Origin of the sequence: Streptomyces sp. 5K101, assembly GCF_046506645.1 — a bacterium.
GTDB lineage: Bacteria > Actinomycetota > Actinomycetes > Streptomycetales > Streptomycetaceae > Streptomyces.
In genome coordinates this window covers 1-45,693 of the sequence record NZ_JBKFFO010000030.1, presented here as the reverse complement: position 1 = coordinate 45,693, position 45,693 = coordinate 1, and the positions used below count along the sequence as shown (strand labels likewise).

General features: G+C 70.4%; 40 protein-coding genes and 3 pseudogenes. 26 read left to right on the top strand and 17 right to left on the bottom strand.

Translation table 11 applies throughout. The features are described 5' to 3' along the window. Positions 1 to 128: pseudogene (locus ACLB9X_RS31980) on the top strand (DUF3159 domain-containing protein); the annotation flags it as partial. 24 nt (positions 129 to 152) lie between these two features. On the opposite strand, the gene ACLB9X_RS31975 reads toward ACLB9X_RS31980, so the two are convergent. Both ACLB9X_RS31975 and ACLB9X_RS31970 read right to left on the bottom strand, forming a co-directional pair. Then, positions 153 to 821, bottom strand: a complete 669-nt coding sequence (locus tag ACLB9X_RS31975; protein WP_410363927.1) for a potassium channel family protein — start codon at positions 819 to 821, stop codon at positions 153 to 155. Further along, positions 821 to 1,489 (bottom strand): potassium channel family protein, encoded by a 669-nt coding sequence (locus ACLB9X_RS31970; RefSeq protein ID WP_410363926.1) that lies wholly within the window; start codon positions 1,487 to 1,489, stop codon positions 821 to 823. Before ACLB9X_RS31970 ends, ACLB9X_RS31975 begins: the two co-directional genes overlap by 1 nt. A 184-nt stretch (positions 1,490 to 1,673) precedes the next feature. Here ACLB9X_RS31970 and ACLB9X_RS31965 point away from each other — a divergent pair, with 184 nt between their 5' ends. Together ACLB9X_RS31965 and ACLB9X_RS31960 are read left to right on the top strand one after the other, a co-directional pair. After that, positions 1,674 to 3,722, top strand: a complete 2,049-nt coding sequence (locus tag ACLB9X_RS31965; protein WP_410363925.1) for an APC family permease — start codon at positions 1,674 to 1,676, stop codon at positions 3,720 to 3,722. A 70-nt stretch (positions 3,723 to 3,792) separates the two neighbouring features. Further along, positions 3,793 to 5,121 carry a class I SAM-dependent RNA methyltransferase gene (locus ACLB9X_RS31960; protein WP_410363924.1) on the top strand — a complete coding sequence of 443 codons (1,329 nt, stop codon included), beginning with the start codon at positions 3,793 to 3,795 and terminating at the stop codon, positions 5,119 to 5,121. 353 nt (positions 5,122 to 5,474) lie between these two features. Here the strand turns inward: ACLB9X_RS31960 and ACLB9X_RS31955 are convergent, their stop codons facing one another. The 6 genes from ACLB9X_RS31955 to benA all read right to left on the bottom strand — a co-directional run bounded on the left by ACLB9X_RS31955 (position 5,475) and on the right by benA (position 13,494). Further along, positions 5,475 to 8,312: a helix-turn-helix transcriptional regulator gene (locus tag ACLB9X_RS31955; protein ID WP_410363923.1), complete on the bottom strand. Its 2,838-nt coding sequence runs from the start codon at positions 8,310 to 8,312 to the stop codon at positions 5,475 to 5,477. Continuing rightward, entirely contained in the window at positions 8,305 to 9,675 is a 1,371-nt protein-coding gene (locus ACLB9X_RS31950; protein ID WP_410363922.1) for an MFS transporter, read from the bottom strand. The genes ACLB9X_RS31955 and ACLB9X_RS31950 overlap by 8 nt, the downstream gene beginning before the upstream one ends. A 142-nt stretch (positions 9,676 to 9,817) precedes the next feature. Continuing rightward, a complete protein-coding gene (gene benD / locus ACLB9X_RS31945; protein WP_410363921.1) occupies positions 9,818 to 10,603 on the bottom strand; it encodes a benzoate diol dehydrogenase BenD in 786 nt (261 codons plus the stop codon). Then, on the bottom strand, positions 10,600 to 11,643 hold the full coding sequence (benC, locus tag ACLB9X_RS31940) for a benzoate 1,2-dioxygenase electron transfer component BenC (protein ID WP_410363920.1): 1,044 nt from the start codon (positions 11,641 to 11,643) through the stop codon (positions 10,600 to 10,602). The genes benD and benC overlap by 4 nt, the downstream gene beginning before the upstream one ends. 1 nt (position 11,644) lies before the next feature. Further along, positions 11,645 to 12,151 carry a benzoate 1,2-dioxygenase small subunit gene (benB, locus tag ACLB9X_RS31935; protein ID WP_410363919.1) on the bottom strand — a complete coding sequence of 169 codons (507 nt, stop codon included), beginning with the start codon at positions 12,149 to 12,151 and terminating at the stop codon, positions 11,645 to 11,647. Then, entirely contained in the window at positions 12,148 to 13,494 is a 1,347-nt protein-coding gene (gene benA / locus ACLB9X_RS31930) for a benzoate 1,2-dioxygenase large subunit (protein WP_410363918.1), read from the bottom strand. Before benA ends, benB begins: the two co-directional genes overlap by 4 nt. A gap of 241 nt (positions 13,495 to 13,735) precedes the next feature. Here benA and ACLB9X_RS31925 point away from each other — a divergent pair, with 241 nt between their 5' ends. From ACLB9X_RS31925 to ACLB9X_RS31845, 17 genes and pseudogenes are all read left to right on the top strand, one after another. Further along, positions 13,736 to 14,644 carry a LysR substrate-binding domain-containing protein gene (locus tag ACLB9X_RS31925; protein WP_410363917.1) on the top strand — a complete coding sequence of 303 codons (909 nt, stop codon included), beginning with the start codon at positions 13,736 to 13,738 and terminating at the stop codon, positions 14,642 to 14,644. Next, positions 14,641 to 15,744, top strand: a complete 1,104-nt coding sequence (locus tag ACLB9X_RS31920; RefSeq protein WP_410363916.1) for a mandelate racemase/muconate lactonizing enzyme family protein — start codon at positions 14,641 to 14,643, stop codon at positions 15,742 to 15,744. The genes ACLB9X_RS31925 and ACLB9X_RS31920 overlap by 4 nt, the downstream gene beginning before the upstream one ends. 39 nt (positions 15,745 to 15,783) lie before the next feature. Then, positions 15,784 to 16,638, top strand: a complete 855-nt coding sequence (gene catA / locus ACLB9X_RS31915; RefSeq protein WP_410363915.1) for a catechol 1,2-dioxygenase — start codon at positions 15,784 to 15,786, stop codon at positions 16,636 to 16,638. Positions 16,639 to 16,644: 6 nt separating this feature from the next. Continuing rightward, complete coding sequence (gene catC / locus ACLB9X_RS31910; protein WP_410363914.1) at positions 16,645 to 16,941, top strand: muconolactone Delta-isomerase; 297 nt, start codon at positions 16,645 to 16,647, stop codon at positions 16,939 to 16,941. After that, on the top strand, positions 16,941 to 17,696 hold the full coding sequence (locus ACLB9X_RS31905; RefSeq protein ID WP_410363931.1) for a CoA transferase subunit A: 756 nt from the start codon (positions 16,941 to 16,943) through the stop codon (positions 17,694 to 17,696). Before catC ends, ACLB9X_RS31905 begins: the two co-directional genes overlap by 1 nt. Then, positions 17,696 to 18,343: a CoA transferase subunit B gene (locus ACLB9X_RS31900; RefSeq protein ID WP_410363913.1), complete on the top strand. Its 648-nt coding sequence runs from the start codon at positions 17,696 to 17,698 to the stop codon at positions 18,341 to 18,343. Before ACLB9X_RS31905 ends, ACLB9X_RS31900 begins: the two co-directional genes overlap by 1 nt. Before the next feature lie 2 nt (positions 18,344 to 18,345). After that, positions 18,346 to 19,551 (top strand): thiolase family protein, encoded by a 1,206-nt coding sequence (locus ACLB9X_RS31895; protein WP_410363930.1) that lies wholly within the window; start codon positions 18,346 to 18,348, stop codon positions 19,549 to 19,551. Positions 19,552 to 19,568: 17 nt separating this feature from the next. Further along, a complete protein-coding gene (locus ACLB9X_RS31890; protein ID WP_410363912.1) occupies positions 19,569 to 20,387 on the top strand; it encodes an alpha/beta fold hydrolase in 819 nt (272 codons plus the stop codon). Positions 20,388 to 20,681: 294 nt separating this feature from the next. Then, positions 20,682 to 20,888: a hypothetical protein gene (locus ACLB9X_RS31885; RefSeq protein ID WP_410363911.1), complete on the top strand. Its 207-nt coding sequence runs from the start codon at positions 20,682 to 20,684 to the stop codon at positions 20,886 to 20,888. After that, entirely contained in the window at positions 20,885 to 21,451 is a 567-nt protein-coding gene (locus tag ACLB9X_RS31880; RefSeq protein WP_410363910.1) for a hypothetical protein, read from the top strand. Before ACLB9X_RS31885 ends, ACLB9X_RS31880 begins: the two co-directional genes overlap by 4 nt. A 26-nt stretch (positions 21,452 to 21,477) precedes the next feature. Beyond that, entirely contained in the window at positions 21,478 to 22,119 is a 642-nt protein-coding gene (locus ACLB9X_RS31875; RefSeq protein WP_410363909.1) for a helix-turn-helix domain-containing protein, read from the top strand. A 66-nt stretch (positions 22,120 to 22,185) separates the two neighbouring features. Continuing rightward, on the top strand, positions 22,186 to 22,926 hold the full coding sequence (locus tag ACLB9X_RS31870; RefSeq protein WP_410363908.1) for a hypothetical protein: 741 nt from the start codon (positions 22,186 to 22,188) through the stop codon (positions 22,924 to 22,926). A gap of 113 nt (positions 22,927 to 23,039) precedes the next feature. Further along, positions 23,040 to 24,143 (top strand): NAD(P)-dependent alcohol dehydrogenase, encoded by a 1,104-nt coding sequence (locus ACLB9X_RS31865; protein WP_410363907.1) that lies wholly within the window; start codon positions 23,040 to 23,042, stop codon positions 24,141 to 24,143. A gap of 251 nt (positions 24,144 to 24,394) precedes the next feature. Next, entirely contained in the window at positions 24,395 to 24,727 is a 333-nt protein-coding gene (locus ACLB9X_RS31860; protein WP_410363906.1) for an alpha/beta hydrolase, read from the top strand. Between the two features lie 240 nt (positions 24,728 to 24,967). After that, positions 24,968 to 25,657: pseudogene (locus tag ACLB9X_RS31855) on the top strand (aldehyde dehydrogenase family protein); the annotation flags it as partial. Continuing rightward, positions 25,602 to 25,934: an aldehyde dehydrogenase family protein gene (locus tag ACLB9X_RS31850; RefSeq protein WP_410363929.1), complete on the top strand. Its 333-nt coding sequence runs from the start codon at positions 25,602 to 25,604 to the stop codon at positions 25,932 to 25,934. The pseudogene ACLB9X_RS31855 and the gene ACLB9X_RS31850, both read left to right, overlap by 56 nt. A gap of 192 nt (positions 25,935 to 26,126) precedes the next feature. After that, on the top strand, positions 26,127 to 28,601 hold the full coding sequence (locus ACLB9X_RS31845; protein WP_410363905.1) for a SpoIIE family protein phosphatase: 2,475 nt from the start codon (positions 26,127 to 26,129) through the stop codon (positions 28,599 to 28,601). Between the two features lie 252 nt (positions 28,602 to 28,853). On the opposite strand, the gene ACLB9X_RS31840 is transcribed toward ACLB9X_RS31845, so the two are convergent. Further along, positions 28,854 to 29,816 carry a LysR substrate-binding domain-containing protein gene (locus ACLB9X_RS31840; RefSeq protein WP_410363904.1) on the bottom strand — a complete coding sequence of 321 codons (963 nt, stop codon included), beginning with the start codon at positions 29,814 to 29,816 and terminating at the stop codon, positions 28,854 to 28,856. Positions 29,817 to 29,916: 100 nt separating this feature from the next. On the opposite strand from ACLB9X_RS31840, the gene ACLB9X_RS31835 reads away from it, so the two are divergent. Then, positions 29,917 to 31,110 carry a M6 family metalloprotease domain-containing protein gene (locus ACLB9X_RS31835; RefSeq protein ID WP_410363903.1) on the top strand — a complete coding sequence of 398 codons (1,194 nt, stop codon included), beginning with the start codon at positions 29,917 to 29,919 and terminating at the stop codon, positions 31,108 to 31,110. A 55-nt stretch (positions 31,111 to 31,165) separates the two neighbouring features. On the opposite strand, the gene ACLB9X_RS31830 is transcribed toward ACLB9X_RS31835, so the two are convergent. From ACLB9X_RS31830 to ACLB9X_RS31795, 8 genes and pseudogenes are all read right to left on the bottom strand, one after another. Next, positions 31,166 to 32,137 carry an ABC transporter ATP-binding protein gene (locus tag ACLB9X_RS31830; RefSeq protein WP_410363902.1) on the bottom strand — a complete coding sequence of 324 codons (972 nt, stop codon included), beginning with the start codon at positions 32,135 to 32,137 and terminating at the stop codon, positions 31,166 to 31,168. Beyond that, entirely contained in the window at positions 32,134 to 33,138 is a 1,005-nt protein-coding gene (locus tag ACLB9X_RS31825; RefSeq protein ID WP_410363901.1) for an ABC transporter ATP-binding protein, read from the bottom strand. Before ACLB9X_RS31825 ends, ACLB9X_RS31830 begins: the two co-directional genes overlap by 4 nt. Further along, positions 33,138 to 34,124 (bottom strand): ABC transporter permease, encoded by a 987-nt coding sequence (locus ACLB9X_RS31820; protein ID WP_410363900.1) that lies wholly within the window; start codon positions 34,122 to 34,124, stop codon positions 33,138 to 33,140. The genes ACLB9X_RS31825 and ACLB9X_RS31820 overlap by 1 nt, the downstream gene beginning before the upstream one ends. After that, positions 34,121 to 35,047, bottom strand: coding sequence for an ABC transporter permease (locus tag ACLB9X_RS31815; RefSeq protein WP_410363899.1), 927 nt, complete (start codon positions 35,045 to 35,047; stop codon positions 34,121 to 34,123). The genes ACLB9X_RS31820 and ACLB9X_RS31815 overlap by 4 nt, the downstream gene beginning before the upstream one ends. 22 nt (positions 35,048 to 35,069) lie before the next feature. Continuing rightward, complete coding sequence (locus tag ACLB9X_RS31810; protein ID WP_410363898.1) at positions 35,070 to 36,815, bottom strand: ABC transporter substrate-binding protein; 1,746 nt, start codon at positions 36,813 to 36,815, stop codon at positions 35,070 to 35,072. A 336-nt stretch (positions 36,816 to 37,151) separates the two neighbouring features. Further along, entirely contained in the window at positions 37,152 to 37,259 is a 108-nt protein-coding gene (locus ACLB9X_RS31805) for a hypothetical protein (RefSeq protein WP_410363928.1), read from the bottom strand. Positions 37,260 to 37,982: 723 nt separating this feature from the next. Beyond that, a complete protein-coding gene (locus tag ACLB9X_RS31800; protein ID WP_410363932.1) occupies positions 37,983 to 39,704 on the bottom strand; it encodes a hypothetical protein in 1,722 nt (573 codons plus the stop codon). Between the two features lie 34 nt (positions 39,705 to 39,738). Then, positions 39,739 to 39,930: pseudogene (locus ACLB9X_RS31795) on the bottom strand (AAA family ATPase); the annotation flags it as partial. Between the two features lie 867 nt (positions 39,931 to 40,797). On the opposite strand from ACLB9X_RS31795, the gene ACLB9X_RS31790 reads away from it, so the two are divergent. Genes ACLB9X_RS31790 through ACLB9X_RS31770 form a run of 5 tightly spaced genes read left to right on the top strand, consistent with a single transcriptional unit; the run spans position 40,798 to position 45,374 of the window. After that, a complete protein-coding gene (locus ACLB9X_RS31790) occupies positions 40,798 to 41,913 on the top strand; it encodes a branched-chain amino acid ABC transporter substrate-binding protein (protein WP_410363897.1) in 1,116 nt (371 codons plus the stop codon). Positions 41,914 to 41,925: 12 nt separating this feature from the next. Continuing rightward, a complete protein-coding gene (locus ACLB9X_RS31785; protein WP_410363896.1) occupies positions 41,926 to 42,819 on the top strand; it encodes a branched-chain amino acid ABC transporter permease in 894 nt (297 codons plus the stop codon). Further along, positions 42,819 to 43,856: a branched-chain amino acid ABC transporter permease gene (locus tag ACLB9X_RS31780; RefSeq protein WP_410363895.1), complete on the top strand. Its 1,038-nt coding sequence runs from the start codon at positions 42,819 to 42,821 to the stop codon at positions 43,854 to 43,856. The genes ACLB9X_RS31785 and ACLB9X_RS31780 overlap by 1 nt, the downstream gene beginning before the upstream one ends. Further along, on the top strand, positions 43,856 to 44,671 hold the full coding sequence (locus ACLB9X_RS31775; RefSeq protein WP_410363894.1) for an ABC transporter ATP-binding protein: 816 nt from the start codon (positions 43,856 to 43,858) through the stop codon (positions 44,669 to 44,671). The genes ACLB9X_RS31780 and ACLB9X_RS31775 overlap by 1 nt, the downstream gene beginning before the upstream one ends. Continuing rightward, positions 44,664 to 45,374: an ABC transporter ATP-binding protein gene (locus ACLB9X_RS31770; protein WP_410363893.1), complete on the top strand. Its 711-nt coding sequence runs from the start codon at positions 44,664 to 44,666 to the stop codon at positions 45,372 to 45,374. Before ACLB9X_RS31775 ends, ACLB9X_RS31770 begins: the two co-directional genes overlap by 8 nt. Positions 45,375 to 45,693 lie beyond the last annotated feature (319 nt).

Genomic DNA, 45,693 nt, shown 5'->3' with positions numbered 1-45,693 from the left:
GCGTGCGCGGCATGGTGGAGACGGTCCTGCCGGGCCTGCTCTTCGTCACGATCTACACGGTCAACAAGGACCTGCACCTCTCGGCGATCGCCGCGCTCGCGGTCTCGCTGGTGCTCGTGGCCGTCCGCTGTGCCGAAGGCGCCGCCGTGCCGTCAGGACTCGCGGCGGACCGAGAGCAGGTCCTCCAGTTGCTCCTCGCGCGCCTGGGCCGCCACGAACAGCAGTTCGTCGCCCGCCTCCAGCGTCTCCTCCGTGTTCGGCGTGAGCACCCGCGGGCCGCGGATGATCGTGACCAGGGACGTGTCCTCCGGCCACGCCACGTCGCCCACCTGCGTACCCGCCAGCGCGGACTCCGGCGGCAGCGTCAGCTCGACCAGGTTCGCGTCGCCGTGGCTGAAGCGCAGCAGACGCACCAGGTCGCCCACGCTCACCGCCTCCTCCACCAGCGCCGACATGAGCCGCGGGGTGGAGACGGCGACGTCCACGCCCCAGGCCTCGTTGAAGAGCCACTCGTTCTTGGGGTTGTTCACCCGGGCCACGACCCGGGGCACCCCGTACTCCGTCTTCGCGAGCAGCGACACGACCAGGTTCACCTTGTCGTCGCCCGTCGCCGCGATGACCACGTTGCAGCGCTGCAGCGCCGCCTCGTCCAGCGACGTGATCTCGCACGCGTCGGCCAGCAGCCACTCCGCCTGCGGCACCCGCTCCACCGAGATGGCGGTCGGGGCCTTGTCGACCAGGAGGACCTCATGGCCGTTCTCCAGCAGCTCGCCCGCGATGGACCGTCCCACCGCGCCGGCGCCCGCAATAGCCACCCGCATCAGTGACCGCCTTCCTCGGGGCCCTCCGCGAAGGCCGCCTCGACCTTCGCGATCTCGTCCGTACGCATCATCACGTGCACGAGGTCGCCCTCCTGCAGAACGGTCTGCGACGTCGGCAGCACCGCCTCGCCCAGCCGGGTGAGGAACGCGACGCGCACGCCCGTCTCCTCCTGCAGCTTGCTGATCTTGTGGCCGATCCACGCCGGCGACGTGTACACCTCCGCCAGCTGCACCTCGCCGCTCGGGTCGCGCCACAGCGGCTCGGCGCCCGACGGCAACAGCCGCCGCAGCATCTGGTCGGCGGTCCAGCGGACCGTCGCGACCGTCGGAATGCCCAGGCGCTGGTACACCTCCGCACGGCGCGGGTCGTAGATCCGGGCGGCCACGTTCTCGATGCCGAACATCTCCCGCGCCACCCGGGCCGCGATGATGTTCGAGTTGTCGCCGCTGCTGACCGCGGCGAACGCACCCGCTTCCTCGATCCCCGCCTCACGCAGGGTGTCCTGGTCGTAGCCGACTCCGGTGACCCGGCGGCCGCCGAATCCCGATCCCAGGCGACGGAAGGCCGTGGGGTCCTGGTCGACGACGGCGACCGTGTGCCCCTGCTGCTCCAGGGTCTGCGCGAGGGCGGCTCCCACTCGCCCGCACCCCATGATGACGATGTGCACGACCGTCCTTCCGGCTGTCACTGATCCTGTCTCGCTGTCAAGGCCCTCCAGGGTCTCAGACCGCGGCCCTAGCTAAACACGTGCGGTCGCCCCACGGCCCCCGCACGTCACGGGGAGACAGGATTCCGTTAAGGCCCGGGTGGGAAGTGGGCACGACTCATTTCGAACGTTTACGATCCTCCCCGTGTCCAAACTGACCGACGTGCCCAAACGGATCCTGATCGGCCGGGCGCTGCGCAGCGACAGACTGGGACAGACACTCCTTCCCAAGCGCGTTGCACTCCCCGTTTTCGCCTCCGACCCGCTGTCCTCTGTGGCGTACGCGCCGGGCGAAGTCCTGCTGGTCCTGTCCATTGCGGGCCTGTCGGCCTACCACTTCAGTCCGTGGATCGCCGCGGCGGTCGTGGTGCTGATGTTCACGGTCGTCGCCTCCTACCGGCAGAACGTCCGCGCCTACCCGAGCGGCGGCGGCGACTACGAGGTCGCCAACACCAACCTCGGCCCGAAGGCCGGCCTCACCGTCGCCAGCGCGCTGCTCGTCGACTACGTCCTGACCGTCGCGGTCTCCATCTCCTCCGGTGTGGAGAACCTCGGCTCGGCCATCCCGTTCGTCGTCGAGCACAAGGTGCTCAGCGCCATCGTCATCATCGTGCTGCTGACGCTGATGAACCTGCGCGGCGTGAAGGAGTCGGGCAAGCTCTTCGCGATCCCGACGTACGTCTTCGTCTTCGGCGTCTTCACCATGATCATCTGGGGCGCGTTCAGGGGACTCGTTCTCGACGACACCATGCGCGCGCCGACCGCCGACTTCGAGATCAAGCCCGAGCACGGCGGCCTCGCCGGCTTCGCGCTCTTCTTCCTGCTGCTGCGCGCCTTCTCCTCCGGCTGCGCGGCGCTGACCGGTGTGGAGGCCATCAGCAACGGCGTCCCCGCCTTCCGCAAGCCCAAGAGCAAGAACGCCGCGACCACGCTGCTGCTCATGGGCACCCTGGCCGTCACCATGTTCTGCGGCATCATCGGCCTCGCCATGGCCACCGACGTCAAGATGGCCGAGCACCCGGCGCAGGACCTGATCAGCAACGGTGTGCCGGTCGGCCCGGACTACGTCCAGAACCCGGTGATCTCGCAGGTCGCCGCCGCCGTCTTCGGCGACGGAACGTTCTTCTTCGTGCTGCTCGCCGCCGCCACCGCGCTCGTGCTGTTCCTGGCCGCGAACACCGCGTACAACGGCTTCCCGCTCCTCGGCTCGATCCTCGCCCAGGACCGCTACCTGCCGCGCCAGCTGCACACCCGCGGCGACCGGCTCGCTTTCTCCAACGGCATCGTGCTGCTGGCCGGCGCGGCCGTCCTTCTCGTCTGGGTCTACGGGGCCGACTCCACCAAGCTGATCCAGCTCTACATCGTCGGCGTCTTCGTCTCCTTCACGCTCAGCCAGACCGGCATGGTCAGGCACTGGAACCGGCACCTGAAGACGGAGCGGAACAAGGCCAGGCGCCGCCACATGATCCGCTCCCGCGCGATCAACACCTTCGGCGCCTTCTTCACCGGCCTGGTGCTGGTGGTCGTCCTCGCCACCAAGTTCACGCACGGCGCCTGGGTCGCCCTGCTCGGCATGGTGATCTTCTACGGCACGATGAGCGCGATCCGCAGGCACTACGACCGGGTCGCCGACGAGATCGCCGCGCCCGACGAGCCGAGCGACGACACCGTGCGCCCCTCCCGCGTGCACTCGATCGTCCTGGTCTCCAAGGTCCACCGCCCGACGCTGCGCGCCGTCGCGTACGCCAAGCTGATGCGCTCCGACAAGCTGGAGGCGCTGAGCATCAACGTCGACCCGGCCGAGACCAAGGCGCTCCAGGCCGAGTGGGAGCGGCGCGGCATCAACGTCCCGCTGAAGATCCTCGACTCCCCCTACCGCGAGGTCACCCGCCCGGTCGTCGAATACGTCAAGAGCCTCCGCAGCGAGAGCCCGCGGGACGCGGTCAGCGTGATCATCCCCGAATACGTCGTCGGCCACTGGTACGAGCACCTGCTGCACAACCAGAGCGCGCTGCGCCTCAAGGGCCGGCTGCTGTTCACGCCCGGCGTGATGGTGACCTCCGTGCCGTACCAGCTCCAGTCCTCCGAGCTCGCGAAGAAGCGGGCCAGGAAGCGCCAGGAGTGGAACGCGCCGGGCTCGGTGCGCCGCGGTCCGGTCGACGAGCGTTCCAAGCAGCCGGCCGAGAAGAGCTGAGCCAGGGGCCACGTAGACTGGTGGGCTGCCGCTCCGGCAGCCCCCGTCTCACCTCTGGAGTCACCTCGTCATGCAGAACGCACCTGATTCTTCGCTGATCGGGGAGGAGTACGAGGTCGAGGTCGGTCCCGTGGCGCACGGCGGCCACTGCATCGCCCGCAGCGACGAGGGCCGGGTGCTGTTCGTCCGGCACGCGCTCCCCGGCGAGAAGGTCGTCGCCCGCGTCACCGAGGGGTCCGCGGACTCCCGCTTCCTGCGCGCCGACGCCGTGCGTGTCCTGGCAGCCTCCAAGGACCGCGTCGAGGCACCCTGCCCCTACGCCGGGCCCGGCAAGTGCGGCGGCTGCGACTGGCAGCACGCCAAGCCGGGTGCGCAGCGGCGCCTCAAGGGCGAGGTCATCGCCGAACAGCTGAAGCGCCTCGCGGGCCTGACGCCCGAGGAGGCCGGCTGGGACGGCACCGTGATGCCGGCGCCCGGCGACAAGGTCCCGGCCGGCGAGGTGCCCGCGTGGCGCACGCGCGTGCAGTATGCGATCGACGCCGAGGGCCGGGCCGGGCTGCGCAAGCACCGCTCGCACGACGTCCAGCCCATCGAGCACTGCATGATCGCGGCGCCGGGTGTCAGCGAACTGGGCGTCGAGAAGCGGGAGTGGCCGCAGATGGCCGCGGTCGAGGCGATCGCGGCGACCGGATCGAACGACCGCCAGGTCGTCCTCACCCCGCGCCCCGGCGGCCGGCTCCCGCTCGTCGCACTCGACAGGCCGGTCTCGGTTCTCCGGGTCGAGGAGCGCGACGGCTCCGTCCACCGCGTCCACGGCCGCGCCTTCGTCCGTGAACGCGCGGACGAGCGCACGTACCGCGTCGGCATGGGCGGCTTCTGGCAGGTGCACCCGCAGGCGGCGGACGTCCTCGTCAAGGCCGTGATGCAGGGCCTGCTGCCCCGCAAGGGCGACATGGCACTCGACCTGTACTGCGGCGTGGGCCTGTTCGCGGGGGCCCTCGCGGACCGGGTGGGCGAGAAGGGCGCGGTGCTCGGCATCGAGTCGGGCAAGCGCGCGGTGGAGGACGCCCGCCACAACCTCCAGGACTTCGACCGCGTCCGCATCGAACAGGGCAAGGTGGAGCAGGTCCTGCCGCGCACCCGGATCACCGAGGTGGACCTGATCGTCCTGGACCCGCCGCGCGCGGGCGCCGGCAAGCAGACGGTCCGTCACCTCGCGTCCCTCGGCGCCCGCCGCATCGCCTACGTGGCCTGCGACCCGGCGGCACTGGCGCGGGACCTGGCGTACTTCCGCGACAGCGGCTACAAGCCGCGCACGCTGCGGGCGTTCGACCTGTTTCCGATGACCTCGCACGTGGAGTGCGTGGCTATTCTGGAGCCTGCTACAAAGGGGTTCTGACCTGCGGTTTTCCTTGGTTCCTCAGGCGCGCCGGGTGTGCTCGACCTGTTTCCCGAAGTGCACGACGTGAACCACGACCCGTGTTCGTGAGCGCCGCTGACCCGGTGTTTTGCGGGTTGTGCGGAGACGGAGGATATGCCTCATTCGTTCCAGGCTCGTGTGGTGTCAGGTTGTCTTGACGCTCGGACGACGCTCATTTTGACGGTTTGTCAGAGGCATCGGCCGGATGAGGAGAGCGCACGATCCGCCTGCGTCGCATTGAGAGGCGGCTTGGTGTGCCGTTGCGACCGCACACAGGGGGTTCCGCTATGGCGACGCCGGTCCAACGGACAGGGACGCGAACCTCTCGGCCGTCAGTCCTGCGTCGGTGTCTCCCGAAATCGTGCCGCCAGTTCGCTGCGTGAGCGGATGCCGAGCTTGGAGTAGATGTTTGTCAGGTGGTACTGGACGGTCTTGACGGAGATGAACAGCTCCACGGCAACCTGTTGGTTGGTCGCGCCGCCCGCTACGAGGCGGGCCACGGCCTGTTCCTGCGGGGTGAGGCGGGACATGCCCGGGGTGAGGCGGGCTGTGTGCAGGCCGCCGGCCTTGAGTTCGCGGTCGCAGCGCTCGACATAGGCGCGGGCGCCCAGTGCGGCGTAGATGTCGCGGGCGTTCCTCAGGACGGTGTCGGCCTCGCGGCGCTTGCCGGCACGGCGCAGGGTCTGTCCGTAGGCGAACTTGACCCGCGCGCGGTCGTAGGGGAGGGGCAGGTGTTCGAGGTGGGCGAGGGCCTGCTCGAAGTCCTTGCGGGCGGTGTCGATGTCGCCCCGGGCGGCGGTGAGCCGGCCGCGGGCCAGGCCGAGGCGGGCCATGGCGGAGCGGCGGGCGCGGCGGGCGGCCAGGTCCGCGTGCGGGGCGAGGAAGGTGTCGGCCTCGTCGAGGCGGCCGGTCATCACCAGGGCGTTGGCGTACACGTCGGGCCAGGGCCAGAAGCCGGGTTCGTCGATCGATCGCCGCTCCGGCAGGTGGACGACCGGTGAGAGGGCTTCCACGACGCGTTCGTAGTCGCCGCGCGCCTCGGCGACCTGGGCGCGGGCCAGGCAGGACGGGATCAGCATGACCTCGTAGTGGTGCGGGGCGGCGACGGCCTCGCCCACATGGTGCTCGGCCGCCTCCCACTCGCCTCGCAGGGCGTGGAGCTGTGCGCCGGTCCAGTGCACGAGCGGGCGCACCAGCTCGATGCGCACCTCGGCGAGCCGGACGGAGGCCCGTTGCACGGTCTCCAGGGCCTCCGGCCAGGCGCCGAGCGCGAACTGGGTGCGGGCCAACCATCCTTGGGCCCACAGGGAGATACGGGTGGAGCCCATCCGGTAGCCGGTCGGTACGGCCGTCTCCAATCTTCGGCGGGCGGCTTCCGGTGCGTCGTGGGCGAGGTCCACCCAGCCGCGGCCCAGTTGGAAGCGCTGGGACTGGGCACCACCGGGAAGCTTGGAAGCGGCCGCCTCGTAGGCGACCAGGGCCTCGTCGAGCCGACCCGTCATGGCCAGGCCGAGTCCGAGCACGGCTTTCGACTCGACGGCCGAGGGGTGGTCCGGGTCCGCCAGCTCGATGGCGCGGTGGGCCCAGGCGACGAGGTCGTGTCCGTCGAAGTGGCCGAGCGCGTGCAGGACGCGCCGCTGGCAGATCCGGGCCATCAGGTCGGCGTGCCGCTCGGGGGCGCAGCGCTCCCACGCCTGGGCCAGGAAGGTGTCGGCCTCGGCCGGACGGCCGCGCATGATGGCCAGATAGCCGAGGACCACGTCTCGCAGGATGTCCGCGGGGAAGCTCTCCAGTTCCGGGGCGAACGCGGTGGCCTGTGGCACGTCGCCGGCACCGATCATCGCGTCGACAGCACGAAGCAGCCGGTCCTCGCGTGTGGCTTGTCCGGTGCTCAGGCGGCCGGCCCGCACCAGGGCGTCGGCCACGGCGGACCACTCGCCGGCCGAGGCGCGTTCGGCGGCGTACGCGTCGAGTTCGTCGGCGAGCGCGTCGTCCGCGGTGCCGGTGGCGGCCACCCGGTGCGCCAGCCGACTGCCGCGGTCCGTGGTGACCTCGGCGGCGCGGTGGTGCAGCTCGGCGCGGCGGGTGAGCGGGATACCGGTGAGGACGGCGGCCCGGACCAGAGGGTGGGTGAAGGAGAGCTGGGTGCGTCCGGGGTCGATGGTGGCGGTGAGCAGGCCCGCGCCCCGTGCTTCGTCGACCGCGGGCAGGGACTCGTCGACGCCGGCCAGTTCGGAGGCTTCGGCGAGTGAGGCGTCGTCGCCGAGGACGGAGCACGCCTCCACCAGATGGCGGGCGGCGTCACCGCACCGGTCGAGCCGGTGGCGGACGGCCGCGGCATAGCGGGCGGGCGCGGGCAGTTCGGGCCGCCAATCGTGCCAGGTCTCGCGGGGCAGTTCGCGCAGGAGCTGCGTGATGTGGCGGGGGTTGCCCAGGGTGTGGCGGCACAGGTGGCGGGCCGCCGGCAGATCCAGGGTGAGGCCGTGGGCCTCGCGCGCGAGGGTTCGGACGTCCTCGGCGGTCAGTGGCCCGGGACGTATGGCGGTGTCCCGGCAGCCGTCGAGAAACTCCAGGGTGCGCAGCGCCGACAGTGGCAGCTCCTCGTGCGCTCTGCGTGTGTCGTACAGCTCGTACGGCTCGTCCCGCGCGACCACGAGGACCAGCACCCGCTCGTTGCACATCCGGCGCACCGCCGACCGGACGGCGCGCAGACTCTCCGCGTCGGCCCAGTGGGCGTCGTCGACGACCACGACCAGGGGTGCCGTCGCCTGCGCGGTCGTCCACTGGCGGTGCAGGATCCGGGAGGTTTCGAGTACGGCGTCCGGGGTAGCCGGCTCGGGCAGCAGGACGCCGTTGCCCTGGCCGTTCCCGGTGCCGTTTCTGCGGCCGTTGCCGCCGGTGCGGACGAGTTGGTCGGCCACGCCGAGCGGCAGGTCCGACTCCCACGCGACCCCGGTGACGCGAAGCACCCGGGGCGCGGGCCCCTCGGGGCGAACACGCCGGCCTTCCAGGACCGTCTCGACCAGGGCCGTCTTGCCGATCCCCGCCGGTCCCTCGACCAGCACCAGGGCGGGATGCCCCGCGCAGGCGGAACCGAACGAGCGGGTCAGCGCGGCGATCTCGCCGGCCCGCCCGATCAGGCTTCGCTGCAGCTCAGGGCGGTCATTCATGTGCCAGCACGCTAGCACCGCCGCCCGCCAGGGGCCCGGGGACGGAGACCGCCTCCGCGGAAGCCGGCTCGGCGGCCCGGCGTGGGACGAGGCAGGTCACCAGGGTGCCGAGGACGGCGACGCCGGCGAAGACGTAGAAGGCGCCGCGTGGGGAGAGCCCGGCGCCCATGAGCGCCCCGCCGACGAGAGGGCCTCCGATGCCGCCCAGCCGGCCGAATCCGGCGCACCAGGCGACGCCCGCCGCGCGGGCCGCGGTGTCGTAGTAGGTGGAGACGAAGCCGTAGATGAGGACCTGGGTGCCGATGGTGCCCACACCGGCCACCGCGACCAGGGCCAGCAGGATGCCGAGCGACAGCCCGAGCGGGAGCAGACACAGGGCGGCCGCGGCCAGGGCGAACGTCGTGGCGATCACCCGCCGCGGGCCGAGCCCGTCGGCGGACCGGGAGGCGATCAGACCGCCGACGATGGCACCGCCGTTCAGGGTGAGCAGGAAGAGCAGGGCGTACGACTTGCCGAAGCCGCTCTGCCCCATGATCTCGGGCAGCCAGGTGTTCAGGGCGTAAGTGAGCAGCAGGCCGGAGCAGCTCATCAGTCCGAGGAGGAGGGTGGCCGGGGCGTAGCGGCGGGTGGCGAGTGCGGCGAAGCCCACCTTGGTCTTCTCCCCCGGCTCGCGCGGTGCCGTCTCGGGCAGGGGCACGCCCGTGCGCTCGGCGACCTGACGGGCTCGTACGACGTTTCCGCGGGCGAGCAGCCACTTCGGCGACTCGGGCAGCCGCAGCACGGTGACCGGCAGGAGCAGGACGAGGGGGGCGGCACCGAAGAGGAACAGCAGGCGCCAGCCGTCGCCGTCGGAGGCGAGCAGCGCCAGCAGGGCCGCGAGCACACCACCGGCCGGGACACCGCTGTAGACGATCGCGTTGTACACGTTGCGGCGGTGGGGCGGGGCGAACTCGGCGATCAGCGCGCCGGCGGTCGCCACGAGCGCGCCCACCCCGACGCCGGTGAGGAAGCGCAGGCTGCCGAAGACGGTCATGTCGGTGGCGAACGCGCCCAGCCCCATGGCGATCGAGAACCACGCGATACCGGCCAGCATGACGCGGCGCCGTCCGACGTGGTCGCCGACGGCGCCCGCGATCAGGGCGCCGACCATGACGCCGATGAGCGCGTACGAGCCGAGCGCGCCGGCCTGGGCCGGGGTGAGGGCGCCGATCTGGCTCGGGTCGCGGAGCAGGACGGGGACGACCGTGCCGTAGACGACGAGGTCGTAGCCGTCGAAGACGAGGGTGACGGCGGTGATGGCGACGACCCAGCGCAGGGTGGCGCGGTGCCGTGGGTCGAGGGCTCTGTGCTGCGGAGTGTTCATCGGGGACCCCAGGTTGGTGTGAGCGGACAGGGCTATCTCCGCTGCCCGGCCGTGAAAGGGGAGGAGGCCGGGCGGCGGCGTGCGGGGAGATGATCTGCATCAACGGGGTGGGGGGCAGCAGGTGTGGGGACGGGAGTGAAGGTCAGCCGAGGTCGCCGCCGGCAACGGGGAGCACCGTGCCGGTGATGTAGGAGGCCTCGTCGGAGGCGAGGAAGCAGATCGCCGCGGCCTGCTCGTCGAGCGTGCCGTACCGCTTGAGCAGGGAGGAGGCGAGCGTCTGGTCGATGTGGGCCTGGAACCAGTCCTTCTCCTGGGCCGTCCTCGGCGTCGGTGTGCCCCGGGAGATCCTGCGCGGGGGGGCTTCCGTGCCGCCCGGTGCCGTCGCGACCACGCGGATCCCGGCGTCGGCGCACTCGAAGGCGAGCGACGCGGTGAGGGCGTTGATGCCGCCCTTGGCCGCCGAGTACGGGATGCGGTGGATGCCGCGGGTCGCGCACGAGGACACGTTGACGATCACCCCGTGCTCCTGCCGCGTCATCGACGGCAGCACCGCGCGGCAGGACCACAGGGTGGTGAGCAGGGAGCGGGTGATCTCCGCCTGGATCTCCTCGGCGGTGAACTCGGTGAACGGCTTGAAGTTGATCGCGCCGCCCACGTTGTTGACCAGGACGTCGATCCGGCCGTGGTGCTCCAAGGCGGACGCCACGGCCGCCTCCGCCCCCGCGTACGTCTCCAGGTCGGCGGTGACCGAGTGCGCGCCGAGTCCCGCGGCGACCTCGTGCACCAACTCGGACCGGTCGACGAGGGTCAGTTCGGCCGACTCGGCGGCCAGGCGGCGGGCGACCGCCAGGCCGATGCCCTGGGCCGCGCCGGTGACCACCACCTTCTTCCCGGCGAACCGGTCCGCGTGGACGGCGGTCGCGCTCACGCCGCCTCCAGCGTCTGTCGTACGGCGGCCGGGGTGAACTTCTCGTAGTGGAAGTTCGCCGGGGTCACGCCGAGGGCCGTGATGTGCGCGCGTACGGCCTCGACCATGGCGGGCGGGCCGCACAGGTAGACGTCCACGTCGCCCCCGTGGAGGGTGCCGGCGTCCATCAGTCCGGTCACGAAGCCCTTGTTGCGGGCCGTGCTGGACGGGTCGGCGACGCAGTGGTCGAAGGTGAGGCCGGGGACGACCTCCGCGTAGTCCTCCAGGGTGTCCAGGTGGACGAGGTCCTGGTCGGTGGTGACGCCGTAGAGCAGGTGGACCGGATGGGCGGGCGGCTGCTGGGTCATCCGCTCCAGCATCGACAGCAGCGGCGCCAGACCGGTACCGCCGGCCAACAGCAGGCTGGGGCGGGTGAGTTCGCGCAGGTAGAAGCTGCCCATCGGGCCGGTGCACTCCAGGCGGTCGCCGACCCGGGCGCGCTCGGTGAGGTACCCGGACATCGCCCCGCCCGGCACCGTCCGCACCAGGAAGGAGACCTGCCGCTGGTTCGGGCCGGAGCTGAAGGAGTACGAGCGGGCCTGATCGGTGCCCGGCACGGCGATGTTGACGTACTGGCCGGGCAGGAAGTCCAGCGCATCCCGGTCGTCGACGTCGAGGGTGAACTCGACGGTGGTGGCGGAGTGATGCTTGATGTCGGCGACCGTGGCGGTGTGGGTTGCGGCTCGGGTCTTCGCGGCGAGGGAAGAGGACGGGATGCGCAGCACGAGGTCGCTCTGCGGGGTCATCTGGCAGGGCAGGCAGTAGCCGGCCGCGGCCTCGTCGTCGGACAGCGCCTCCTCGATGTAGTCGCCGCCATCGTAACTGCCGGACTCGCACAGCGACTTGCAGGTCCCGCAGGCGCCGTCGCGGCAGTCGAGGGGGATGTTGATACGGGCCTTGTAGGAGGCCTCGGCGACGGTCTCGTCGGGGCGGCACTCGATGAAGCGGGTGATGCCGTCCTCGAAGTTCAGGGCGACCTGGAAGGACATGGGGGAACTCATTTCAGACGTGGTAGATGTCGACCACGTGGTGAACGTAGTCGTTCTTCAGGACGACCTTCTTGCTGAGGATCAGCGGCTTCGGGCCGGAGACGTCGAGCCGGTAGAAGGAGGTGCCGAAGTACGTGTCGGTCGTCTGGTAGCGGTAGTAGAGCGTGAACCAGTTGAACCGCACATCGACCAGGTGGCCGTCGCGGCCGGTGATCTCGACGTTGGTGATGTTGTGGCCGGTGCGCGGCTCCGGCAGGCTCGTCGCGCTGGAGCGGTCGGTGCGGATGCGGAAGACGCGGTCCTCGAGGCCGGCCCGGTTCGGGTAGTAGACGAGCGAGATCTCGGTCTGCGGGTCGCGGGTGAGTTCGTCGTCGTCCGCCCAGGCCGGCATCCAGAACTCGGCGTCCGGGTGGTAGCACTCCAGCCACTTCTCGAACTCGCGGTCGTCGAGGTACCGGGCCTCGCGGTAGAGGAACTGGCGGATCCCCTCAAGGGTGATCTCTTCGACTGCCGTGGTCACTTGGCCACCTCCAGGGCCTCGCGCAGGGTGTTGAGCCAGTAGCCGTGCTGGATGGGGTAGAGCCCCTCGTCCTCCGTGCGCACACCGCTGGCGATCGGGTTGATGCCGATCTTCTTGGCGTCCTCGTCCGGGCCGTCGATCTGGTGCACGGCACCCCGGCTGAGGTCGTTCCACGGCATGGACTCGGCCAGATAGGTCTTCTGGCAGGAACGGAACTCCTCCAGGTCGTCCGGGGTGGCCATGCCGGTGGCGTTGAAAAAGTCCTCGTACTGGCGGATGCGCCGGGCACGGTCCTCGGCCGGCTCGCCCTTCGGGGCGATGCAGTAGATCGTGACCTCGGTCTTGTCGACGGAGATGGGCCGGAAGTGCCGTATCTGCGAGGAGAACTGGTCCATCAGGTAGACGTTCGGGTACAGGCACAGATTCCGGGACACGCCGATCATCCAGTCGGCCTTTTCCGCCCCGAACTGCTCGGCCAGCTCGTCCCGCTTCCCATACAGCGGCCGGTTCGTCGGGTCGAGCCACTTCGTCCACAGCAGCAGATGGCCGTGGTCGAAGGAGTAGAACCCGCCCTTCTGCTTGGACCAGCCGCCCGCGTCCATCGTCTTCGTGTCGTTCTTCGACTCGCCCGAGGTGCGGCGGGCCTGGGTGGCGGCGTAGTTCCAGTGGGTCGCGGAGACGTGGTAGCCGTCGGCGCCGTTCTCGGCCTGCAGCTTCCAGTTGCCGTCGTAGTGGTACGTGGAGGAGCCGCGCAGCACCTCCAGGCCCTCCGGGGACTGGTCGACGACCATGTCGATCACGACCGCGGCGTCGCCGAGGTGTTCGCGGAGCGGCTTGACGTCCGGGTTGAGGCTGCCGAAGAGGAAGCCGCGGTAGCTCTCGAAGCGGGCGACCTTCTTCAAATCGTGGGAGCCGTCGGTGTTGAACTGCTCCGGGTAGCCGGCATCGCGCGGGTCCTTCACCTTCAGCAGCTTGCCGCTGTTGCTGAACGTCCAGCCGTGGAACGGGCAGGTGAAGGTGGTGCGGTTGTCGGTCTTCCTGCGGCACAGCATCGCGCCGCGGTGGCTGCACGCGTTGATCAGGCAGTGCAGCTCGCCCTGCTTGTCGCGCGAGATGACGACGGGCTGCCGGCCGATGTACGTCGTGAAGTAGTCGCCGACCTCCGGGATCTGGCTCTCGTGGGCGAGATAGACCCAGTTCCCCTCGAAGATGTGCTTCATCTCCAGTTCGAAGAGTTCCTCGTCGGTGAAGACGTTCCGCCGTACCCGGTACACACCGTTGTCGGGGTCTTCCACGAGGGCGTCTTCGAGGATGGTCCGCGCCCGGCTGAAGTCCTCGGCCATGATTCCGTCCCTTTCACCTCGACCGGGCCGCAGGTCGGCGGCCTCGTTGCCATTGCTTTTCAGCACCATGACAGCGCGGTGAAGAGTCGGCCCCGGACATTCCCCCAGGTTTGACCCAGGGGGGTATTGATATCACCGCCGTCTGAATAAGCTCAGACCAGGTATTTGTGCGGTATGGGATTCGCTCTCTACGCTGGGGCTCGTTCGAGGGCCCCGAAACACGAAAAAGGGGCAGCCCGAAATGGAACTCAGGCATCTTCGGTATTTCGTGGCCGTCGCCGAAACGCGTCATTTCGGAAAGGCCGCGGAAAACCTCCACATGGCCCAGCCGCCGCTCTCCCAGGCGATACGCCGCCTGGAGACGGAACTGGGCGTGGAACTGTTCACCCGCACCACCCGCCAGGTCGCCCTCACCGGCGCCGGCGAGGTGTTCCGCACCGACGCGGAGCGCATCCTCACGGCCGTCGACGAGGCGGTCGCCCGGGTCGGGCGCTTCGCCGCCGGGGCGGAAGGGGTGCTCAGGATCGGCCTGACGGGCGCCGCCTCGTACCGCCAACTGCCCGCACTCGCACGGCTGATGAAGCGCGCGATGCCCCAAGTGATGCTGGAGGTGCACACCGAGATGCTCACGCCCGCCCAGGAAGCGGGGCTGATCGAGCGCCGCCTCGACATCGGCCTGCTGCGCCCGCCCGTCCGCCAGGAGGGCATCGCCCACCGCACCGTCGCCACCGAGCCCCTGGCCGTCGCCGTACCCGAGCAGCACTGGCTCGCCGAGGCGGACGTGGTCCGCGTCGAACAGCTGCGGCACGAGGACTTCGTCCTGTACGGCGCCACGTCGGGTTCCGTCGTGTACGACGCCGTGGTCCGCAGCTGCCTGGCCGCCGGATTCTACCCGCACCGCGCCTACGAGGTCACCGAGACCTCCGCCGCCCTGGCGCTGGTCGCCGCCGGACTCGGTGTCGCAGTCCTCCCCGACTCGATCCGCGCCGCGCCCCGCGAGGGCGTGGTGTGCAAGGACATCGAGGACGCGCTGACCGTGCGCCTCGACCTGGCCTGGCGCGAGGACGACGCATCGCCGCTGCTGCGTCGCCTCCTGACGGTGCTGGAGCAGAACGACATGTTCATCGACGTGCCCGAGGGAGCGGCATGAAGATCGTCAAGGTGGAGGCCATCCCCTTCGCCATTCCGTATGCCAAGCCGCTGAGGTTCGCGTCCGGCGAGGTGCACACCGCCGACCACGTCCTGGTCCGGGTGCACACCGACGAGGGCCTGACCGGCACCGCCGAGGCGCCCCCGCGGCCGTACACCTACGGCGAGACCCAGGAGTCCATCGTCGCGGTGATCGACAACATCTTCGCGCCCCAGCTCCTGGGGCTGACCGCTCTGGAACGGGAAGGCGTCCACGAGCGGCTGGACCGCACCGTCGGCAACCCGACCGCCAAGGCGGCGCTCGACATGGCGCTGTGGGACATCCTCGGCCAGGCCGCCGGCATGCCGGTCTCCGGCCTCCTCGGCGGCTACTCGGACCGCATGCGGGTCAGCCACATGGTCGGCTTCGCACCGGCCGAGGCGATGGTCGCCGAGGCGGAACGGATCCGGGACACGTACGGCATCACCACCTTCAAGGTGAAGGTCGGCCGCCGCCCCTACACGCAGGACGTCGACGCGTGCCGGGCGCTGCGCGAGGCCCTGGGCCCGGACGCCGAGCTCTACATCGACGGCAACCGGGGCTGGACCGCTTCCGAGTCCGCCCGCGTCCTGCGGGAGACGGCCGACCTCGGCCTGACCTTCGCCGAGGAGCTCTGCCCCGCCGACGACGTGCTGGGCCGACGCTGGCTCGTCGCGCAGAGCCCGGTGCCGTTCATCGCCGACGAGAGCGCCACCCGGGCCGCCGAGGTGACCCGGGAACTCCTCGGCGGCTCCGCCACCGCCATCAGCATCAAGACCGCCCGCACCGGCTTCACCGCCTCCCAGCGGGTGCTGCACGAGTGCGAGGGACTGGGCGTCGATGTGGTGATCGGCAACCAGATCGACGGCCAGATAGGCACGTTGTGCGCGGTCGCCTTCGGCGCCGCGCACCGCACCTCCGCCCGGTACGCGGGCGAGCTGTCCAACTTCCTCGACATGACCGACGACCTCCTCACCGAGCCGCTGACCATCGAGAACGGCACCCTGCGCGTTCGCGAGGGCGCCGGACTCGGCATCGACATCGACCCCGAGAAGCTGGCGCGTTATCGCCAGGACCGCTGACACACCTTCAGGACACGAGTTTCAAGGGACGGGATCACCATGACCGACACCACCATCGAGCAGGCCACCGCCGCCTCCTCCGGAGCCGCCGCGACCGAGCAGTTCCGCAACAAGCAGCGCACCGGGGCGGCCGACGTCGACACCAAGCGCGTCGACACGCTCGTCACCGAACTCCTCACCGCCGCCCACGACATCATCCGCCGCCACAAGGTGACGTACGCCGAGTACGACGTGCTGAAGTCCTGGCTCATCAAGGTCGGCGAGGACGGCGAGTGGCCGCTCTTCCTCGACGTGTGGCTGGAGCACGTGGTCGAGGAGGTCGCAAACGAGGACCGCGAGGGCAGCAAGGGCACCATCGAGGGCCCGTACTACGTTCCCGACTCCCCGCTCCTGCCCGCGGAGGCGACCCTCCCCATGCGCGAGGGCGAGGAGGGCACGCCTCTGCTGTTCCAGGGACGGGTGACGGGCGTCGACGGCACCCCGTTGGCCGGTGCCAAGATCGAGATCTGGCACGCCGACAGCGACGGCTTCTACTCGCAGTTCGCGCCGAACCTGCCGCAGTGGAACCTGAGGGGCACGGTCGTCGCCGACGACACCGGACAATTCCGGATCCACACCATCGAGCCCGCCCCGTACCAGATCCCCACCGACGGCTCTTGCGGCAAGCTGATCGCCGCGGCCGGCTGGCACGCCTGGCGCCCCGCCCACCTGCACCTGAAGGTGTCGGCGCCCGGACACCAGCTCATCACCACCCAGCTGTACTTCAAGGGCGGCAGCCATGTCTCCGACGACATAGCCTCCGCCGTGAAGCCCGAGCTGATCCTCGACCCCGGTCCCGCCGCGAACGGCGAGGGTCGTGAGGTCCGTTACGACTTCGTCCTCGACAAGGCGTGATGCACGGTGCTCTTCGCGGTTCGGATGGATGTCGACATTCCGCGGGACCTCGACCTCGAGGTCCGCGCGGATCTGGTGGCGCGGGAGAAGGCGTACTGCCAGGAACTGCAGAAGTCGGGTGAGTGGGTGCACATCTGGCGGTGCGTCGGCCGGTACGCCAACATCAGCGTCTTCGACGTCGCCGACAACGAGGCGCTGCACCGGATCCTGTGGCACCTGCCGTTGTTCCCCTACCTGACGATCGAGGTCACCCCACTGGCTCAGCACCCGTCCGATCTGGCGGCCAGTGAGGTCCCGGCATGATGGACAAGGTGATCGCGACAGCTGCCGAGGCGGTGGCCGACGTGCCCGAGGGTGCGTCGCTCGCCGTGGGCGGCTTCGGACTCAGCGGTGTGCCGAACGTGCTGATCCAGGCCCTGTACGAGCGGGGTGTGGCCGGGCTGTCGGTGGTGTCCAACAACTGCGGGGCGATGGACTCCGGCCTCGCGGTACTGCTGACCGCCGGCCGGATCGCCCGGGTGACCGGCTCCTACATCGGCGCCAACAAGGAGTTCGCCCGGCAGTATCTGGCCGGGGAACTGGAAGTCGAGTTGATCCCGCAGGGCACGCTCGCCGAGCGGCTGCGTGCCGGGGGTGCGGGCATCCCGGCCTTCTTCACCCCGGCCGGTGTGGGTACGCAGGTCGCCGAGGGCGGGCTGCCGTGGCGCTACGACGGCTCCGGTGGCGTCGCTCTGGCGTCGCCGCCGAAGGAGGTGCGGGAGTTCGACGGCACCGAGTACGTGCTGGAGCGCGGTATCCGCACCGACTTCGCGCTGGTGCGGGCCTGGCGGGGGGACCGGCACGGGAATCTCGTGTTCAACAAGTCCTCCCGTAACTTCAACCCGCTTGCCGCCATGGCCGGCCGGATCACGATCGCCGAGGTCGAGGAGCTCGTGGAACCCGGCGACATCGAGCCGGACGCCGTTCACCTGCCGGGGATCTTCGTGCAGCGCGTGGTCGCCCTCACTGCCGAGCAGGCGGCGGACAAGAAGATCGAGCAGCGGACGGTGAGCAGCTGATGGCCTGGACACGTGAGCAGATGGCCGCCCGTGCCGCGCGCGAGCTGGAGGACGGGCAGTACGTCAACCTCGGCATCGGTCTGCCGACGCTGATCCCGAACTACCTCCCGCCCGGCGTCGAGGTGGTCCTGGAATCGGAGAACGGCATCCTCGGCACCGGTCCGTACCCGGCCGGGGACCAGGTCGACCCGGACCTGATCAACGCCGGCAAGGAGACCGTGACGGTCCTTCCGGGTGCCTCCTTCTTCGACTCGGCGCTGTCCTTCGCGATGATCCGGGGCGGGCACATCGACGTCGCCGTCCTGGGCGCGATGCAGGTGTCGGCCGTCGGCGACCTGGCGAACTGGGCGATCCCGGGGAAGCTGGTCACCGGAATCGGCGGGGCGATGGACCTGGTCCACGGGGCCCGTACGGTCATCGTTGTGATGACCCACACCGCCAAGGACGGCTCGCCCAAGATCCTCACCGAGTGCGCTCTGCCCCTCACCGGCAGGGCATGCGTGAACCGGATCATCACCGACCTCGGTGTCCTCGACGTCACCGACGACGGGCTCGTCCTCGTCGAGACCGCGCCCGGCGTGAGCGCCGACGACATCGTGGCCAGGACCGACGCGAAGGTCCGCACCACCGAGGAGATCTCGTCATGACACTGCGGGACGTCTACATCGTCGACGCGGTCCGCACGCCGGTCGGCCGCTACAACGGCGCGCTCGCCGCCGTCCGCCCAGACGACCTGGCCGCCCACGCAATCCGCGCACTCGTCCGCCGTACACCGGAGTTGGACCCTTCTCGGATCGAGGACGTCTACTTCGGCAATGCCAACGGCGCCGGCGAGGAGAACCGGAACGTGGGCAGAATGGCCGCGCTCCTGGCCGGACTGCCGACCTCCGTCCCCGGCGTGACCGTCAACCGCCTGTGCGCCTCCGGTCTGGAGGCGGTGATCCAGGCGGCCCGCGCCATCGCGGTCGGGGACGCCTCCATCGCCGTGGCCGGTGGTGTGGAGTCGATGACCCGCGCCCCGTATGTGCTGCCGAAGAACGACCGGGCCTTCCCGGCCGGGCACACCGAGCTGTACTCGACCACCCTGGGCTGGCGCATGGTCAACCCGAGGATGGACCCGCAGTGGACCGTCCCGCTGGGCGAGTCGGCCGAGCTGATCGCCGAGAAGCACAAGATCACCCGGGAGCAGCAGGACGAGTTCGCGCTCGCCTCGCACCAGAAGGCGGCGAAGGCGCAGCAGGCCGGGCTCTTCGACGCCGAGCTGACGCCGGTGGTCACTCCGCAGCGCAAGGGCGACCCGGTGGTCTTCAGGGTGGACGAGTGTGTGCGGCCGGACGCCTCACTGACCGCGATGGCCAGGCTGAAGCCGTCCTTCCGCGAGGAGAACGGAACGGTCACCGCGGGCAACGCGTCGCCGCTGAACGACGGGGCCGCGGCGCTGCTGCTGACCGACGAGGAGGGCCTGAAGGCCACCGGCCGCGAGCCCCTCGCCCGCGTCTGCGCATCCGGCGTCTCGGCGATCGACCCGCACTACTTCGGGCTCGGGCCCGTGGAGGCGGTCAACCGCGCGCTGGCCAAGGCGGGCAAGGGCTTCGACGACCTGTCCGTCCTGGAGCTGAACGAGGCGTTCGCCGCTCAGGTGCTGGGCTGTGTCGCCGAGTGGCCCGAGTTCGACCCGGCGATCCTCAACCCGCAGGGCGGCGCCATCGCCCTCGGCCACCCGCTGGGCGCCTCCGGCGCGCGCCTCGCCGGCACCGTCGCCCACCAGCTGGCCCGCAAGGGCAGCGGCGTCGGCGTCGCCACCCTCTGCATCGGCGTCGGGCAGGGCCTGGCCCTCGTCCTCGAACACCCGTGAAGCCTCCAGGAGTCGCTGTGTCCGCCTCGCCCCTGCTGCACCACCACGTGGTCGGACCGGCGGACGCGCCGCCCCTGGTCCTCGGCCCGTCCCTGGGCACCTCCAAGGCGGTCTGGGAGCCGCAGCTGCCCGCCCTGACCCGCCGTTTCCGGGTACTGCGCTTCGACCTGCCCGGACACGGCGGTTCCTCGTCCGCTGTCCTGCCCGCCCCCGAGCCCGGCCGCACGACGGTCGGACACCTCGCGTCGCTGGTGCTCGCCCTCGCCGACCACCACGGCTGGGACCGGTTCCACTACGCGGGCATCTCCCTGGGCGGAGCCATCGGGGCCCACCTCGCCGCCCGCCATCCGGAACGGGTCTCCTCCCTGGCCCTGGTTTGCTCCTCCGCGCACTTCGGTCCCGCCGAGCCATGGCAGGAGCGGGCGGGTCTGGTGCGGATCAAGGGCACCGCTCCGCTACTGGAGACCAGCCCGGGCCGCTGGTTCGCCACGGCCGACGTGGCCGGCACCCCCTTCGGCCGCAGACTGCTCGGCAGTCTCGCCGACGCCGACCCGGTCGGGTACGCGGCGTGCTGCGACGCCCTCGCCGAATACGACCTGCGCCCCGAACTGGCGGCGATCAGCGCCCCCGCTCTCGTCGTCGGAGGCACGCTCGACACAGCTACGCCGCTGGAGCACGCGCGAGAACTGGCCGACGGCATCCCGCACGCCGTGCTGAAGACCATCGCCTGCGGTCACCTCGCCGCCGAGCGGCCCAGGGCCCTGCGGGACGTCCTCACCGCACACCTTTCCATGGCCCAGGAGAAACACCGTCCGAGGGTTCCCCAGACCGACTGACCCGTTTACGCTCCGCACACCACCACCAAACCCCGCAAGTACGGCATGCAGCTCACCGGAGGTCGCTGTGCAGCCCAGTGACACGCTCCGCCCGGAGATCGCCCACTCCTGGTGGCGCTCCGAGATCAGCGGGCTCAGCCCCGAGGCTCCGAATCTGCGCGTAGAGCCGGACGCGGTGGACCGGCGCAGCCGTCTGGCGGCGGCTGCCGAACCGGTGCTCGCCGAGCTCGCCGAGCAGCTCGGCGACGGGGACTTCTGCGTGCTGTTCACCGACCGCGAGTCGCGGATCGTGACATGCCCATCGGGGCCGGGCGGCTGCGCGACCGGCTGGAGGGGCTCGGCGTGGTGGCCGGCGGCGTGTTCCTGGAGGAGACCACGGGGACGAACTCCATCGCCACGGCGCACGAGCTGCGCCGCGGAGTCGCGGTGCACGGCGAGGAGCACTACCTGAGCCGTTCAAACGGTTCAGCTGCTACGGCCATCCGATCACCCACCCCGTGACCCGCCGTCTGGTGGGCGTCCTCGACATCACCTGCGACACCGGGAACGACTCTCCCCTGCTCGCCCCGCTCATCGCCCGCGCGGCCCGCGACATCGAGGAACGGCTGCTGCAGTCCACGCGCCGTGCCGAACAGCGGATGCTGGCGGCCTTCCAGACGGCCGCGGCAGGACGCAACCGTCCGGTGCTGGTGCTGGGGGAGGGCGTGGTGCTGGCGAACCCCTCCGCCGTGGAGCTCCTCGACCCCGTCGACCACTTCCGGCTGCGCGAACTCGCAGCCGGCATCGTCCGCCGGGGCAGCGGCGGATGCCCGCAACCTCATACGGTCCGCTCGGTCGAACTCGCCTCGGGGCGAGAAGTCTCCGTCCGGTCCAGGCCGTCGCGCTCGGGGGTGAGGGTGTGCTCTTCGAGTTCGACAAGCCGGACGGTCCGGACCCGACGGCCCGGACCGTCGGCTCCGCCCGGCGTCCCGCCGTACGGACCATGGAACCCGCGCCGGGCACGCCGGTGTACGTCGGAGGGGAACCCGGCACCGGGCGCACCAGGACAGTGCGGTCACTGGTGAGCGGGGACAGCACGCGGATCCTCGTCATGGAAGCGTCGGAAGCCACCGTACGTGGGGAGGCCGCCTGGCTCGCCGACCTGGAGCGGGCGGCGGACGACCGGTCGGCCCTGCTGGTCGTCGAGGACGTACAGCTGCTGCCCGACGCCTGCGCCGTCCGCCTGCGCCGGCTCATGGAACGGCCCGGCCCGTGGATCGCCCTGACCGGGGCTTCCCTCGCCGAACTCACCGGCCGGAGCGCCGCACTGGCCGCCGCCTGCCCGGTGCACATCGAGTTGCCGACGCTGCGGGAGCGCACGGAAGAGCTGCCGGAACTCGTCCGGGCGATGCTCGACGGTCTGGGCACCGGCGACCGGCTGCGCTTCACCCCGGCCGCACTGGCGGCCCTCGCTGGCCACCCGTGGCCCGGCAACCTGAGCGAACTGCACGCGGTCGTCCGGACCGTCGCCGGACACCGCTCGGTGGGCGACATCACCCCTTGGGACCTCCCGGAGGGATACCGGGTCAGCCCGCGCATGCGCAGCATGACGCCGCTGGAGCGAGCCGAACACGACGCGATCGCCGCGGCGCTGCGCGAGTGCGGCGGCAACAAGCTGCATGCCGCGAAGCGGCTGGGCATCAGCCGGACCACGCTCTACAACCGCATGCGCACCCTGCAGATCACCGCCTGAGCCGTCGGCGGCCATGTCCAGAAGTTGAAAAGCTTCCGGTGAGCGGTCCGGCCTACGGTGCCGCCCATGCCAAGAACAAGAAGGATCCTCCCCGTCGCCGCCGCGCTCCTCCTCAGCGCCCCGACCGCAGGCAGCGGCGCGGCCGCAGCCGAGGCACAGATTCCCGCCGTCTCGACGCTGTCCGCACTCACCGCAGGCACGGACGCCTTCTACACGCCCCCGTCCCCCCTCCCGCCCGGTGCGCCCGGTGACGTCATCCGCACTCGGGACGTTGTCACGTCGTCGGTTCCGGGCGCCCGCGTCCAGCAGATCATGTATCTGTCGACCGACGCCCAGGGCGGACGGATCGCGGTCACGGGCCTCCTGCTTACCCCGCTCAACCAGAAGCCGGGCCACGACAACCCCCTCGTGGCCGACTCGCCTGGCACGCGCGGGCTCTCCGACAAGTGCGCGCCGTCCAGGCAGGCGGACCTGCTGGAGGCGAACCCGGCAAGCCCGGAGTACTCCCTGGCGGAATACGAGCAGCTCCTCCTGCACGGCGTCTCCGTCGTCGTCACGGACTACGAGGGGCAGGGCACGCCCGGGCTGCCGTCGTACCTCGTCGGGCGCGGTCGTCCCGTTCAGTCAGGGTTCCAGGCTCTACCACGACTGGTGCGCGCGAGGGCAGTCTGTCCGGTTCGAGGCGCTCACCGAGATCGACCACGTCCCCGGCATCGTCCTCGGCCCCCGCGCGGTGTGGAGTGGCTCGTCGACCGGCTGAGCGGTGGAACCGCCCCTGAAGGCTGCGAGGAAGTCGGCCTGGGCTGAGCACGGCGACCGGACACACGCCCTGGTCGAAGTGTCCACGGATTGAACAGTTGTGAGGGTGCGCGCGGTCCTACTTTTCCGGTCAGCACCCCCATCGGCAAAGGAGCCGCACCATGCAGATCACCGCCGCGCTGACCGAGACCAAGGGCGCACCCTTCACCCTCGCACCCCTCCACCTGGACGACCCGCGCCCCGGCGAGGTCGTCGTCAGGATGGTGAGCTCCGGGGTGTGCCACACCGACCTCATCGTCCGTGACCAGTGGTACCCGGTACCCCTGCCCGCCGTCCTCGGCCACGAGGGCGCCGGCGTCGTGGAGGCCGTCGGCGACGGCGTGACCTCGGTCGCCGCCGGCGACCACGTCGTCCTCACGTTCCAGTCCTGCGGGAGCTGCCGTACGTGTCTGCAGGGCCGCCCCGCCTACTGCGACCAGTTCTTCGCGCACAACTTCGCCGGCTCCCGGCTGGACGGCAGCACGCCGCTGCACCGCGAGTCCGGCGACGACGTCCACGGCGTGTTCTTCGGCCAGTCCGCGTTCGCGACCCACGCCCTCGCCACCGAGCGCAACGTGGTCAAGGCCGACCCGACCGCGCCCCTGGAACTGCTCGGCCCGCTCGGCTGCGGCATCCAGACCGGCGCCGGCGGCGTCCTGAACTCGCTCAAGCCCCCGGCGGGCAGCAGCATCGCCGTCTTCGGCGCCGGCTCGGTCGGCCTGAGCGCCGTCATGGGCGCCGTCGTCGCGGGCTGCACCACCATCGTCGCCGTCGACCTCAACGACCAGCGCCTGGAGCTGGCCAAGGAGGTCGGCGCCACCCACGTCATCAACGGCGCGGCCGGCGACACGGTGGCCGCGCTGCGAGACCTCACCGGCGGCCTCGGCCTCGACTTCACCGTGGAGACCACCGCCGTCCCGGCCGTGCTGCGGCAGGCGGCGGACGCCCTCAACCAGGGCGGCACCTGCGGCCTCATCGGCGCCGCCGCCATCGGCACCGAAGTCTCCCTCGACATGTCCTCCCTCCTCTTCGGCCGCACCGTGCGCGGCATCGTCGAGGGCGACAGCGTGCCGCAACTGTTCATCCCCAAGCTCGTCGACCTGTACCGGCAGGGCCGCTTCCCCTTCGACAAGCTGATCAAGTCCTACGCGTTCGAGGACATCAACGAGGCCGTGGAGGACGCCGAGAAGGGCACCACCCTCAAGGCCGTCCTGACCTTCGGCTGAGCGGTGCACAGCGATGTTCCTTTCCTACGAGGGAGTCGACCTGGCGTATGAGGAGCACGACTCCGGCGACCCGCTGCTGCTGATCCACGGCAGTGGTGCGCAGGCCGCCACCTGGGGCCGGACCACCGGCGACCTGGCGGCGGCCGGGCACCGGGTCATCGCCTACGACCGCCGCGGCTACGGCGCCTCCGTGCACCCCCGGTGCGCGACCACCGCCGCCACGTCGCGGACGCCACCCCGTACTGGAGCGGGTGGCCAAGTCCCCGGCCACCGTGCTGGGCTGGAGCTCGGGCGGCAACATCGCCCTCGCACTCACCGCCGCCCGCCCCGACCTCGTCCGCCGCCTGATCGTCGTCGAGCCGCCGTTCCACGGCCTGCGCCGGCCCAGGGCCGACCAGCTGCGCATTTTGGCCCGCGCCAAGTGGGCCCAGCTGCCCCGCCGTCCGCAGGAGGGGGGGCCGAGTACTTCCTCCACTGGGCTGGCGAGGAGTCGTACGACAAAGCACCGAAGGAGGAACGCGACCGGCTGCTCGGCCATGCCCGCAACATCCTGGCGGAGCTCGACCCGCACCCGTACGGCGTGATGTTCGAGCACCTGCCGATGCGCCGGATCCGCGACCTCCGCGTCCAGATCACCTTCCTCAGCGGCGAGAACAGCCACCTCTTCTTCCACACCCTGCACCGGCGGATGGCGCGTGCCGTGCCCGCGATCCGCAGCGAGGTGATCCCCAGCGCCGGTCACTCGTGCACGTCGACGCGCCGGACGCCTTCGCCGCGGCCGTGTGCCGCGCCACCACCCGCCCGAGCCCCCTTGGAGCCGACCAATGAACCTGCGCTACGACACCTTCTACATCGGCGGCGAATGGGTCCGCCCCGCCACCGACCGGACGATCGTCCCCGTCAACGCCAGCACGGAGGAGCCGCTCGGGCTCGTGCCCGAGGGCAGCGAGGCCGACGTCGACCGGGCGGTGGCCGCCGCCCGTGACGCCTTCGACGACCCGACCGGCTGGGCGAGCTGGGAGCCCGCGCGGCGTGCCGAAGTAATGGAGCGCCTCGCCGACGCCATCGACAAGCGGGCCGACGGGTTCGTCGAGCGGGTCAGCGCCCAGAACGGCATGCCCGTCGCAGTCGCCCGCCAGCTGGAGACCGGCTATCCGAGCGCGGTGCTGTGCTACTACGCCGGACTGGCGAAGGAGCTGGCCGTGACCGAGACCCGGCCCGGTCTGTTCGGCGGTTCGATCGAGGTCCGCAAGGCGCCGGTGGGCGTGGTCGCGGCGATCGTGCCGTGGAACTTCCCGCAGGCCCTGACCATGTTCAAGATCGCGCCGGCGATGGCGACCGGCTGCACACTCGTCATCAAGCCCTCGCCGGAGACCGTACTGGACGCCTACCTGCTGGCCGAGGCCGTGGAGGAGGCCGGCGTCCCCGCCGGCGTGATCAACATCGTCCCGGCAGGCCGTGAGGTCGGCGCCTACCTGGTCTCCCACCCGGCCGTCGACAATTTCGCCTTCACCGGTTCCACGGCCGCCGGCCGGGCCATCGCCGAGACCTGCGGCCGCCTGCCTGGAGTTGGGAGGCAAGTCGGCGGCGATCGTCCTCGACGACGCCGACCTGGCCCCAGAGCGCGGCGCGGGCGTCGCTCACCGTGTCCGCACGGGCACGATCGGCGTCAACCGGTACATCCCCGACCCGGCCGCGCCGTTCGGCGGCGTCAAGGCGAGCGGCCTGGGCCGCGAGCTGGGGCCGGAGGGCCTGGCCGGCTATCAGCAGACGCAGACCGTCTATCTGTGACCCTATCTGCGACCCCCCCATCACCCCTGGCACCGAGGCGTGAAATCGCCGCAGTGCCAGGGGCGATGAAGCGTCCCCGCTGCCTGTTTTGAGGGATTGCGAGGGGATGGCGACGGGAGCAATCTGGGAGCAGAGTCGTGGACGGGTCCGCAGCGACGGTGCTGACCGGAGCGACAGGGTGAGAGAGCAGGCATGAGCGAGGACGCCGCTGTCGAGGTGAGTGCGAGCCGCGCGAGGTCACCGGCCGACCAGACCGTCTCCGCGGCCCTGGACAGCCAGGGCATGGTGACGGCATGGAACGTCGGTGCGCGTGGACTGCTCGGCTACGAGCCGGTGGACGTGGTCGGCCGGGCGGCCGCAGGACTGCTCGTCGAGGCTTTGCCGGCCGCAGCGGAGGACCGATGCGACGCGCGGCAGCCCTGGAGTGGACGGATCGCGGTTCGGCACCGTGACGGACACCGCGTGGACCTGGCGGTCGAGGCATACCCACTGTTGAACGCGGTCGGAGAGACGCACTGGTTCCTGACGGCCACCGCAGCGGAACGGGCCACTGACGATGAACCGGCGATCGCGACGCTCAAGCAATGGGCACTGGACCAGATCCCGCTGCCGATGGCGCTCTTCGATCAGGAGGCACGCGCGATCGCCGTCAACATGGCCATGGAAGGCGCCATGGGGAAGCCAGAGGAGGAGCTGCGCGGCGTGCACCCCTGGGAGTCGGGCCCGGGGCAACCCATCGAAGGCATGGAGGACGTCGGCGAAGTGGTGGCGAAGGTGCTGCGCGACGGGCAGCCGATGCCGTACGAGGTATATGTCCGGGCACCCGGCGAGAGCCACGCGCACGCCTGGCTGCTCTCCCTCTACCCGGTCAAGGACCCCGTCGGCCGAGTGCGTGCCCTGTCGATGGCGGCCGTGGACACCACCGAGCAGTACCGGGCCCGCAAGCGACTCGATGTGCTGAACGAGTCCGGGCTGCGCATCGGCACCACGCTCGACCTGACACGCACCGCCGACGAGCTGGCGAAGCTGTGCACCGACCACGTCGCCGACTTCGTCGTCGTGGACCTGCTGGACAGCGTGCTCCAGGGTGCGGACACGGACACGGCCCCGCCGGGTGACATCATGGTCTTCAACCGGGCCGCCCAGCGGTCCATGCTCGCGGGCTGCCCCGAGACGGTGGTTCCGCTCGGCAGGGCGCATACCTACCCGGTCGACTCGCCCCCGGGCTTCGCCCTGACCGCGGGGCAGGTGACGCGGCACCGGATCGACGCCGAAACCCTCCGCTGGTGGGCCGCCGGCTCCCCCGAGCGCGCCCGTAGCATCCAGTCCCACGGGATGCACTCGATGATGCTGGCGCCGCTGCGGGCGCGTGGCGTCACCCTGGGACTGGCGATCCTCGCCCGTCACCGGAACCCGGACCCCTTCGACCAGGACGACGTGAACCTGGTGGAGGAACTGGTTGCCCGAGCCGCCCTGTGCGTGGACAACGCCCGCCGCTACACCCGCGAACGCACCACCGCGCTCGCCCTGCAGCGCAGCCTGCTGCCCCGGCACGCGCCCCGGCAGGCGGCGGTGGAGGTGGCCTCCCGCTACCTTCCCGCCCATGCCCGCGCCGGCATCGGCGGCGACTGGTTCGACGTCATCCCGCTCTCCGGAGCCCGGGTGGCCCTGGTGGTGGGCGACGTGGTCGGCCACGGCATCCGCGCGTCCGCCACCATGGGCCGGCTGCGCACCGCGGTGCGCACTCTCGCCGACGTGGACCTGGCGCCGGACGAACTGCTGACCCAGCTCGACGATCTCGTCCTGCGCATGGACCGTGAAGTATCGGCGGACAGGGACGCAGATCCGGGGGCGGAGGACGTCGGCGAGGTCGGGGCCACCTGCATGTACGCGGTGCACGACCCCGTCTCCGGCCGTTGCGCCCTAGCCAGTGCAGGACATCTTCCGCCCGTACTGGCCGTCCCGGGCGGCCCGGCGAGCGTGCTGGACGTGCCGCCGGGACCCCCGCTGGGGCTCGGCGGCCTGCCCTTCGAGGTCGCGGAGTTCGACCTGCCGGAGGGCAGCGTCCTCGCCCTGTGCACCGACGGTTTCATCGCGGCCGGCGGTCGCGACCCGGACGCTGGGTACGCCCGGCTCCGAGACCTCCTCGCCGATTCCGCACGTCCCTTGGAGGAGATGTGCGAGGCGGCGGTGCGGAACCTGCTGTCCGACCCCCGCACCGATGACGCCGCCCTCCTTCTGGCCCGGACTCGAGTCCTGGGCACCGACCAGGTCGCCACCTGGGACCTGCCCGCCGACCCCGCGGTCGTCGCCCGCGCCCGCGATCTGGCCGGTGCCCAGTTGTCCGCCTGGGATATGAACGACGCCGCTTTCGTCACCGAGCTTATCGTCAGTGAACTCGTGACCAACGCCATCCGCTACGGCAGCCCTCCCGTGCAACTCCGGCTGATCCACGACGACTCGCTCATCTGCGAGGTCTCCGACACCAGCAGCGCCGCCCCCCATTTGCGCCGTGCCCGCGTCTTCGACGAGGGCGGCCGTGGTCTGATGATCGTCGCCCAGCTGACCGAGCGGTGGGGGAGCCGCCACACGGGGACCGGGAAGACCATCTGGGCTGAGCAACTCCTGTCCGCCCCAAAGGCCGGACGGGACATGACGCTCGATTGACGCTCTGGGCGCCCGCACGCGGGACAGCGAGCCGAGAAACCTAACCTGACCTGGCCTTTTCTATGACTCGCCCAGCCGACATCTTTCCGATGACGCACCACGTGGAGTGCGTCGCGATTTTGGAGCCGGTCGACAAGGGTCGCTGACCTGCCGTTCCCAGAGCCTGTCTGCGACTCAGGTTGACGTTCGACGGCGGCATGTCGTCAGCGGCCGGCGTCCTCTGGCGCGCTACGGCTCGCGGCCCGCGGATGGTCACGCAGGGCCCGTCGCGTGCGGATGCCGGGTGCGCCAGCGTGCGTACGCGGGGGCGGCGGCGCAGGTGTCGCGGTAGCCGGCCGTGACCCGGCGCAGGATGTCGTCGCCGTGGCGCGCGAGCGGGCCGTCGTGGTGCCAGGCCAGCACGTGCCGGTACCAGAGGGGATTTCCGGCCAGGGGGCGTACGGCGGTACCCGGGACCTCGATGAACGTGGCCTGACACAGGCTGACCGCCAGGCCCGCGCGGACCAGTTCGATCAGCGGGCGGCCCTCCGCCTCGTACGGGATGTACGGGCTGCGGTCGGCCGCCGCGCACACGGTCGACCAGTACTCGCGGGTCCGGTCGCCGTCCGGCCGGGGCGCCGCCCAGTCCTCGTCCAGGAGGGCGGTCAGCGGGACCTCTTCCCGTCGGGCGAGTGGGTGGGAGGCCGGCAGCAGGGCGAACACCGGCTCGGTGGCCAGGGGTCGGAGCACCACGCCGTCGCGGTGCGGCAGCCGCTGGTCGGGGTGGTCGCCGAGCACCGCCGCCTCCAGCCGGTCCGCCGCCAGCTCGTCGAGCAGGGTGACCGGGGAGTGCTGGCAGCGCGTCGTCACCCGGGCGTCCGGGAGAACGGCCTTGACGGCCAAGACGAGTTGGCCGAGAAGCGGCGCACCGACCGAGCCGATGCGGACACAGTCGCAGGCGGACATCCGGCGGGCCATCCGGGCGGTGTCCGTGATCAGGCCGTCGATGCCGGGGAGGACGGCGCGGGCCCGGTCGAGCACCAGCTCTCCGAAGGGGGTGGCGACGACTCCCGCCTGTCCCCGGGCGAACAGCACTCCGCCCAGCATGGCCTCGATGCGGCGCAATTGGGCGCTGAGCCCGGGCTGGGTCATCCCGAGCGAGGCGGCGGCACGGGTGAGACTGCCCGCCTCGGCGATCGTGCACAGCACGCGTAGATGACGCAGCTCCAGATCCATGGCGCGGATGTTATGGACCGACGACAGCTTTCGGACCCCCTCGCGTAACCCCAAGCTATGTGAAATGTCACACGTCAAACAATCGAGGGGTCGTGATCGCGTGAGAACGCGCCTTTCCTTCCGTTCCCCGCACGCCGTCGTCTGGGCACCCGTGCTCGCGGCGCTGCTGCTGCTTCTGCCCGGCCCCGCCGCCAAGGCCCGCGCCGCCACGGACCCGGTATCCGCCTGCGCCCTGCCCGGGACCACCGGCTGGACCGACGAGGGCCACGGCACGGACTGGTCCGTCTTCAAGCGCCCCGCGGGAACGGTCCCGGTCGGCATGATCTTCGTCGACTTTCCCGACGCGCCCGCCACCGAAGCCCCCGCCGACGACGCCGCGCAGCTCACGCCCGGCGCCGACTGGCTCTGGAACGCCTCCTACGGCAAGGTCTGGCTCGCCGTCTCCCAGCACCGGCAGTGGGTGCGGATGCCCCGCAACTCCACAGACTACGGCTTCGCCCGCGGACTGACGCACGAGACCCACGAGGCGTACGTCAAGGACGCGGTCGCCGCAGCCGACCCGTATGCCGACTTCTCGCGGTACGAGATGGTGTACGTCGTCGCGACGCGGAACGCCTCGGCGATCTCCTTCACGCCCACCTACGTGCACCAGCCCGGAACCGTGGGAGTACGCGCCGACGGCACCCTGCTCAAGTGGGCGGTGACCTTCGGCCAGGACATGTGGCACTGGGGGCCCAAGCTGGTGGCCCACGAGACCGGTCATGCCTTCGGCCTGCCCGACCTGTATGGCTTCACGGGTACCGACCCCCACCGTTTCGTGGCCGGCTGGGACGTCATGGGACTCATCAGCGGCCCTGGGTCGCAGCCCTTCGCCTGGCACTCCTGGAAGCTCGGCTGGACCGCGGACAGCCAGGTCGTGTGCCGGGCGTCGGCGGGCAGCGACACCGTGTACCTCACCGCGGTCGAGTACGGCAGCGGCACCAAGATGGCGGTGATTCCCACCGGCCCCAGCACCGCGTACGTGGTGGAGTCCAGACGGGCGGTCCAGGCGGACGGCGGCGCCTGCTCGACCGGCGCGCTGGTCTACCGGGTGGACACCTCGGTCGCTACCGGCCAGGGGCCGGTCCGGGTCGTCGACGCGAAGCCGAACGCCACACCGGCGGCCGGCTGCCGGCCCCTGGACGACGCCCCCTTCTGGGCCGGCGAGACGTTCACCGACGCGACCGCCGGCGTCCGTATCCAGGTGCTCGGCGCCGACGGGTACGGGGAGATCGTCCGCGTCACCAAGTGGTAGACCCGCACTGACGGGTGTGCTCCGGGACCGATCGGTCCCGGAGCACACCCGCCCGTCAGGCGCTCTCCGGGAAGTGGCAGGCCACCTGACGGGGCTCGCCCGGCGCGGCGGTCCGCAGGGGCGGCGCCTCGGTGCGGCAGATCGCCTGCGCCTTGGGGCAGCGGGGGTGGAAGGTGCAGCCGGGCGGGGGAGCGGCCGGGCTCGGGGGGTCGCCGAGGAGGGTGATGCGTTCCCGGATCCGCTCGGCGGCCGGGTCGGGCAGCGGCACCGCCGAGAGCAGCGCCCGTGTGTACGGGTGGGCGGGCGCACCGTACACACGTTCCTTGTCACCGATCTCCACGATCCGGCCGAGGTACATCACCGCGACGCGGCCGCAGACCCGCCGCACCACGGACAGGTCGTGGGCGATGAAGAGGTACGCGAGCCCGAGTTCGTGCTGGAGCCGCTCCATCAGGTTGACGATCTGCGCCTGCACGGAGACGTCGAGGGCGGAGACCGGTTCGTCCGCGACGACCAGCCGGGGGCTCGTCGCGAGCGCGCGGGCGATGCCGATGCGCTGCGCCTGCCCGCCGGAGAACTCGTGCGGATAGCGGTCGACGTGCTCGGGGATGAGGCCGACGAGCTCCAGCAGCTCCACCGCCCGCTTGCGCGCGTCGGCCGCCGAACTCCCCTGCACCAGCAGCGGGTCGGAGATGATCCGGGCCACTGTCTGCCGGGGGTTGAGAGAGGAGTGCGGGTCCTGGAAGACCATCTGGATCTCGCGGCGCAGCGGCTTGAGCTCCCGCTGCGACATCAGGCCGATGTCGTGCCCGTCGTACGTGACGGTGCCCGAGGTGGGTTGAAGCAGGCGGACGATGGTGCGGCCGGTGGTCGACTTGCCGCAGCCGGACTCGCCGACCAGTCCCAGGGTCTCGCCGGCCGCGATGTCGAAGCTGACGCCGTCGACGGCGCGGATCGGGGCGGCGCGCCGCCTCCCGGGGAAGGTGGTCGTCAACTCACGTACGGACAGGAGTGGTTCGGACTTCATGAGGCGACGCCTTCGTACGCGGGGAAGTGGCAGGCGGCCGGATGCCCCTCCGGGCCGTCGAGTGCGGGGCGCTCGGTCTCGCAGCGGGAGCGCTCGTCGTCCGGGGCCGCGGCGGCGCGCGGGCAGCGCGGGGCGAACGCGCAGCCCGGTGCCGGGGTGAGCAGGGACGGCGGGCTGCCGGGGATCGCCCGCAGCGGGATGTCGTCCGGGTCGTCGAGCCGGGGCAGGGAGTCGAGCAGGCCGCGGGTGTACGGGTGGGCGGGCGAGGCGAACAGGGCGTCCACCGGGGCCTGTTCGGCCGCCCGGCCGCCGTACATCACCAGGACGTCGTGGGCGACGCGGGCGACCACTCCCAGATCGTGTGTGATCATCACGACGGCGAGCCCGCGTTCCTCCTGGATCCGGGCGAGCAGTTCCAGGATCTGGGCCTGCACGGTGACGTCGAGCGCCGTGGTCGGTTCGTCGGCGATGAGGAGGTCGGGTTCGCAGGCGAGTGCCATGGCGATCATCACGCGCTGCCGCATCCCGCCCGAGAACTGGTGGGGGTACTCGCCGGCCCGCCGCCGCGGCTCCGGGATGCCGACCTCGGCGAGTGCCTCGACCGCCCGTGCGCGGGCGGCGGCACGGCCGGAGCCGTAGTGGACCCGGTGGTGTTCGGCGATCTGCTCGCCGACCGTGTAGTACGGGTGCAGGCTGGAGAGCGGGTCCTGGAAGATCATCGCCATCCGCCGGCCGCGCAGCCGGTTCAGCTCCCGCTCGGGTAGCCCGATCAGCTCCCGCCCGTCGAGGGTGACGGAGCCGGTGACCTCGGCGCCGGTGTGCAGGCCCATGACGGCGAGCGAGGTGACGGACTTGCCGGAGCCGGACTCGCCGACGATGCCGAGGGTGCGGCCGGGCCGTACGTCGAACGACAGGGTGTCCACGGCCCGGACGGGGCCGCGCTTGGTCGGGAAGGTGACGGTGAGGTCCCGTACCGAAAGCAGGGGCGCGGGGGCGGCCATCAGTACCTCACTCGCGGATCGACGACGGCGTACAGCAGGTCGACGGCCAGGTTGGCGACGACGATGAAGGTGGCGGCGAGCAGGGTGACGCCGAGGATGACCGGCTGGTCGCCGGTGGACAGCGCGCCGTAGAAGAGCCGTCCGATGCCGGGCAGTCCGAAGATGGACTCGGTGATGACGGCGCCGGCGAGGAGGCCGCCGAGGTCCATGCCGAAGATGGTGAGGATCGGGGTCATGCCGGCGCGCAGCCCGTGCTTGACGACGACCGTGCGGCGGGGGAGCCCCTTGGCACGGGCGGTGCGGATGTACGGCTCCGCCATGGTCTCGATCATCGAACTGCGGCTCTGGCGCGCGTACATGGCGGCGTACAGGACGGCGAGCGCCAGCCAGGGCAGCAGCAGGTTCGAGGCCCAGCCGAGGGGATCGGAGCCGAATGGCACGTACTCGGGATAGGGCAGCAGTCCGGCCACCCGGATCAGCCCGTAGATGAGCATCACCGAGGTGAAGTAGACGGGCAGTGAGGCGGCGGCGACCGCGCCGACCATCAGGACGCGGTCGGTGAGGGTGTCCTTGCGCAGGGCCGCCGCGACGCCCGCGGAGAGTCCGAGGAGCAGCCAGATCACCGCGGCGCCCAGGGCGAGCGAGGCGGAGACGGGCAGCCGGTCCATCAGCAGATCCCACACGCCCTGGCTGTTCTCGTACGAGTAGCCCAGGCACGGGAACTCGCAGTGCAGGGCGTACTGGCCGCTGCCCATGGTCCGGCCCGTGAAGATGCCGGTGACGAAGTCCGCGAACTGCCGCCACAGCGGCTGGTCCAGGCCCATATGGGCGCGGATCGCCTCCAGGCGCTCGGCGCTGCATGCCTTGCCGCAGGCCGCGGCGGCGGGGTCGGAGGGAAAGACGTAGAAGATGGTGAAGGTGACGGCGGCGACGGCGATCAGCACACCGATGACGCCGGCCAGCCGCCGCAGCGTGTAGAGGATCATGTGCGGCTTCCCTTCGGGTCGAGGATGTCCCTCAGGGCGTCGCCGAGCAGGGTGAACGCGAGCACGGTCAGGAACAGGCAGGTGCTCGGGATGACGAAGTACATGGGGTCCGTGTCGTAATAGGAGACGCTCTCGGCGATCATCTGGCCCCAGGACGGAGTGGGCGGACGGACGCCGACGCCCAGGTAGCTCAGGGCGGCCTCGGTGGCGATCATCCCGGGGATGATCAGGGTGGTGTACGCGATGACGGGTCCCGCCACGCCCGGCAGGATGTCGCGGGAGAGGATCCGCCAGGGGCCGGCGCCGCCGACACGGGCCGCGTCGACATACTCGCGGTGCTTGAGCGAGAGCGTCTGTCCGCGCACGACGCGGGCGATGCCGGGCCAGCCGAAGAGGCCGATGACCAGGGTCATCAGGACGATCCGGTTGACGTCGCGGGCCACCGACAGCATCGCGATCATGAAGATGAGGGACGGGAAGGACATCGTCAGGTCCATCAGCCGGCAGAGCACGGCGTCGATGCGGCCGCCGAAGTAACCGGCCGCCATCCCGGCCGCGACGCCCGCGATGACCACGATCGCGGTGGCGGCGAAGGCGATGAGCAGCGAGACCTGGGCGCCGTGCAGGACCCGGGCGTACAGGTCGCGGCCGGTGACGGGTTCGACGCCGAGCCAGTGTTCGGCCGAGATGCCGCCGAACGCCCCGATGGGCTGTCCGCCCAGATAGGGGTCGACGGCGTTCTTGTCGAACTCCTCGGGGCCCCAGCCGCCCAGCGAGCTGAGCAGCGGGGCGGCCACCGCCATGATCACGAAGAGGGCGACCACGGCGAGGGAGATCTTCACGGAGGTACGGCGGCGCAGTTCCGCGCGGGCGAGTTGCCAGGGGCCGCTGCCCGCCGGAGCGGAGACGGAGGTCGTAGCCATGTGGTGACGTACCTTCAGTCCTTCAGCTGTCGCTCTTCGAGGGGTCCTTGAGGCCGACCGTGGCGTAGTCGATCTGGCCGCCGAAGGAGGTGTGGCCGAAGGCGCCGGCGATGTTGGTGCCGAGCACCAGCGGCCAGCGCTCGATGATGGTGGGCGCGGTGGGAGCCTTGGCGAGGATCTCGCCGTCCAGGTCCTGCCAGGCCTTGTTGGCCTGCGCGGCGTCCGTCATGGCGGCGATCTCGTCCATCCGCGTCATGGTCGCCTGGTCGCGGAAGAGCGAGTGGTTGCCGGAGTTGCCCTTCTCCTTGATGTAGCGGCCGTCGAAGACGAAGGGCAGGAAGGTGGAGCCGGAGGGGTAGTCCGGACACCAGCCGGTGTAGATCAGGTCGGTGCGGTTCTTGGTGTCGCCGACGGTGTCGTAGAAGGCGGACGGGTCCACGGTCTCGATGACGACCTTGATCCCTGCCCGGCCGAGGGACTGCTGGATCGCCTCGGCGATCCCCTTGTCTCCGTTGGAGACGGTGATGCTGGTGGCGAAGCCGTCAGCCTTTCCGGCCTCCTTGAGGAGCTGCTTGGCCTTCTCCACGTCGCCGGTGACCGGGATCCTCAGGGTGTCGGGCTGCTTGCCGCCGAAGAGGGAGGCCGGCATGAGGGCCGTGGACAGGTCGTTGAGTGCCGGACCGCCGTTTGCGGTCAGGATGGCCTCGCGGTCGAGGGCGTGCTGCACCGCCTGGCGGACCTTGATGTTGTCGAACGGCGCACGGCCGGTGTGCATCTGCACCATGTCGTGGCAGTTGCTGGACTCGGCCAGCAGACGCGCCTTCACCTCGGGCTTGGTGAGCACCTTGGGCGCGTTCTCGGGGCGCAGCTTGCCCCAGGGCACGGCGGAGGCGTCCGCGCCGGAACTCGCGATGAGCCGGTCGTCGATCTGGTTCTGCTTGAGCCCCATCCTTACGACGATCTTGTCGGGATAGGCCTTGCGCACGCTGTCGGTCTCCGGGTCCCAGTGCGTGTTGCGCACCAGCACCATCTGCTTGTCCCGGGCGTACGTCTCGATCTTGTAGGGGCCCGAGGAGAAGGGGCGGCTGTCGTACTGGGGGCCCGTGTCCTTCGCCTTGGGCACCGGAGCGAAGGTCGGCAGCACGGTGGCGTAGGGGAACTCGGCGAAGGGCTTGCGGAGTTCGAAGACGATCGTGTGGTCGTCGGGGGTCTTGATGGAGTCGAGGTGCTTGCCCTGGGCCGGCCCCTGGTAACCCTCGGCACCGGCGAGGTAGCGGGCCGCGTAGTCGGGGCCACCGGTCAGGTCGGGCGAGAAGGACCGCTCCACGTTGTACTTGATGTCCTGAGCGGTGACGGGCGAGCCGTCTTCGTACTTGAGCCCCTTCTTGAGCCTGAAGGTCCAGGTCTTGGCGCCGTTGGAGGAGGTGCCGAGGTCCTCGGCGAGGTCGGGGGTCAGCTCCCCGCCCGTGGCGCCGGGCTCCGCCCTGTACGTCACGAGGGTGCGGTAGAGCAGTCGCGTGCCGAAGTCCATCTCGTTCATGACCCAGTTGCGGGCGGGATCGAGGTGCTGGAAGTCCTGGTTGGACAGGACGGTCAGGGTGCCGCCCTTCTGCGGAGTGCCGCCGACCATGACGCCGTTGTTGGCGGTCGCGGGGTTCCTGCCTCCCCGGTCGTCGTCGGACGCCTTTCCGCCGGAACAACCGGCCAGGCCAAGGGTGAGGGTTGCCACCAGTGCGGCGGCGAGGGCGGTGGAGGTGCGCTTGTCCATCAGTGGTCACTCCGGGAGCAGCGATCGGACAGCCAAGGAACGGGCTGGAATGTGACCTGTAACATAGTAATGTGAAATTGCACTGCACAACCCGTCGTGGTCTCCGTTACTCATCCGTGTCCGAAGCGGTGACCTGGCGGCAATGCAATGTGAATGCCACCCCCCCGGTGTACGGCGCCGACCGGGTCGAGGCCGTCACCGTGACCCGCCTCGACCGCGACTGGCATCGCGACCTCGGTCGCTCCGCCCGGGGGGACCGGTCGCGCCGACGTCAGAAGAACAGGGACCGGTGTGCCGCCGGCGGCCGCTGCCGAAGTCTGCACCCGGCGATACCCGTCATGCTCCTTTCGGGACCAGGCGGTCGTGGATGCCACGCCTCGTGGCGCCCAGCTTCTTGCGCGTGCGGGCGACGTGGTGTTCGACGGTGCGGGAAGCAAGGAACAGGGCCTCGGCGATCTCCCGGTTCGTCGCACCTGAGCATCCGGGCGACCTCCTGCTCGCGCGGCGAGAGTTGGTCCCCGTAGCCGCGGCGACCGGGCAGCGAAGGACGGGCCAGTCCCAGTTCCCTCAGTCCGTGCCGGCAGCGCGCCGCGTCGAACGTGGCGCCGAGACGGCAGTAGATCTCCATGGCCTGGCACAGACCGTCGGCGATCTGGGCCGGATTGCTGCGGGCGAGCACCCGGGCACGCAGCTCCCCGGCACGAGCGACGTCGTACGGCCGGTTCATGCGGTCCCACAGTCGGCGGGCGGACTCGAAGTGCCGGGCCCCTGCGGCGGGGTCGGTGTCCTGCAGCAGCAAGCCGTGAGCGAGGTGGATGTCGGCGGTGGCGGCGGGCGCGTCACCGCCCCGCATGACGCGCTTGGCGTCGTCGGTGAGGCGCTCGGCCTCCTGGCGCCGACCACAGGCCAGGGCCGCCGCGACCGCGGTCGGAATCAGACCGTTGCTCCTGGCCCATGCACCGGCTCTGCGCATGGCTTGCACAACGGGCGCTGCGGTTGCCCAGGCCACTTCCGGTTCACTCTCGGCGAGCCGCACCGAGGCGATCCCGGCAGCCGCGCGGATGGCCGACGTGACCTGGCACTCCCTGTCCCCGTAGGCGGCCGCGGCACTGAACAGCTCCGCAGCACGGGCACGTTGCCCGGCGGCGGCCGCCAGCAGGCCGCAGGTCAGCGCCTGTTCCGCGGTGACCATCGCGATGTGAGGGAACTCCGCACTGAGGGCCGAGAACCGCTCGTCGAGACCGGCCCAGTGCCGGCGAGCCCGTCCAGGCGCAGTTGGGCGGTACGGCTGTAGCACTCCGCCCGTGGGTATCCGAGGTGTTGGGCGAGTTTCCGGCTCTCCTCCAGCAGGGCGGCGGCCCTCTCCGTGTGCCCGAGTTCGATGGCGATCTCGCCGACGTTGAAGAGGGTGCGCACTGTCTGGCGCAGGACCGCGGGATCGTCCGAGTGGCGCGGCACTTCTTCCACGAGCGCCCATACGGCGGGGTCGCCGTTCCTGGCCATGAGGGTGAACCGGGTGACGTCGAGCGCCGCCCGGGCGGCCGCGTCGGAGCTGCCCCTCAGGGCGTCGCGCGCACGCTCCATCCACATGTGGGCCTGCTCGGACGCCCCGTCCTGCTCGTTGGTGGCCAGCACGGCCATGGCGCGGGAGGCGGCCTCCCGATTGTCGGCCAGCTCGTCGACGGCCTGCTCCACTTCCCCGAAGCCCGCGCGGTCGCCGGCGTGATGGACCATGAGGATCCCGAGGCTGAGTCGGATCTCGCCGCGTATCGTGCTCGACAGCTGCGGATCGGCGAGGATGCGGCGCAGGACTGCGGCGCTCCCGGTGTAGTCGACCGCGTTGACGGTGATGCGGGCCAGGGCGAGCGCCGCCCGGCCCCGTAGGCCGGGGTCGGTCCGCTCCTCGGTGAGAATCCGGTGGAGCAGGGCAGCCGCAGTGCCCTCGTCACCGAGAGTGATGGCCTGGTCGACGGCGGCCTCTGCCTGTTGGAGCCAGCTGTCACGGTCGCCGAGTGCCAGGTGTGGTGTGCGATCTGAACCACGGGGGCGGTGACAGTGCACGCAGGGAATGGACCGCCCGCTGGTGCAGTCGGTTCCGCCGGTGCCCGGGGATGTGCTGGTAGACGACCTGCTGACGAGGACGTGCCGGAATGCGTAGCGGGTGGAGCAGCTCTCCTGCAGTACGCGGGTGCCCAACGCCTCGCTGAGTCCCTGCGCACCCTCCTCGGTGTCGAGGCCGCTGACCTGGGAGAGAAGTGTCTCCGTCGCGGGAACCGCGACGGCCGCCGCCTCCAGAACCGCCAGTCCCCGCGGGGACAGTCCCGACAGCCGCTCAGTGACCGCTTCCCGCAGTTCCCTGGGCACCTCGGCGTGCTGTAGTTCGGTGACGTAGTCGCTGGTGGTGACGTAGTCGGCGTAGCGGCCGTGACGGGCCAGGGTGATCAGGTCCTCCTCGGCGACCAGAGGCAGCCCTGCGCTGCGCTCGTAGAGCACCCCGCCCACTGCGGCGGCGGCCCGCGGGCCGAGGGCCGCGGTTGCCAGCGGCCGCACTTCGCGTTCGGACAGGGGGAGAAGGTGAATCTCGGCACCGCCGGTGCCGGGCGGCCGACGGTAAGCCACTCCCAGCACGGGTGTGTGCCCGGGCAGGTCCTCGCCACGGTAGGTGAGGACGAGAGCGAGCTGTTCGGGCAGATCACGGGCGAGGAGCAGGAGCAGCTCCCGGGTTGCCTGGTCGACCCAGTGCACGTCCTCGATGACGAGCGCCGCCGGCCCCAGTGCCCCGAGTACCGTACGTGCCGCCTGGACCAGTTGGTACTTCTCGGCACCCAGGCCGGGGGGCCGGGGGAGCGGGGGCGGCAGCCGGTCCGACAGATCCGGCAGCAGCGGCACCAGGGCACCCGCGGTGGGAGGGATCTTGTCGGCGGGCGGAAGCCACGGCCCGGCCCAGGGCGTCCACCACGGGGCCGAAGGGGAAGGGCTCGCGAAGCGGGTGGCAGAGCCCGGTGAGCACCCGTCCGCCTTCGGTGGAGAGTGCGGCGGTGGCTTCGTGCACCAGGCGGGACTTGCCTATGCCGGCCTCCCCCTCGACCATGACGACCGCAGGAGGATGGCGCATGGCGTCGAGCAGGAGTTCCAGCTCCCGCCGACGGCCGACGAAGGGCAGCTTTGCGCCGGAGCTGCTGTCTGGTTGATCGGAACATAGCGTCATGGGAAGACCGCCTGCCTCGCGGACTCGCGGCACTGCCATGGGTTCCCGGCGATGCCCAGCCCCGGTGGCAGCCACGGTAGTGCCACGCCAGATATCTGGGCAAACCCCTGCATTCGGTACCGGGGGGCGCCCCACGACACGTGTGCGACGGCGTTTGGGGGCCCCTGCGGCCAACGGACATGTCACAGGCCCAGTTGACGGAGTTCCAGACGGCTGAGAACACTGGCGAGCCGCCGCAGTCGACTCCGCCGTGTGGCAGGCGCGTGAAGGCGGTGGCGGGGAGCTGAGCCGATGACGTCGTCGAGCGACGTGCGGTCCGCCGGCTGGACGGGGGCCGGGCGGTGGCCCCGAGGACGGTCGAGGCCGAGCTTCCGGCCACTGCATGCAGCTCACACCTGTGATCAGTGCGGGATCAATGCGAAGGACCCCCCTGATACGAGGCCCCGATGGGTGAGTGCGGAGCCGAGGGGCGAAGTGGTGTGGCGTGTGGCATCCGGGCCGGCTCCGAGGTGGGCCCGCGCGGCGGAGAAATTTCTCATCACGCCTATTGACCGACCAGGCATGCGTCAGTGCAATATCACACATCACATGACCAGGCGTCTCCTCGGACCGGCCTGGGCCCCTTGGCGGCCTTGCCGTCACATCCTCGTCCCACCCCGCCCTCCCCCCGGCATTGACTCCCTCAGGAGCGCAACCGTGAACAGACATGGCACCGCCCGGTCCTCGGCTTTCTGCAGATCCCGACTGCCGGTACTGACCCTGGTTCTTTCGACGGTGGCATTGACCACCACCGCCTGCGACGGACTGCTCGGCGGCGGAGCGGACGGCGGCGCTGAAGGCCCCATCGTCCTGGGCATGCACATCCCCCTGTCGGGAAGCAGCGCGGACATCGGTCCCTACATGAAGAACGGCGCGCAGCTCGCCGTCGACGAGATCAACGCCGCCGGCGGCGTGCTCGGCCGGAAGCTGCGTCTGCAGGTGGAGGACGACGCCTGCGATCCGAAGACGGCTGTTGCGGCAGCCAACAAGCTCGTCGCGGCCGACGCGACGGTCTCGGTCGGAGGCTATTGCTCCGGCGCGACGCTGCCCACGCTGCCGATCTTCAACAAGCGGAAGATCCCCATGATCATCCCGGCCGCCAACTCCAACGAACTCGTCGCCCAGCGCCTGGAACATGTCTTCCTCATCAACGGGACCGGCAGCCAGCAGGCTGACGCCGCCGTCGACTGGCTGACCAAGGAAGGGGCCAAGAACGTCGCCGTCATCGACGACAACACCAGCTACTCCAAGGACATCGCCGACCTCACGGCCGCGCGCCTGGGCACGGCAGGCGCACCGGCCAAGGCCACCGAGCAGACGGTCAACCCCGGCGAGAGCGATTACAGCCCGAACGTCACCAGCGTGCTCAAGTCGAACCCCGACTACATCTACTGGACCGGCTACTACCAAGAGGGCGGTCTGCTCATCCGCCAGTTCCGCCAGGCCGGCTACAAGGGCAAGTTCCTCGTCGCGGACGGATCCGTCGACCCCAAGCTCGTCAAGATCGCGGGAGCCGCCGACAGCCAGGGCGTCTACGCGACCATGACGCAGACTCCGCAGACCACTCCGGGCGCCGAAGGCTGGATCGCCTCCTACGAGGCGAAGTTCGGCTCCGCGCCGGGCCCCTACTCCACCCAGTCCTACGACGCCGTGCGAGTCGCCGCCGAGGCCGTCAAGAAGGCCGGCAGCACCGACGGGGACAAGATCACCTCAGCGCTCGAAGGTCTGAACGGCTTCAAGACCTTCTCGGGCCCTCTGAAGTTCACCCCTGAGCACACCCTGAGCAACGGCGGCTTCGTGATCCTCTCCGTCAAGGACGGGAATTTCGTCCTCCAGGACTCCCTCAAGTAGCCCGGGGCTCTCATGGCGCAGCTCATCTGGAACGGCCTGTTCGTCGGCTCGTTCTACGCACTGGTCGCCCTCGGCTACAGCATGGTCTACGGGATCATCAAGCTGCTCAACTTCGCCCACGGCGACCTCTACATGCTCGGAGCATTCTCCGGGTACGCGATGGTCGGCGCACTGGCCGCAGCCGTCCCGGGTGGCTCGCTCATCACCCTGTTGGTCGTGCTCGCACTGGCGATGCTGACGACGGGCCTCAGCGGCGTCATGCTGGAGCGGGTGGCGTACCGGCCGCTCCGCGGAGCGCCACGACTCTCCCTGCTGATCACCGCGGTCGGCGCGTCCTTCGCGCTGGAGTACGGCGTCCGCATCGTCGCCGGCCCCAACCCGCAGGTCTACCCGGTGCGCCTCGACGGCGCGAGCGTGTCGCTGCTCGGCGCCGAGGTCACCGTTCAGCAGATCGTCTTCATGGCGGTCGCCGTCGGTCTGATGATCGCCCTCAACGCCCTGGTCATGCACAGCCGACAGGGCAGGGCGATGCGCGCCATCGCACTCGATCCCAAAGCGTGCCTGATGATGGGAGTGAACGTCGACGCGGTCATCTCCCGCACCTTCTTCATCGGGTCGGCACTGGCGGGCGCTGCCGGTGTCATGTCCGGCGCCTACTACGGGAAGATCGACTTCCTGATGGGCTTCATCATCGGGCTCAAGGCGTTCACCGCTGCCGTCATCGGCGGCATCGGCAATATGAAGGGCACCATGCTGGGCGCCCTGGTACTCGGTCTCCTGGAGTCCTTCAGCACCGACTGGTTCGGCGGCCAGTGGCGGGACGTGTTCGCCTTCGGGTTTCTCATCCTCTTCCTGACCGTGCGGCCGACCGGTCTGCTCGGCGATCGTGTGACGGAGCGCGTGTGATGGCAGTCGTTCAGGACCCACCGGTCAAGCCCGTCCGGGGCCGGGGCCCCTCGTTCGTCACCCGACTGCTGGAGAGCCGGAGGGCCGGCTGGGGTGGCCTGGCGATCGCCCTCCTCGCCCCGTTCGCCACTGCCACGCCCTACGCGCTCAACGTGATGACCAGCGCCGCCGTCTTCGTGATGCTCGCCGTCGGTCTGAACATAGTCGTCGGCTATTGCGGGCTGCTCGACCTCGGCTTCGCGGCCTTCCTCGCCGTCGGCGCCTATACGAGCGGCGTCCTCGCGACACGGCTGGGGACCCCGCTCGTGGCCACCGTGCCGGTCGTCATCGTGGTGACCGTGCTGGCCGGGGTGGTGATCGGAGGCCCGACGCTGCGGTTGCGCAGTGACTATCTGGCTATTGTGACCCTCGGCTTCGGCGAGATCATCCGCATCGTCGCCAACAACCTTCATGTCACCGGCGGCCCTTCGGGCATCTACGGTATCCCGGGCCTCTTCGGTGACAGCCTCTCCGGCCCGGTCGCCTTCTACTACGCCACCGTAGTGATTGTCTGCGCCGCGGTGCTGTTCGCCGCACGGCTCGGCCGATCCCGTATCGGCCGTGCCTGGCGGTTCATTCGCGAGGACGAGGACGCGGCTGAGGCGAGCGGGATCAACACCTACCGGGTCAAGCTGGCCGCCTACATCGCCGGTGCGGTGTGGGGTGGACTCTCGGGGGTGCTTTTCGCCGCCCAGCTGTCGGCGGTCTCGCCTGCGAGCTTCAGCTTCCTCCAGTCGGCCCTCGTTCTGATGGCGGTCGTTCTGGGCGGCATGGGCTCGACCCGCGGCGTGGTCATCGGAGCCGTCGTCATCAGCCTGCTGCCGGAGTTGCTGCGGGACCTGGCCGACTACCGCTTCTTCGTGTTCGGAGTGCTGCTCATCGCCGTGATGCTGCTCCGCCCACAGGGCCTGTGGCCGCACCGCTCACGGGAGCGGGCTAACGGGGTGGCGCCACGTACGGCTGGTCTCCGCGACGCTGCGGTGAAGGAGGAAGGGTGATGCTCGAAGTACTGGCGCTTCAGATGGCCTTTGGCGGAGTCCGCGCCCTCGACGGCCTCAGCTTCTCGATCGGTGGTGGCGAAATCGTCTCCGTCATCGGCCCCAACGGAGCCGGAAAGACATCGGCGTTCAACTGCGTCAGCGGATTCTACCGGCCCAGTGGGGGCACCGTCCGGCTCGCCGGTCAGGAGGTGACCGGCCTTCGCCCCTCGGCGATCGCCGCTCGCGGGCTGGCCCGGACGTTCCAGAACCTCAGGCTGTTCGGCGAGTTGTCCGTACTCGACAACGTGCGGGCCGGTACCCACCTGTGGTCGAAGCAGAGCTTCCTCGACGCGCTGCTGCACACGCCTCGCTACCGCAGGAGCGAGGGCGAGAGCACTGACGAGGCTCACAAGTGGCTGGACTTCGTCGAGCTCCGCGGCGACCGGACAGGCCTCGTACGCCACCTGCCCTACGGCGAGCAGCGACGGGTGGAGATCGCCCGGGCACTGGCCCGGCGGCCGAAGCTGCTGCTGCTCGACGAGCCGGCCGCCGGGCTCAACAGTGGAGAGAAGGCCGAACTGCGCGACCTGATCCGCCGGATACAGCAACTGGGCATAACGATTGCGCTCATCGAACACGACATGAGCCTGGTCATGGAGGTGTCGGAGCGGATCGTCGTACTGAACTTCGGCAGGAAGATCGCTGACGGCGCACCGGACGACGTACGGAGCAACCCCGCGGTCGTCGAGGCGTATCTCGGCCGGGACGCGGACGACGACGAGATCCGGGACGCTCGCGCCGGAATCTCAGAGAAAGGGGCGGACCATGCTTGAGATCCAGGGTCTCCACGTCAACTACGGGGGAGTGCGTGCGCTGCGAGGGCTCGACCTGACAGTGGCCGAAGGGGAGATCGTCGCCCTGCTCGGCAACAACGGCGCCGGCAAGACCACCACACTGTCGGCCGTGTCCGCATTGGTGAGACCCACCTCCGGCCGCATCCTGCACGCTGGTGAGGACATCACCAGGACGGCTCCCCCTGAGGTCGTCGAGCGCGGGGTGGTGCACGTTCCGGAGGGGCGGCGTATCTTCAGCACTCTGACCGTGCACGAGAACCTGCTGATCGGCGGATATCTGGTCCGCGACCGCGCTGATCTCGCACGCAGGGTGGACGAGGTGTACGAACTGCTGCCCCGGCTGGCCGAGCGGCGCGACCAGCAGGGCGGGACGCTGTCCGGCGGCGAGCAGCAGATGCTCGCCATAGGCCGCTCCCTGGTCGCCCGCCCGCGCCTGCTGATGCTGGACGAGCCCTCGATGGGCATGGCACCCCTCATGGTTGCCGCGGTGATGCAGGTCATCAGGAACATCAACCTCAGCGGCACGGCGGTGCTCCTCGTCGAACAGAATGCCATCGCTGCGCTGAAGATCGCGCACCGGGGATATGTGATCGAGAACGGCAAGACCGTACTGGCGGGTGGAGCGGCCGACCTGGCGCGGGACGCGCGGGTTGCCGAAGCCTACCTGGGCATCGCGTCGTGACCGGGACCGGCCCCGACGCGATGGGCAGCCCACCCTGGGCGGCCCGGCAGCCTTCGGGCGTTGACGCGGCGCTGCCCGCTGGGCCGCTGCTGTCGGCGCATGCTCGACTGCGGCGTTGCCGCGGCCTGCTGGATGTGGCGAGGCCTGGTGCCCCGCGCATCGTTTGTGCGTGGAACACCAGGCTGCACTCACTTAGTACTGCAACGGTCCTTGCCGTGACGGTTGGGCAGGTGGGTCGTTGGTTTGTTCATGGGTGGGGTTCTTGTTGATGCCCGGTCGTGGGCGGGTGAGCTGAAGGCTCTGCATGAGCGTTTCGTGC

Bases quoted from the DNA above. Each gene is read 5' to 3' on its own strand.
- ACLB9X_RS31845 (WP_410363905.1), top strand. From the start codon at position 26,127: ATGAGCGAGGACGCCGCTGTCGAGGTGAGTGCGAGCCGCGCGAGGTCA.
- catA (WP_410363915.1), top strand. From the start codon at position 15,784: ATGACCGACACCACCATCGAGCAGGCCACCGCCGCCTCCTCCGGAGCC.
- ACLB9X_RS31870 (WP_410363908.1), top strand. From the start codon at position 22,186: ATGCCAAGAACAAGAAGGATCCTCCCCGTCGCCGCCGCGCTCCTCCTC.
- ACLB9X_RS31905 (WP_410363931.1), top strand. From the start codon at position 16,941: ATGGACAAGGTGATCGCGACAGCTGCCGAGGCGGTGGCCGACGTGCCC.
- ACLB9X_RS31840 (WP_410363904.1), bottom strand. From the start codon at position 29,816: ATGGATCTGGAGCTGCGTCATCTACGCGTGCTGTGCACGATCGCCGAG.
- ACLB9X_RS31775 (WP_410363894.1), top strand. From the start codon at position 43,856: ATGCTCGAAGTACTGGCGCTTCAGATGGCCTTTGGCGGAGTCCGCGCC.
- ACLB9X_RS31920 (WP_410363916.1), top strand. From the start codon at position 14,641: ATGAAGATCGTCAAGGTGGAGGCCATCCCCTTCGCCATTCCGTATGCC.
- ACLB9X_RS31810 (WP_410363898.1), bottom strand. From the start codon at position 36,815: ATGGACAAGCGCACCTCCACCGCCCTCGCCGCCGCACTGGTGGCAACC.
- ACLB9X_RS31780 (WP_410363895.1), top strand. From the start codon at position 42,819: ATGGCAGTCGTTCAGGACCCACCGGTCAAGCCCGTCCGGGGCCGGGGC.
- ACLB9X_RS31770 (WP_410363893.1), top strand. From the start codon at position 44,664: ATGCTTGAGATCCAGGGTCTCCACGTCAACTACGGGGGAGTGCGTGCG.
- ACLB9X_RS31885 (WP_410363911.1), top strand. From the start codon at position 20,682: ATGCCCATCGGGGCCGGGCGGCTGCGCGACCGGCTGGAGGGGCTCGGC.
- ACLB9X_RS31925 (WP_410363917.1), top strand. From the start codon at position 13,736: ATGGAACTCAGGCATCTTCGGTATTTCGTGGCCGTCGCCGAAACGCGT.
- ACLB9X_RS31785 (WP_410363896.1), top strand. From the start codon at position 41,926: ATGGCGCAGCTCATCTGGAACGGCCTGTTCGTCGGCTCGTTCTACGCA.
- ACLB9X_RS31825 (WP_410363901.1), bottom strand. From the start codon at position 33,138: ATGGCCGCCCCCGCGCCCCTGCTTTCGGTACGGGACCTCACCGTCACC.
- benA (WP_410363918.1), bottom strand. From the start codon at position 13,494: ATGGCCGAGGACTTCAGCCGGGCGCGGACCATCCTCGAAGACGCCCTC.
- ACLB9X_RS31830 (WP_410363902.1), bottom strand. From the start codon at position 32,137: ATGAAGTCCGAACCACTCCTGTCCGTACGTGAGTTGACGACCACCTTC.
- ACLB9X_RS31865 (WP_410363907.1), top strand. From the start codon at position 23,040: ATGCAGATCACCGCCGCGCTGACCGAGACCAAGGGCGCACCCTTCACC.
- ACLB9X_RS31820 (WP_410363900.1), bottom strand. From the start codon at position 34,124: ATGATCCTCTACACGCTGCGGCGGCTGGCCGGCGTCATCGGTGTGCTG.
- ACLB9X_RS31875 (WP_410363909.1), top strand. From the start codon at position 21,478: ATGGAAGCGTCGGAAGCCACCGTACGTGGGGAGGCCGCCTGGCTCGCC.
- ACLB9X_RS31815 (WP_410363899.1), bottom strand. From the start codon at position 35,047: ATGGCTACGACCTCCGTCTCCGCTCCGGCGGGCAGCGGCCCCTGGCAA.
- ACLB9X_RS31955 (WP_410363923.1), bottom strand. From the start codon at position 8,312: ATGAATGACCGCCCTGAGCTGCAGCGAAGCCTGATCGGGCGGGCCGGC.
- ACLB9X_RS31960 (WP_410363924.1), top strand. From the start codon at position 3,793: ATGCAGAACGCACCTGATTCTTCGCTGATCGGGGAGGAGTACGAGGTC.
- benC (WP_410363920.1), bottom strand. From the start codon at position 11,643: ATGAGTTCCCCCATGTCCTTCCAGGTCGCCCTGAACTTCGAGGACGGC.
- ACLB9X_RS31950 (WP_410363922.1), bottom strand. From the start codon at position 9,675: ATGAACACTCCGCAGCACAGAGCCCTCGACCCACGGCACCGCGCCACC.
- ACLB9X_RS31900 (WP_410363913.1), top strand. From the start codon at position 17,696: ATGGCCTGGACACGTGAGCAGATGGCCGCCCGTGCCGCGCGCGAGCTG.
- ACLB9X_RS31975 (WP_410363927.1), bottom strand. From the start codon at position 821: ATGCGGGTGGCTATTGCGGGCGCCGGCGCGGTGGGACGGTCCATCGCG.